Source organism: Pseudomonas donghuensis (assembly GCF_000259195.1).
Lineage (GTDB): Bacteria > Pseudomonadota > Gammaproteobacteria > Pseudomonadales > Pseudomonadaceae > Aquipseudomonas > Aquipseudomonas donghuensis.
On record NZ_JH650762.1, the window covers coordinates 191,141 to 242,048 of the forward strand.

General features: G+C 62.3%; 48 protein-coding genes and 1 pseudogene. 16 read left to right on the top strand and 33 right to left on the bottom strand.

Annotation, left to right across the window (positions count from 1 at the left end; all coding sequences use genetic code 11):
- Positions 1-3: 3 nt before the first annotated feature.
- On the bottom strand, positions 4-621 hold the full coding sequence (gene thrH / locus UW3_RS0111175; protein WP_010222532.1) for a bifunctional phosphoserine phosphatase/homoserine phosphotransferase ThrH: 618 nt from the start codon (positions 619-621) through the stop codon (positions 4-6).
- Positions 622-750: 129 nt separating this feature from the next.
- Here thrH and UW3_RS0111180 point away from each other — a divergent pair, with 129 nt between their 5' ends.
- The gene (locus UW3_RS0111180; protein ID WP_010222533.1) at positions 751-1,485 is read left to right on the top strand and encodes a phosphoadenylyl-sulfate reductase; all 735 of its coding nucleotides are present in this window, start codon (positions 751-753) and stop codon (positions 1,483-1,485) included.
- Here the strand turns inward: UW3_RS0111180 and UW3_RS26865 are convergent.
- The 10 genes from UW3_RS26865 to UW3_RS0111230 form a co-directional block, all read right to left on the bottom strand.
- Positions 1,472-3,358, bottom strand: coding sequence for an ATP-binding protein (locus UW3_RS26865; protein ID WP_158467529.1), 1,887 nt, complete (start codon positions 3,356-3,358; stop codon positions 1,472-1,474). The two genes, UW3_RS0111180 and UW3_RS26865, sit on opposite strands and share 14 nt — an antisense overlap.
- Positions 3,359-3,371: 13 nt before the next feature.
- Positions 3,372-3,998, bottom strand: a complete 627-nt coding sequence (locus UW3_RS0111190; RefSeq protein ID WP_010222535.1) for a response regulator transcription factor — start codon at positions 3,996-3,998, stop codon at positions 3,372-3,374.
- 36 nt (positions 3,999-4,034) lie between these two features.
- On the bottom strand, positions 4,035-4,769 hold the full coding sequence (locus UW3_RS0111195; protein WP_026001283.1) for a fimbrial biogenesis chaperone: 735 nt from the start codon (positions 4,767-4,769) through the stop codon (positions 4,035-4,037).
- A gap of 147 nt (positions 4,770-4,916) precedes the next feature.
- On the bottom strand, positions 4,917-6,134 hold the full coding sequence (locus tag UW3_RS28695) for a hypothetical protein (protein ID WP_010222537.1): 1,218 nt from the start codon (positions 6,132-6,134) through the stop codon (positions 4,917-4,919).
- Positions 6,134-8,599 carry a CS1-pili formation C-terminal domain-containing protein gene (locus tag UW3_RS0111205; RefSeq protein WP_010222538.1) on the bottom strand — a complete coding sequence of 822 codons (2,466 nt, stop codon included), beginning with the start codon at positions 8,597-8,599 and terminating at the stop codon, positions 6,134-6,136. The genes UW3_RS28695 and UW3_RS0111205 overlap by 1 nt, the downstream gene beginning before the upstream one ends.
- Before the next feature lie 162 nt (positions 8,600-8,761).
- A complete protein-coding gene (locus tag UW3_RS0111210) occupies positions 8,762-9,241 on the bottom strand; it encodes a CS1 type fimbrial major subunit (RefSeq protein WP_010222539.1) in 480 nt (159 codons plus the stop codon).
- A gap of 239 nt (positions 9,242-9,480) precedes the next feature.
- Entirely contained in the window at positions 9,481-10,455 is a 975-nt protein-coding gene (gene cysB / locus UW3_RS0111215) for an HTH-type transcriptional regulator CysB (protein WP_010222540.1), read from the bottom strand.
- Between the two features lie 124 nt (positions 10,456-10,579).
- Complete coding sequence (locus UW3_RS0111220) at positions 10,580-11,077, bottom strand: universal stress protein (protein ID WP_010222541.1); 498 nt, start codon at positions 11,075-11,077, stop codon at positions 10,580-10,582.
- A 92-nt stretch (positions 11,078-11,169) separates the two neighbouring features.
- The gene (locus UW3_RS0111225) at positions 11,170-12,078 is read right to left on the bottom strand and encodes a 5'-nucleotidase (RefSeq protein ID WP_010222542.1); all 909 of its coding nucleotides are present in this window, start codon (positions 12,076-12,078) and stop codon (positions 11,170-11,172) included.
- 72 nt (positions 12,079-12,150) lie between these two features.
- Positions 12,151-13,104: a putative 2-dehydropantoate 2-reductase gene (locus UW3_RS0111230; protein WP_010222543.1), complete on the bottom strand. Its 954-nt coding sequence runs from the start codon at positions 13,102-13,104 to the stop codon at positions 12,151-12,153.
- A 116-nt stretch (positions 13,105-13,220) separates the two neighbouring features.
- Between UW3_RS0111230 and UW3_RS0111235 the strand changes: the two genes are divergently transcribed.
- Together UW3_RS0111235 and UW3_RS0111240 are read left to right on the top strand one after the other, a co-directional pair.
- Positions 13,221-13,673 carry a PilZ domain-containing protein gene (locus UW3_RS0111235; protein WP_010222544.1) on the top strand — a complete coding sequence of 151 codons (453 nt, stop codon included), beginning with the start codon at positions 13,221-13,223 and terminating at the stop codon, positions 13,671-13,673.
- Between the two features lie 164 nt (positions 13,674-13,837).
- Positions 13,838-14,914, top strand: a complete 1,077-nt coding sequence (locus UW3_RS0111240) for a 3-deoxy-7-phosphoheptulonate synthase (RefSeq protein ID WP_010222545.1) — start codon at positions 13,838-13,840, stop codon at positions 14,912-14,914.
- An 86-nt stretch (positions 14,915-15,000) separates the two neighbouring features.
- On the opposite strand, the gene UW3_RS0111245 is transcribed toward UW3_RS0111240, so the two are convergent.
- Complete coding sequence (locus tag UW3_RS0111245) at positions 15,001-15,285, bottom strand: GNAT family N-acetyltransferase (protein WP_010222546.1); 285 nt, start codon at positions 15,283-15,285, stop codon at positions 15,001-15,003.
- Between the two features lie 508 nt (positions 15,286-15,793).
- Between UW3_RS0111245 and oprI the strand changes: the two genes are divergently transcribed.
- A complete protein-coding gene (oprI, locus tag UW3_RS0111250) occupies positions 15,794-16,045 on the top strand; it encodes an outer membrane lipoprotei OprI (RefSeq protein ID WP_003259780.1) in 252 nt (83 codons plus the stop codon).
- 129 nt (positions 16,046-16,174) lie between these two features.
- Here the strand turns inward: oprI and UW3_RS0111255 are convergent, their stop codons facing one another.
- The 3 genes from UW3_RS0111255 to UW3_RS0111265 all read right to left on the bottom strand — a co-directional run bounded on the left by UW3_RS0111255 (position 16,175) and on the right by UW3_RS0111265 (position 18,217).
- Positions 16,175-17,152 (bottom strand): L,D-transpeptidase family protein, encoded by a 978-nt coding sequence (locus UW3_RS0111255; RefSeq protein WP_010222547.1) that lies wholly within the window; start codon positions 17,150-17,152, stop codon positions 16,175-16,177.
- Positions 17,153-17,273: 121 nt separating this feature from the next.
- The gene (locus UW3_RS0111260) at positions 17,274-17,555 is read right to left on the bottom strand and encodes a hypothetical protein (RefSeq protein ID WP_010222548.1); all 282 of its coding nucleotides are present in this window, start codon (positions 17,553-17,555) and stop codon (positions 17,274-17,276) included.
- A 56-nt stretch (positions 17,556-17,611) separates the two neighbouring features.
- Positions 17,612-18,217 carry an arylesterase gene (locus tag UW3_RS0111265; protein WP_010222549.1) on the bottom strand — a complete coding sequence of 202 codons (606 nt, stop codon included), beginning with the start codon at positions 18,215-18,217 and terminating at the stop codon, positions 17,612-17,614.
- 10 nt (positions 18,218-18,227) lie between these two features.
- Between UW3_RS0111265 and UW3_RS0111270 the strand changes: the two genes are divergently transcribed.
- Complete coding sequence (locus tag UW3_RS0111270; RefSeq protein WP_010222550.1) at positions 18,228-18,911, top strand: ABC transporter ATP-binding protein; 684 nt, start codon at positions 18,228-18,230, stop codon at positions 18,909-18,911.
- The gene (locus UW3_RS0111275) at positions 18,911-21,409 is read left to right on the top strand and encodes an ABC transporter permease (protein ID WP_010222551.1); all 2,499 of its coding nucleotides are present in this window, start codon (positions 18,911-18,913) and stop codon (positions 21,407-21,409) included. The genes UW3_RS0111270 and UW3_RS0111275 overlap by 1 nt, the downstream gene beginning before the upstream one ends.
- Here the strand turns inward: UW3_RS0111275 and greB are convergent, their stop codons facing one another.
- Positions 21,410-21,886 carry a transcription elongation factor GreB gene (greB, locus tag UW3_RS0111280; RefSeq protein WP_010222552.1) on the bottom strand — a complete coding sequence of 159 codons (477 nt, stop codon included), beginning with the start codon at positions 21,884-21,886 and terminating at the stop codon, positions 21,410-21,412.
- 151 nt (positions 21,887-22,037) lie between these two features.
- On the opposite strand from greB, the gene UW3_RS0111285 reads away from it, so the two are divergent.
- A complete protein-coding gene (locus UW3_RS0111285; protein ID WP_010222553.1) occupies positions 22,038-23,255 on the top strand; it encodes a DUF3422 domain-containing protein in 1,218 nt (405 codons plus the stop codon).
- 19 nt (positions 23,256-23,274) lie between these two features.
- On the opposite strand, the gene UW3_RS0111290 is transcribed toward UW3_RS0111285, so the two are convergent.
- The 3 genes from UW3_RS0111290 to UW3_RS0111300 form a co-directional block, all read right to left on the bottom strand.
- Positions 23,275-23,583 (bottom strand): hypothetical protein, encoded by a 309-nt coding sequence (locus UW3_RS0111290; RefSeq protein ID WP_010222554.1) that lies wholly within the window; start codon positions 23,581-23,583, stop codon positions 23,275-23,277.
- Between the two features lie 305 nt (positions 23,584-23,888).
- Positions 23,889-24,326, bottom strand: a complete 438-nt coding sequence (locus UW3_RS0111295; RefSeq protein ID WP_010222555.1) for a DoxX family protein — start codon at positions 24,324-24,326, stop codon at positions 23,889-23,891.
- Positions 24,327-24,430: 104 nt separating this feature from the next.
- Positions 24,431-25,855: an MltF family protein gene (locus UW3_RS0111300; RefSeq protein WP_010222556.1), complete on the bottom strand. Its 1,425-nt coding sequence runs from the start codon at positions 25,853-25,855 to the stop codon at positions 24,431-24,433.
- Between the two features lie 158 nt (positions 25,856-26,013).
- On the opposite strand from UW3_RS0111300, the gene UW3_RS0111305 reads away from it, so the two are divergent.
- The 3 genes from UW3_RS0111305 to UW3_RS0111315 all read left to right on the top strand — a co-directional run bounded on the left by UW3_RS0111305 (position 26,014) and on the right by UW3_RS0111315 (position 28,824).
- Positions 26,014-26,820, top strand: coding sequence for a TatD family hydrolase (locus UW3_RS0111305; RefSeq protein WP_010222557.1), 807 nt, complete (start codon positions 26,014-26,016; stop codon positions 26,818-26,820).
- Between the two features lie 86 nt (positions 26,821-26,906).
- The gene (locus UW3_RS0111310) at positions 26,907-28,385 is read left to right on the top strand and encodes a methyl-accepting chemotaxis protein (protein WP_010222558.1); all 1,479 of its coding nucleotides are present in this window, start codon (positions 26,907-26,909) and stop codon (positions 28,383-28,385) included.
- Between the two features lie 76 nt (positions 28,386-28,461).
- Positions 28,462-28,824, top strand: coding sequence for an Mpo1-like protein (locus tag UW3_RS0111315; RefSeq protein WP_010222559.1), 363 nt, complete (start codon positions 28,462-28,464; stop codon positions 28,822-28,824).
- Here UW3_RS0111315 and UW3_RS0111320 read toward each other — a convergent pair.
- From UW3_RS0111320 to UW3_RS0111330, 3 genes are all read right to left on the bottom strand, one after another.
- Complete coding sequence (locus UW3_RS0111320) at positions 28,821-29,621, bottom strand: acyl-CoA thioesterase (RefSeq protein WP_010222560.1); 801 nt, start codon at positions 29,619-29,621, stop codon at positions 28,821-28,823. The two genes, UW3_RS0111315 and UW3_RS0111320, sit on opposite strands and share 4 nt — an antisense overlap.
- A gap of 82 nt (positions 29,622-29,703) precedes the next feature.
- The gene (locus UW3_RS0111325) at positions 29,704-30,474 is read right to left on the bottom strand and encodes a CHAD domain-containing protein (RefSeq protein ID WP_010222561.1); all 771 of its coding nucleotides are present in this window, start codon (positions 30,472-30,474) and stop codon (positions 29,704-29,706) included.
- Between the two features lie 14 nt (positions 30,475-30,488).
- The gene (locus tag UW3_RS0111330) at positions 30,489-30,767 is read right to left on the bottom strand and encodes a hypothetical protein (protein ID WP_010222562.1); all 279 of its coding nucleotides are present in this window, start codon (positions 30,765-30,767) and stop codon (positions 30,489-30,491) included.
- A 158-nt stretch (positions 30,768-30,925) separates the two neighbouring features.
- On the opposite strand from UW3_RS0111330, the gene UW3_RS0111335 reads away from it, so the two are divergent.
- Positions 30,926-31,966, top strand: a complete 1,041-nt coding sequence (locus UW3_RS0111335; protein WP_010222563.1) for a patatin-like phospholipase family protein — start codon at positions 30,926-30,928, stop codon at positions 31,964-31,966.
- A gap of 73 nt (positions 31,967-32,039) precedes the next feature.
- Here UW3_RS0111335 and UW3_RS0111340 read toward each other — a convergent pair whose 3' ends face one another.
- The 9 genes and pseudogenes from UW3_RS0111340 to UW3_RS30220 all read right to left on the bottom strand — a co-directional run.
- Positions 32,040-32,738, bottom strand: coding sequence for a response regulator (locus UW3_RS0111340; protein WP_010222564.1), 699 nt, complete (start codon positions 32,736-32,738; stop codon positions 32,040-32,042).
- A complete protein-coding gene (locus UW3_RS0111345; RefSeq protein WP_010222565.1) occupies positions 32,735-35,389 on the bottom strand; it encodes a sensor histidine kinase in 2,655 nt (884 codons plus the stop codon). Before UW3_RS0111345 ends, UW3_RS0111340 begins: the two co-directional genes overlap by 4 nt.
- Before the next feature lie 15 nt (positions 35,390-35,404).
- Complete coding sequence (gene kdpC, locus UW3_RS0111350; protein WP_010222566.1) at positions 35,405-35,965, bottom strand: potassium-transporting ATPase subunit KdpC; 561 nt, start codon at positions 35,963-35,965, stop codon at positions 35,405-35,407.
- A 15-nt stretch (positions 35,966-35,980) separates the two neighbouring features.
- Positions 35,981-38,035 (bottom strand): potassium-transporting ATPase subunit KdpB, encoded by a 2,055-nt coding sequence (kdpB, locus tag UW3_RS0111355; protein ID WP_010222567.1) that lies wholly within the window; start codon positions 38,033-38,035, stop codon positions 35,981-35,983.
- 10 nt (positions 38,036-38,045) lie between these two features.
- Positions 38,046-39,740, bottom strand: a complete 1,695-nt coding sequence (kdpA, locus tag UW3_RS0111360) for a potassium-transporting ATPase subunit KdpA (protein WP_010222568.1) — start codon at positions 39,738-39,740, stop codon at positions 38,046-38,048.
- An 8-nt stretch (positions 39,741-39,748) separates the two neighbouring features.
- A complete protein-coding gene (kdpF, locus tag UW3_RS26870) occupies positions 39,749-39,838 on the bottom strand; it encodes a K(+)-transporting ATPase subunit F (RefSeq protein WP_036995531.1) in 90 nt (29 codons plus the stop codon).
- Between the two features lie 240 nt (positions 39,839-40,078).
- Positions 40,079-41,767, bottom strand: a complete 1,689-nt coding sequence (locus UW3_RS0111370; protein WP_010222569.1) for a putative bifunctional diguanylate cyclase/phosphodiesterase — start codon at positions 41,765-41,767, stop codon at positions 40,079-40,081.
- A gap of 22 nt (positions 41,768-41,789) precedes the next feature.
- Positions 41,790-42,899 carry a methyl-accepting chemotaxis protein gene (locus UW3_RS0111375; RefSeq protein WP_414867358.1) on the bottom strand — a complete coding sequence of 370 codons (1,110 nt, stop codon included), beginning with the start codon at positions 42,897-42,899 and terminating at the stop codon, positions 41,790-41,792.
- 177 nt (positions 42,900-43,076) lie between these two features.
- Positions 43,077-43,343, bottom strand: a pseudogene (locus UW3_RS30220) (PAS domain-containing protein); the annotation flags it as partial.
- Positions 43,344-43,621: 278 nt separating this feature from the next.
- Here UW3_RS30220 and UW3_RS0111380 point away from each other — a divergent pair.
- The 5 genes from UW3_RS0111380 to UW3_RS30080 all read left to right on the top strand — a co-directional run bounded on the left by UW3_RS0111380 (position 43,622) and on the right by UW3_RS30080 (position 47,180).
- A complete protein-coding gene (locus UW3_RS0111380; RefSeq protein WP_010222571.1) occupies positions 43,622-43,936 on the top strand; it encodes a helix-turn-helix domain-containing protein in 315 nt (104 codons plus the stop codon).
- A gap of 1,353 nt (positions 43,937-45,289) precedes the next feature.
- Positions 45,290-45,484, top strand: a complete 195-nt coding sequence (locus UW3_RS0111390) for a hypothetical protein (protein ID WP_036995533.1) — start codon at positions 45,290-45,292, stop codon at positions 45,482-45,484.
- Positions 45,485-45,529: 45 nt separating this feature from the next.
- Complete coding sequence (locus UW3_RS0111395) at positions 45,530-45,916, top strand: type II toxin-antitoxin system YafO family toxin (protein WP_010222573.1); 387 nt, start codon at positions 45,530-45,532, stop codon at positions 45,914-45,916.
- Between the two features lie 70 nt (positions 45,917-45,986).
- Positions 45,987-46,439, top strand: a complete 453-nt coding sequence (locus UW3_RS0111400; RefSeq protein ID WP_148276792.1) for a hypothetical protein — start codon at positions 45,987-45,989, stop codon at positions 46,437-46,439.
- Between the two features lie 618 nt (positions 46,440-47,057).
- Positions 47,058-47,180 (top strand): hypothetical protein, encoded by a 123-nt coding sequence (locus tag UW3_RS30080; RefSeq protein WP_272942702.1) that lies wholly within the window; start codon positions 47,058-47,060, stop codon positions 47,178-47,180.
- Positions 47,181-47,235: 55 nt separating this feature from the next.
- Here the strand turns inward: UW3_RS30080 and UW3_RS0111415 are convergent, their stop codons facing one another.
- Both UW3_RS0111415 and UW3_RS0111420 read right to left on the bottom strand, forming a co-directional pair.
- A complete protein-coding gene (locus UW3_RS0111415) occupies positions 47,236-47,802 on the bottom strand; it encodes a hypothetical protein (RefSeq protein ID WP_010222575.1) in 567 nt (188 codons plus the stop codon).
- 80 nt (positions 47,803-47,882) lie between these two features.
- Positions 47,883-50,696 (bottom strand): TrlF family AAA-like ATPase, encoded by a 2,814-nt coding sequence (locus tag UW3_RS0111420; protein ID WP_010222576.1) that lies wholly within the window; start codon positions 50,694-50,696, stop codon positions 47,883-47,885.
- Positions 50,697-50,908: the final 212 nt, after the last annotated feature.

Sequence of the window (50,908 nt, forward strand, 5' to 3'; positions counted from 1 at the left end):
CCCCTACAGGCTCAACGACCGGTTCGAAGCCTTGATGAACGCCTGCTTCAACGCCGTAAAATCATGCACCGCCGGGAACTGCGGAAACTCCCGAATGACGTTCTCCGGCGCATGGAACAGAATCCCCGCATCCGCTTCGCCAAGCATGCTGGTGTCGTTGTACGAATCGCCCGCGGCAATCACCCGGTAGTACAGGCTCTTGAAGGCCAGCACCGACTGGCGCTTGGGATCTTTCTGGCGCAACTGGTAACCGGTAACCCGATCGGTTTCGTCTGTGATCAAGCGATGGCAAAGCAGCGTCGGGAAGCCCAGCTGGCGCATCAGCGGCTGGGAGAATTCGTAGAAGGTGTCGGAAAGGATCACCACCTGGAAACGCTCACGCAGCCAGTCGACGAACTCGATGGCGCCGTCCAGCGGCTTGAGCGTGGCGATCACCGCCTGGATATCGGCAAGCTTCAGGCCATGCTCATCGAGAATGCGCAGGCGCTGTTTCATCAGCACGTCGTAATCGGGAACATCGCGGGTGGTGGCTCGCAGCGATTCGATTCCGGTTTTTTCCGCGAAGGCGATCCAGATTTCCGGGACCAGCACACCTTCCAGGTCGAGACAGGCAATTTCCACAGCACACTCCTCGAACAACGCCAAAAATGGGAAGCCGCACTCTACATGCGCGGCGTCGACCCCGGCAATTTTTGTTAAGATCAGGGTATTACGAGCGCCAAGCGCCACTCAACGACCGGAAGCCGCCTGATGAGCCAACCCTTCGACGTCGCCGCCCTGGCCGCGACCTACGCCAACAAGTCGCCGCAAGACATCCTCAAGCTGGCCTTCGAGCACTTCGGCGATGACCTGTGGATTTCCTTCAGCGGTGCCGAAGACGTGGTGCTGGTGGACATGGCCTGGAAGCTCAACAAGAACGTCAAGGTGTTCAGCCTCGACACCGGCCGCCTGCACCCGGAAACCTACCGGTTCATCGAGCAGGTGCGCGAACAGTACAAGCTGCCGATCGAGGTCCTCTCCCCCGACCCCAGCAAGCTTGAGCCCCTGGTCAAAGAAAAAGGCCTGTTCAGCTTCTACAAGGACGGCCATGGCGAGTGCTGCGGCATCCGCAAGATCGAACCGCTGCGGCGCAAGCTGAGCACCGTCAGCGCCTGGGCCACCGGCCAGCGCCGTGACCAGAGCCCGGGCACCCGCAGCCAGGTGGCAGTGCTGGAAATCGACAGTGCGTTCTCCACCCCCGAGCACACCCTGTACAAGTTCAACCCGCTGGCGCAGATGAGCAGCGAGGAAGTCTGGGGCTACATCCGCATGCTTGAGCTGCCGTACAACAGCCTGCACGAGCGCGGCTTCATCAGCATCGGCTGCGAACCCTGCACCCGCCCGGTGCTGCCGAACCAGCACGAGCGCGAAGGCCGCTGGTGGTGGGAAGAGTCAACCCAGAAGGAATGCGGGCTGCACGCCGGCAACCTGATCACCAAGGGCTGACCTCCTCGGGCTGGCAATAGCGCTCAAGGTGCCGCTCAAGCTCCACGATCGCCTGGCGCAGCAGTTCCACCAGTTGGCTGATGCGGTGGGCCGGGGCATGCGCGGCGCAGGCCTTCTCCAGTTGGGCGCAGATGTCCAGCAGATCGTGGGCGCGGATCATCCGCGCCCCGCCCTTGAGGCGGTGCACCAGGTCGGCAAGCGCCGCCAGGTCCTTACCGTCGTGCAGCCGGTCCAGCCGCCGCAGATCCTGGCGGTTACTGCTGAGCAAATCGCCGAGCAGGGCTTTGACCTTGCCCTGGTCGCCCACGGCCAACACCAGCAGGCTGGAGATGTCCACGCCTGGCAGCACAGCTAGCGGCGGGGCCTCGACCGGCGCTGGCGCAGAACACGCCACCCCGCCCAACGCCTGCGCCAAATCATCGATACTCAAGGGCTTGAACAGGCACGCATTCATTCCCGCCGCCCGGCAGCGGGCGCGTTCGGACACCTGAGCGTTGGCGGTCACCGCCAGCACCCGGCAGGCGCGCCTGCCGGCCCGCCGCTCATGCTCGCGGATCGCCCGGGCCAGCCGGTAACCATCGAAGATCGGCATATTGCAGTCGGCAATGACCACATCGAACGGTTCTCGCAGCCAACAGCGCAACCCCTCACCGCCGTGTTCGCACACCCGCACGCGATGGCCCAGGTAGCCGAGCTGGTGCATGAGCAGAATGCGATTGGCCGGATAATCATCCACCACCAGCACCTTTAGCGGTTTTGCCCCGCCAGCGCCCTCCCGGCACCTGCCTGGCGCAGTGCTGGAAGCCGAGGGCGGCAGGCAGGTCAGGCTCAACTGCAACTCGACGCGCGTGCCCACGCCAATACTGCTATCGAGCTGCAGGCGCCCACCCATCAGTTCGCACAACATCCGGCAAATGCTCAGCCCCAGGCCCGCACCGTTGCGCCCCGTTTGCCGGTTGTTGCTGGCCTGACAATAGGGCGTCCCCAGGCGTGACAGGTCGGCCATGGGAATGCCGACGCCGGTATCTTCCACCACCAGGGTGACGGCTACCCGGTGGCGCTGGCGTTGCGTTTCAAGGCGCACACGCACTGAGCCTTCACGGGTGAACTTGATCGCATTGCTGACCAGGTTGGAGAGAATCTGCTTGAAGCGCAGGGCATCGAGCAGCACGTCGCTATCCAGCGCGCCAGCGACCTCCAGATACAAGCGCAGGCCCTTGCTCTGGGCCTGCTGTTCAAACATGCGCACCACGCCTTCGACCTGCTGGCGCAACGGAGTACGCCGTGGTTCGAGCAGCAGTTGGCCGGATTCGATGCGGGTGACATCCAGCACATCGCCGAGTAACTCCAGCAGGCCACGCGCCGAGCTTGAGGCCACCTCGATGGCCAGCCGATCGAGCACACCCTGTTCGGCCTTTTCCTGGGCCAGCTCGAGCATGCCCAACAGGGCATTCATAGGCGTGCGGATCTCATGGCTCATGGTCGCCAGAAATGTCGTCTTGGCCTGGTTGGCCGCCTCTGCCTGCTCTTTGGCGGCTTGCAACTCAGCGTACAGCTCGCTCAAGGCGCGTTCGGCCCGTTCACACTTGCGGATCGACTGGCGCAGGTAGTGAATCCATACCAGCGCCAGTGCCAGCAAGCTGCCGACCAAGGCACACGCCTGGGCGATCAGGCGCCCATTGTCGTGCCAGAAACTGTCGACTATCGCCAGCGTGGGGTTTTGCACCACCACCGCATGCGCATGAGCCTCAAAGGCGCGCAAGCCGCGGATCGCATCCGGCCAGATACCTGGCGTTACGTCATCGGCGCCAGCCACTTCGGTCAGGCATAACAGGGCCAGCAACCCCAGCGCTTGCAGCAATCGAGCCTGCACACAATTGCGCAACCTAGACGAGCAGATTGCGCTTGGCGACATCCGCCAGGTCCACCAATGATTTGACCCTCAGTTTTTCGATCAGGCGGGTTTTATAGGTGCTGATGGTCTTGTTGCTCAACAGCATCGCATCGCCAATGGCCTTGTTGCTCAAGCCCCGGGCCAACTGTTGCAGCACCAGCAGCTCACGGTTGGTCAGGCTGGCGATGCATTCGGCCTCCGTGGCCCGCACATCGACCCTGCTCACGGAGCTCAGGGCAACCTCGGGAAAGTAGGTGTAGCCGGACATGACCGCATGCACCGCCTTGCTCAGTTCGCACAGGTCATCGGTTTTCGACACGTAGCCGACCGCCCCCGCCTTCATGCAGCGCAAGGAAAAGTATTCAGCCTGTTGCGAAGTCAGGATCAGAATCTTCAGCGCAAGCTTCATCGCCTTGACCCGGGCGATGACTTCCAGGCCGTCGAGCCCCGGGATGCTGATATCGAGAATCATCAGGTCCGGGCTCAACTCTCGTGCCAGCCGAACGGCATCGATGCCGTTATCGGTCTGGCCAACCACATCGAAGCGTTCGCTGACGAGCAGCAAGTTGACGCTGGAACGAATAAACGGGTGGTCATCGACGATCAAGACACTACTCATGCTTTCCCTCATACCACGACGGTGACTGGGCTCGGTTCACCCCTGGAAGGCAATCTCTCGGCGCTGTTCGCCCTCAATCAGCTCAAAGCGATAATGACGCCCGGGCTTTTTCTCGAACACGCGGACATTGCCCGGCAACACATGGTGCTTGGTCGCCGGCACACAGTCCTGGTTACCGGCGGCGCAGTCATTGAAATGATCGAGCACGATAGTGGTATTGCCCTTGTTGGGAATCAGGAAGCGCCCAGCCTGATGTTCAACCTCGGTCTGGTAGCGGCTTGCCTGGGGCCGTACGAACAGGATCGAACCATAACCGGCGAGGATATTGACCCCGACCTTGAGGGCGTCTTCATAGCGTTCGGCTTCGTCTTCGGTAATGGCAAAACCGTCGTCGACCTCCGGCAGCACCGGAATGAAACGCAAGCGGAAATAGCGCTCCTGATCGCGCTCGCCGCGGTAAAGCAGACGCACCGCCTGCATGCCATTGGCGGGGATGATCAGCCGCGCCGGGCTCACCACCAGGCCGCGCTGCAACGCCTCGCGCCCGTCCATCTCGACCTCGCGGGCCTGGCCCTGGTTGTCGTAGACCAACTCGACAACGCTGACCTTGACGAACGCCGTGGCGTCTCCCGCATTGCGAACCCGCTTGAGCAGCGTGCTTTTGTCGCCATCGAGATAGTCATAAAACGTGCCGATATTGAGCTCAGGGCCCGCGAATGCGGACCCACAAAGCAGCATCAACAGCACTGGCATTGCCAGAATTCCCTTCATGCGTACGCCTCCCTTAGGCAAATGGCCAATTAATATCATTCTCATCGAGCGGGATTAGCCGGGCAACCTGCACGACCTATAGGAAACTTCCCAAAATCAAGGAGAAACGTCTTACATCCTTTTCGGGCTTCGTGAGCCACTGGCTGTCTACAGCGCAGCATCCACTACCAGCGTGACATCGCCCTGATAGGTTTCCCCCGGATGTAAAAGCATTTGTGCGACATCAGCCTGGGACACTTCAAACAGCAGGCGCCCCTGGCGGTCGCGCGTTTCCTCGATAGTGTCGATGGTAAGTGCTGCGCCGCCGCCTACCGGCAACGGCAAGTCCTCAACCAGCGCACCGGCATGGCGCATGCTCGGCGGCAGGGTCAGGGCGAAGGTCAACGGCACCTGATGATCGCGACGATTGCGGATCCCGCACCGCCCGCCCATGGTGTATTCGCAGCGGGCATGGACACTGATGGCACTGGTGGTCCAGATGCGAAACGGAAGATGGCGGTACAGGCGCTGCGGCGCGGCCCCTCGGTTGCTCCAGCTGGCCCAGCCACCCGCGGGTTCAAGTACCGCCCGCTCGGAGCCGGCCGGAAACTCGATCTTCAAGGGGTGTCTGACGGTTACTTCAAAATCCAGGGTCCAACGGCTTATCGGGTGGGAACTGTTACCGGTGTCAAACTCCCCCCCTCCCGGAAAAGCAACCCTCCATGGCAACTGAGCCCTATAGACACCGTTTTTCAGTGATGTGGCAGACGGCAACTGCAGGTCGAAGGATATTCCCATTACGTTGGTCGAGTGCTCGTTTCTGGCTCCTGGACTCTGATCTCGCTCAGCTATCCAGCAACCAAGACTCGGGTCGATGATCGCCCCGACGTATTCAGCGATGTTATTTGTGACGTAACGCGACGCCACGCCCCAACACCCTCCGTTATTTGGGTAACCCACTCCCAGACTCCCGCTAGAAGATCTGACTCTCAGGCCGACATGGGTCGGCTTGAACTGAGCACGGAACGAATCCCCGTGCTCATTGACCAGATGCAAGGTGGTTACGTCCGGCAGTTTGAAGAAGTACCTGTTTCGTAAATCTGGGTCTAGTTGGAAGGTGGTCTTGCTGTAACTGGCCGGGAAATTGAACGTGTACTTGTGTTCGTTGTACCGAGTACAGTGAACCAGCCCCGAACAGAACTCCGCCGGCGGCGTGGTATTGACGAACTCGTCCGGCCTATAGCCTGGCCGAGGGCCGGTGTATTCAAAGGTAATGTTCGCCACATTGGCCTCGGCCTTAGCGCTGAGCAGCCCTGGCAAACCGCCCCCTGATACCCCCATGAACACGGCAAACGCCGCGCCCAGGGATTTTCGCAGTCGCCGCATCACGCTTCCTCCTTCATCTGTTTCAACTCGGCCCGGGCCACATTGGCACCAGCGCAAGTCAAATCACCGACCAGCAGTACATCGTTCTCCCGCGCAAACCTGCCTTGGTCAAAACTGAGCAGGCACAAGGCATCCCCGGCTCGGCGAATCTCCAGGGTCGGCGTCGATTCGCTCATCTCGATAGCAAAGAACCCATCTGCCTCACTGACACTGCGGCTGGCGTGGTTGATCACCAATGCGCCCCTGAGCGGCTGGCCTTTGGCGTCGACCAGTCGACCGATCACTGTGAGGGTCTGCATCACGCGAATCCGGTGGTACTCCACGCCTCCGCGGTTGAGGTGATACTCAAGGCTTGATGGCTGAATCACGGCGGCATGTGCATCATGTCCATCAAAATCGAAGTGCACCTGGCCAGCCTTGTAGGCCGCCACCGGGATGACATTGCGCCCGGGGCGCAGTACCGCACCATAGCCCTGATGGTCATCGGCACGCATACGCACACCCTGCAGGTCGGACTCCACATCGACGATCAACCCCGCCTCATGGGGCAGGTGCTGCCCGGACATCGCCACTTTGCCGGCGCCAACCGCCACCACGCTGTCCAGGTTCAGGCCAGCGGTCAGCTCACCGTTGTAGGAAGAGCTTTGGGCATAGGCATCACCGTGCACCAGCGGGCTTTCGAACAGGGCATTGCCGCCAAAACCGGTCCCATAGCTATCCAGCGAGACAGTGCCAGCCAGGCTGCGCAAGGCGCCGTAGTCAACATCCTGCTGATAGGTCAACGAGGCATTCTGGTCGCGCTCGCCGTCACGTGACGTCCTGCTACCCAGGGTTGCCGAGATTCGCTGCCCAGGCCCCCCCAGGCTCATGCTCATGCTCAAGCTGACGCCGCGGTTACGCGCATTGCCGGAACTGCTGGTGCCGGGCCGGTCGAACAGCGACAGGCGCCAGCTGGTATCGGAGTTCAGCAGCTTACCGAAGTAGCCCCAACCCAGATCCACGCCGGTGCCATCTGCGCCGGTACCGCTGCTATGGGACAGGCGCAGGGTGGCAGTACTTTGCCGATCGACCCTGTGGCTCAGCGATAGCGCACTCTGGCGGACCTCCTGGACACGCGTACCGGCATAGACCGTATCCATAACCTCGTCGACCCGGCGACTATCGAGCCAGGACCGGCTGTGGCTGAACACCAGCGAGCCCAACGCGTAGTTGTAGATACCCTGCAAGTCATAGCCGTTGCCGTTGTCTTCGGTATGAAACACGCTGGCATACAGCTTCAGCGGATCGAGCACATCCCAGTCCAGCGAGCCACCGTATTGCATCAGCTCGTCGATACGCTGGGTAGAGAGCCCGAGCACCACCCTGGGATGGGCCAGATAGTTAGTGAATGCACCGGCGGTGAAGCTGTCGTCGTAGGTCTGGTCCCAGTTGCTCCACAGGCTGCTCTGCTGCCCAAGGTAGATGTTGTAGCGCCAGGGAGACTCGGCGTTGCTCCAGTTACTGGGTTTATAGATAAACGCTTCGGTGCGCGAGGTTTCCTGATTGTCTTCGATCAGGCGTACCTCCACTTCATAGATGCCGCCCGGCAACACCCGGGTATCCAGGGCCTGCAAACCAGCCTGCACGGCCTGACTGTTGATCAGTACACCGTTGCGGTAGATTTCCGCGATACCGGAGCGGTTGGGGGTGACGTAGATGGGCGTTGTACTGGCCTGGCCATTGTTGAGCGCCAGGCTGTCGCTGCTACCGAGCATAAACCCGCGTGTGGTATCGGGATGATTACCCAACAGGCGCGGTTGGCGGGTGAGCCCCTGGGCGCCTGGCGTGAAATACCCCAGGCGAAAAAAATGATTGTCGTGCAGACGTTCGCCATAGAGCTGGTCGACCCGGTGCCGGGTTTGCTCGAGGTTGTCGCTGTTGCGGTCGAACTGGGCCTCGCCCAGGGCCGTCCAGTTGCCGAAGCTGCTTTGCCCCTGGACGGCATAACGTCCGGTGGTGTCGTTATCTGCATCGACCAGGTTCAACTGATTGCGCAGCAGCAAGCCATGGCTGCCACGCTCGGGCAATTGATGATAAAGCCTCGGCTGATCACTGCGCTCGGCCGCTGCGGTAAGAATCGACAACTGCGAATTCACCAGGCTGTAGTGCAAGGCCACCAACACCTGCGGACAACTGGACAGGCAGTTGCCCAGCGACCTTGGCTCGCTGAGCTGTTCGCGCCAGCGGGAGCGCTCGGTGTCGGCGGCCTGGCTCTCGAAGGTGTCGGTGAAGTTGAGCAACTGCACCTGCTCATCACGCGACAGCACGACCAGGGCATCCCCCAGGTAGCGACCATCAAGGTCGACCCTGACCGCCAATGGCACATCGAAGAAATGCTCAGTGAACTCTTGCGGCAGGCCCTGGGCCTGGGTCAGTACACCAAGGTGAGTGGACGGCCCCTGCGCATCGGCCCAGGCTGACGCCATACCCGAAAAGGCCAGACACCCCAGTGTCATTCGGATTACAGCAACTAATGGCACGTAATTGACCATGTCCATGTTTTCACAGGCAATATTCACCCCACCCCAGGCAAGTGCATGAGGAGCGGGGCGAACAGAAGGGGAAGGGAAAAACGCCAGGCTGGCGACTTACGGCGTGACGGTCTCGAACATCATGTTGATGATGCCCTGGTAGTTGCCGGGCACGTAGCCGCTTGGGCCTGCGGACTGCGCGGCGACGTCAAAACCGACGCGGGCACCCGCTGCGGCATCGGCTGCCGGGACCACCGGAGCGGAAGTGGTGGTCAAACCGGTGCCATTGACCGCTACGTCCAGGCCGATGCTGTTGGCACCACTGCTGATCACGGCCGGGCTGAGCAGGCGCGCGGAAATGGCTCCAGTGGTGCTCTTGACCTGCAGCTGTTTACGAATCGGCTCAAGCGACTCGCGCAGCGGGTTCCAGGCCATGCTCTGGGGTTCGTTCATCCAGTTGCCGCCCACCGGCTCGACGTAGAAGTTCTCGGTAGGAATAGTCGCTATAACGGTGACCTGTTTCTCCAACGGCTCCACCGCAAAAACGTTAGCTGCGGCCAGCATGGCCAATGGCAGGGCCAGAAAAGTGCGTTTCATGAAGTGCTCCTCGAATTGACCTGTGAAACCGTCACAGGTGACGTGCCAACGGCGAAGTGCCCGCCGGCTGATGCCGCACCGCACAGTGCGGTTGGCGAGGAGGATTATTCGGCAGTTTTCTGACGCAAAAAGTCGGACCACTCCCAGGGGCATTGGGAAATTTCCCAAGCAATACAAACGTTAAAACGTACGCAAAAAAAACGCCCCTCGCGGGGCGCTTTGCAGCGATCAAACCGGCATCAATGCACCGGCAACTCGACACCTTCGAACAGCTCTTCAAGCTCCTGCTTGTTGTGGCAGGCGATAGCCTTGGCCATCACTTCGCGGGTCAGGTGCGGGGCGAACTTCTCGATGAAGTCGCACATGAAGCCGCGCAGGAAGGTGCCACGGCGGAAACCGATCTTGGTCACGCTGGACTCAAACAGCTCGCTGGCATCGAGCACCACCAGGTCATTATCGAGCTTGGTGTCGACGGCCATCTTGGCCACGATACCGACGCCCAGGCCCAGGCGCACGTAGGTTTTGATCACGTCGGCGTCGGCGGCGGTGAACACCACTTTCGGGGTCAGGCCGCGATGACTGAAGGCTTCGTCGAGCTTGGAGCGGCCGGTAAAACCGAACACGTAGGTGACGATCGGGTATTCGGCCAGGGCTTCGAGGGTAAGCTTGGGCAGCTTGGTCAGCGGGTGGCCTTGCGGTACCACCACGCAACGGTTCCAGCGGTAGCACGGCATCATCACCAGGTCGCCGAACAGCTCCAGGGCTTCGGTGGCAATGGCGAAATCGACGGTGCCGTCAGCAGCCATTTCGGCGATCTGCATGGGCGAGCCCTGATGCATGTGCAGGGCCACTTCCGGATATTGCTTGATGAAGCTGCTGATCACCGGCGGCAAGGCATAACGCGCCTGGGTATGGGTGGTGGCGATCGACAGGGTGCCCTTCTTCTCGTTGGAGAATTCCTGGGCGATCTGCTTGATGCTTTCAACCTTGCGCAGGATCTCGCCGGCAGTGGTAATGATGCGCTCACCGGCCGGGGTCACGCGGGTCAGGTGCTTGCCGCTGCGGGCGAACACTTCGACGCCCAGTTCGTCTTCAAGCAGGCGGATCTGCTTACTGATGCCCGGCTGGGACGTATACAGGCTCTGCGCTGTCGCGGAGACGTTGAGGTCGTGGTGCGCCACTTCCCAGATGTAGCGCAATTGTTGAAGCTTCATAGGTATCCCTCAAATCAGCTGGGCGTCACCGGCAGCAGCGACGATTTATAACTATATTAGTGGTTTGAAGAATAAATCTAGAACTATTTTAGCAGTCTTCCAGGAACCTACCTGCGCCACGCAGTTACGACTTCCTACGCCCAAGGTGTTGCGCGAGCGGCACCATATACACCGGCACTGGCGACAGCTGCAGCAAGCGCACGGCGGTGCGTCCGATCGGGATATCAACGCCAGCGCCCTGGCTATGGCTACCGAAGATCAGCAAGTCGACACTCAGGCGCTGGGCCTGCTCGAGAATCACCTGCGCCGGATCGCCCTGGCGCACGCGCACAGCCTTGATCAGGGCCAAGTCGGCCTCCTCGCCCAATTCGTCACGAAAGTTTTCCAGAACCCGCTGCTCGATATTGGCCATCACCGTGGTGACACCTTCGCTGTGCAGTTCATCGAGGGTCTGCTCGTCCAGGTAGCTTTGCAGCAGCGATTCGGCGAACTGGCCCATGGGCTCGACCGCATGAATGACGTAGAGCTCTGCGTTGAAGGTCCGCGCCAGCGCCAGCGCGTGTTGCATGACAAAAGGCGCGTACACACCGAGGTCAGTGGCATACAGCATGGAATGGATCATTCGACCTCCTCGACTGCCATGACGGCAGAGCAAGCTTCAGCTTAGCAGCGCCAAGAACCGTCGCAGGGCCGTCCGGCGCCGAGGTTTGTCCACTAGCCCAGGATGGGTTCGTTGCTGATCCCATGAGGCACATGGCCAGTGGCGACGACACTGCGCGCACGCTCGCAATGGCCTGCCTGGTCGTCGAAAAACACATCGGCGGCAAAGGCTTCGAGGAACGCCGATTTGTCCAGGCCACCGAGGAACAACGACTCGTCCAGACGAATATCCCACTCGCGCAGCGTACGGATCACGCGCTCATGGGCCGGTGCCGAACGGGCCGTGACCAGCGCCGTGCGAATCGGGCAGGCGCCTTCGGGGAACTCCTTCTGCAGCACGTTGAGTGCCGCCAAAAATGGCTTGAACGGCCCACCGCGCAACGGCTCGCGGGCCGACTGGCGCTCGCTGGCCTGAAAGGCTTCAAGGCCACCCAGCTGATAGACACGCTCGGACTCATCGGAAAACAGCACCGCGTCGCCGTCAAAAGCGATGCGCAGTTCGTCACTGGCGGCGCGGCGGGCACCACCGGAGAGAATGGTGGCAGCGGCGAAGCCGGCCTCCAGGGCGCTGCGTACATCATCGGCATCGGTGGACAGGAACAGATGGCAGCCAAACGCCGCCAGATAAGGATAAGGACTACGGCCGCCAACAAAGGCAGCACGGTAAATGCCCAGGCCATGGTGCTCAATCGAATTGAAGACCCGCAAGCCTGTGTCGGCGCTGTTGCGCGACACCAGCACCACCTCGACCCGGGGCTGGCCGAGGCTGGCATTCAGGCCCAGGAGTTTTTCCACCAGCGGGAAGGCGTCGCCGGGTTCGAGCACCTGGTCTTCGTGTTCGATCTGGTACTGGCGGTAGGCTTCAACGCCCTGGGCCAGGTACAGGCGGTGGCTCTCGCTGAGGTCGAACAGCGCTCGGGAGGAGATGGCGACGACCAGTTTGTCGCCGAGATTCTTGCTCATGTGCTGTATCTCCTACATACCCTGTGGGAGCTGGCTTGCCAGCGATTGGCTGCGCAGCAGCCCCGACGCTCATCAATCCTGCAAGTTATGCCGATCAATAAAGGCCAGGGCCTGATACAGCACCTGCATCTTCGGCAATTCACACCCCGCCGCCCTGGCCTGGGCCAACGGCTCGGCATAAATGGCCGCCAGTTCCAACGGCCGCTGCTGGGTAAAGTCGTGGTACATGCTCGGCCAGTAATCAGGCATCTTCTCGGTTACCGCGAACAGGTGCTCGGCATAGCCTTGCGGCAGCTCATGGCCACACGCACGCGCGCCCTGCACCACTTCGGCCATCAACGCCTGGATCAAGGCGCGGCTGTCGGCGTCGGCCATCAGCGGCGTGGTGCTGGCCTTGAGCAGCACTGACAAACCATTGTAGGGCACATTCCACACCAGCTTCTGCCAGCGGGCCTGGGCCAGGTTGGTCATCGCCTGGGAGTCGATGCCGGCTGCATGGAACAACGTCGCCCCGGCCTCGACAATGGACTGCCGGCTGTCTTCATCCGCCGCCGGACCACTGTGATAGCCAAGGTTCACCGCACCCAACGACTGGTGCCGGATCACCCCCGGGGCTTCGCGGTTGACGCAGATAAAGCACAAGCCACCGAGCAGGTGCAGGTCGGCGGGCAGCAACGGGCGCAACTGCTCTTCGACACCCAGGCCGTTTTGCAGCAGCACCACCTTGGCATCAGGCGCCGCGACCTGAGCGATCAATGGCGCAAGCTCGGCGTTGCTGGTGGTCTTGGCGCCCACCAGCAACCAGTCGCAGGGCGGCATGTCAGCGGCTTCGGCATAGGCCAAGACCGGCATCTTTATAACGCCGTGAACCGCGCTGTCGAGCTGCAACCCGTGCTGCTGAACGGCTTCGAACTCGCTACGCAGGAGAAAATGCACCTCGAACCCGGCACGCGCCAGCATCAGGCCATAGAAGCCGCCAATGGCGCCGGTTCCGATCACGCCGATACGCGGGTTGCTCGTGCTCATCCTGCTCTCCTCAACCGTTCATTTTCTGTTCACATTTTTTACACGCAAATCATACGTCTTGCGAACCTTCACTATACTCAAGCGAACAAGGTCAAAAAATCGACACGGAGTCGAGCATGCGTGGGTTTCTGCTGCACCCGGACGACGTTCCGGTCGTACTGACCCTGCGTCAGTCGCCCAAACTGTTTCGCCAACGTCTGCACACTATCAGCCTGGGCGGAATCGCCTGCAACCATCCACGGGCCTATCGACGCGGCATGGCGGTGGAAATGCTGATCCCCTCGCTCGGCGCCGAGGCACGCTATCCCGGTTATGTGGCCTGGTGCCAGAAGCAACAGGACGGCTATCGGGTGGGCATTGCCTTCGTCGATGAACAAGCATTGTTTGGCGCGCGCATGGGCGAACAGGTGTGCCAGATCCAGCACTTCTGCCAGGCACAAACCCAAGCCGAAAGCCCGGACGCGGACCTTGAAACCCTCGCCCAGCAATGGGTCAGCCTGCACGCCGGCGAGTTCTCCGAAGCCAGCCTTGAGGCAAGCCATACCCGGGAAATCCTCCTTCCGGGCTAAAAACCCCGTGTCTGTGGGCTTTTCCTTGCAGGAAAGCCGCCCTTGCCCATTGTCGAGCCACGGTGTAACGCGCTAAGGTTCGGCTCCCCGCTGCGTACAATTTTCGCTGCTCCGCCGCACGGGGATCGCTGGCGGCCGGCACCCGTGACCTGACGAGTAACACGATGGCTGATTTACCGATCGATGACCTTAACGTTGCCTCCAACGAGACCTTGATCACCCCCGATCAGCTCAAGAAGGAAATCCCCCTCAGCGCTACCGCCCTGCAGACCGTGACTGCCGGTCGCGAAGTGGTACGCAATATCCTCGACGGCAAGGACCACCGCCTGTTCGTGGTGATCGGCCCCTGCTCGATCCACGACATCAAGGCTGCCCACGAATACGCCGAGCGCCTCAAGGTGCTGGCGGCAGAGGTGTCCGACACCCTGTACCTGGTCATGCGCGTGTATTTCGAAAAGCCGCGGACCACGGTCGGCTGGAAAGGCCTGATCAACGACCCGTACCTGGACGACTCGTTCAAGATCCAGGATGGCCTGCACATCGGTCGCCAACTGCTGCTGGACCTGGCGGAAATGGGCCTGCCGACCGCCACCGAAGCCCTTGACCCGATCTCCCCGCAGTACCTGCAGGACCTGATCAGCTGGTCGGCCATCGGCGCGCGCACCACCGAATCCCAGACCCACCGCGAAATGGCCTCGGGCCTGTCCTCGGCGGTCGGTTTCAAAAACGGTACCGACGGCGGCCTGACCGTTGCCATCAATGCCCTGCAGTCGGTTTCCAGCCCGCATCGCTTCCTCGGCATCAACCAGGAAGGCGGCGTGTCCATCGTCACCACCAAGGGCAACGCCTACGGTCACGTGGTACTGCGTGGTGGCAACGGCAAGCCCAACTATGACTCGGTCAGCGTCGCCCTGTGCGAACAGGCCCTGGCCAAGGCCAAGATCAAGCCGAACATCATGGTCGACTGCAGCCACGCCAACTCCAACAAGGACCCGGCCCTGCAGCCGCTGGTGATGGAGAACGTCGCCAACCAGATCCTCGAAGGCAACCAGTCGATCATCGGCCTGATGGTCGAGAGCCACCTGAACTGGGGCTGCCAGGCGATCCCGAAAGACCTCAACGACCTGCAGTACGGTGTATCCATCACCGACGCCTGCATCGACTGGGAGTCGACCGAGAAGACCTTGCGCAGCATGCACGCCAAGCTCAAGGACGTGCTGCCCAAACGCCAGCGCGGCTGACAGGCAGATACAAAAACGCCGGGCAATTGCCCGGCGTTTTTATTGGTGCGTTGAACAGCAGCGCTGATGGCTGCCCTTCGCGATCCTCAGGCCTTGTTGGTGGCGTGTTTTTGCTGACGCTCCATGTAACGCTCGACATAGGAGCACGACGGGATCACGGTATAACCCATGTCTTCGGCGTACTTGAGCGCCTGTTCGGTGAGTGCCGCAGCGATACCCCGGCCACGCAACGCGTTCGGTACGAACGTGCGATAGATATCCAGGGTTTGCTTACCCAGGTCCATGTAGGTCAGGTAAGCACGATGACCGTCCACATTGGTCTCGAATTGATGACCAGCCTGGTCATGGTGGATGGACAACGCCTCGCTCATCACTACTCCTCGCGGGTCTTGTGCTCTGACCCCTACCTTACCGATGTTTTTCCGGCGAAGGAACCTCTACGCCACCCCGTGCCCCATTGGACAGCGAGAAGAGCATGGCTGTTCTCTGGCAAATGAGCACGTACAAATAGTAGGCGCCCCACGCCCAGATGCTCAAGGTGGCTGGTCGCAAATTTCACCCACTTGTGGCAAGCGGACACGGCGGCGAGCATCGGCCTGAACAGTTGCCGGATGTTGTAGTGCTATGACGAAGGATGACACTTTAAGTCACTTTTAGTTCAACAAAATACGCACTTGCTACACTTGCAAGCACCCGCGCGGGCGGCGCCTTCACAGTTTTTCTACATTAGGCTGTGGCGGACCCGGGACAGGCGCATTTTTTTGCAGTTCTTGCGCTCTGTCAGTTTACTTACTACAAGTAATGGGTACTATGTACGCCGGCCAGTTTCTCTTTCTTGAGAGATGGCTATTTAATAGAAAGTCCTTGAAGGGGAACACGATGAACAACGTTCTGAAATTTTCTGCTCTGGCTCTGGCCGCAGTTCTGGCTACCGGTTGCAGCAGCGTATCCAAAGAAACCGAAGCTCGTCTGACCGCTACCGAAGACGCAGCTGCTCGTGCACAAGCTCGTGCCGATGAAGCCTATCGCAAAGCTGACGACGCTCTGGCTGCTGCTCAAAAAGCACAACAGACCGCTGACGAAGCTAACGAGCGCGCTCTGCGTATGCTGGACAAAGCCAGCCGCAAGTAATAGTCCTTCGGGATTGTTATTGGAAGCCGACCCACTTGTGGGTCGGCTTTTTTATTGCTGCCAGAAAAGTGCAACGCCAGAAACGACGAGGCCTGCACGATGGCAGGCCTCGGATAAAGCAGGCAGGGCTTACTGCATGTCGTAAGGCACGCTGGAAACCATCGGCGCCTGGCCGCCGGCACCATTGGGTACGGCAATTTCCACCGGCATGCCGTCTTCGGCTGCGATCACATCACGCACCATATCCCAGTTCATGCGCAGGTTGTTGGCCAGGTCTTCACGCTTGAGCAGGGCATTGATGACTGACGTGTGCTTGTCGACCACCGACGGGTCGCCCTTGTCGTCCAGCGGCGTGTGCGCCTCGAGGTAGACCTTGCCGGCACTGAGGCCGAACTTGTAGGGCTCGTTGATGATGCGTACCGGCACACCGACCGGGGCCATCTTGGCCAGCTCAAGCACGTTGTTGTTGAACATGCGGAAGCAACCGTGGCTGGTGCGCATGCCGATGCCGAACTTCTTGTTCGAACCGTGGATCAGGTAGCCCGGCACGCCAAGGGTGAACTTGAACGGCCCCAGCGGGTTGTCCGGGCCTGCCGGCACCACGGCCGGGAGGATGTCACCGTCTTCGGCGTGTTCCTTGCGGATCGAGGCCGGTGGCGTCCAGGTCGGGTTCGGGGTCTTGGCCGTGACCCTGGTGTTGGCGATCGGCGAGCCCCAGCCTTCACGACCGATACCCAGCGGGTAGGTGTGCACCACGTTCTGCCCTTTCGGGTAGTAGTACATGCGGTACTCGGCCAGGTTGATGACGATGCCTTCACGCGGGCCCGGCGGCAGGATGAAGCGGGTCGGCAGGATGATCTCGGTGCCGGCGCCCGGCAGCCATGGGTCGACGCCGGGGTTGGCGGCGATCATTTCCAGATAGCCAAGGTCGTTGGCCGTACCGATGTCGGCAAAGGTGTCTTCGTACTTGGCCTTGATCACCTGGACCTGGCCGATGACGTCTTCACCGGGAGGCGGCAGGGGGAACTCCAGCGCAGCAGCGGGACCTGCCGCCAGCAGGGCGGCCAGGGACAGGCAACGGGTGACGGCGGGAAAGCGCGGCAACATCCGGGAAATCCTTCGCTAATTCAATTGAGTCAAGCAATCGATTGTACACCGCCCCCTGCATAATCGGGAGATGTCCCGGCAGCGGTTGGCCGTACAGGGGATGAAAGGTTATATCAGCAGGTTACAGCTCGGGCCATACCGGCCGTGTGCCACGGCGCTGGGCATCGAGAATCGCCCGGCACAGCGAGCACAGGCGGCGGTCACGGTAAATGCTGCGCTCGGCCTGCGACCAGCGCGGTTGCGCCGGCAACAGGGTGCCGCACAGGGTACGGTCGGCCGAGCCACCGAGCTCAAGCTGGCGGGCTACCAGGTGGACGCGGATCTCCTGGCAGGCGAACAGGTCAAGCTGTTCGTCAGGCTCGATCAATTGATAGGCATACAGGGACCAGGCGGGACGCGGCATCGGGGGCTCCAAATCGGGGGCGCAACATTAGCCGAAAGCCGGTCACTATAAAAGCGTCAAAGCAGCGGTTTTAGTTGCGGCCAGGCATTTTCCAGCAACCTGGCCTGGGCGCCCTGCCCCGGATGAATGCCATCGGCCTGCATCAGCTCGGGCACACCGCCCACCCCTTCGAGAAAAAACGGCACCAGCGGCACCTGTTTTTCCGTCGCCAGGTTTTCATACACCTTGGCGAAGGCCTCGTTGTAACGCTTGCCATAGTTGGGCGGCAGGCGCATGCCCAGCAACAGCACCTTGGCGCCGGCAGCCCGCGATTTGTCGATCATCGAGGCAAGATTTTGTTGCAATTGCGTTGGCAGCTGCCCGCGCAGGCCATCGTTGCCGCCCAATTCAAGCACCACCAGCTCCGGCTTGTGCTCTGCAAGCAGCGCCGGCAGCCGCGCCTGGCCTCCGGCACTGGTGTCGCCGCTGATCGAGGCATTGACCACCTTGGCGTCGAAACCCTCGCGCTTAAGGCGTTGCTCCAGCAAGGCAACCCAGCCCTCGCGGGTATCCAGGCCGAAAGCGGCACTGATACTATCGCCGACAATCAGCACGGTCCCCGCTGCTGCGCCCTGGGCCATGCACATCAAGGCCAGGCCAGCACTCAATAACCATACTCGCATCGGATTCTCCATGGGCCCCAGCATTCTCAGTGCGCGCAACCTTAGCAAAGTGGTCCCCAGCGCGGAAGGCGACCTGACCATCCTGCACGAACTCTCGCTGGAATTGAAACAGGGCGACAGCCTGGCGATCGTCGGCGCCTCGGGCTCGGGCAAATCGACCCTGCTCGGCCTGCTCGCCGGCCTCGACCTGCCCAGTGCCGGCTCCGTGACGCTAGCGGGCCATGACCTCGGCCCGCTGGATGAAGACCAGCGCGCGCGGGTGCGGGCCGAGCACGTCGGCTTTGTGTTCCAGTCGTTCCAATTGCTCGACAGCCTCAACGCGCTGGAAAACGTCATGCTGCCACTGGAGCTGGACGGTCGCCGCGATGCCCGCGAGCACGCCCGCAGCCTGCTTGAGCGGGTCGGCCTGGGCCAGCGCCTGAGCCACTCGCCACGCCAGCTTTCCGGTGGCGAACAGCAACGGGTGGCCATCGCCCGCGCCTTTGCCGCCGAGCCCGCGGTGCTGTTTGCCGACGAGCCCACCGGCAACCTCGACAGCCATACCGGCGAGCGTATCAGCGACCTGCTGTTCGACCTGAACAAGGAACGCGGCACCACCCTGGTGCTGGTCACCCATGACGAACGCCTGGCCCAGCGCTGCCGTCGTCTGATCCGCCTGGACGCCGGCCACCTGGTCGCGCCGCTGGAGCCTTGATGAAGCGCTTGCCGTTGTTCCCCCTGGCCCTGCGCCAGTTGCTGCGCGACGCCCGCGCCGGTGAGTTGCGCGTGCTGTTCTTCGCCCTGTTGGTGGCGGTGGCGGCCAGTACCGCCATCGGTTATTTCGGCGCCCGCCTCAACGGCGCCATGTTGCTGCGCGCCACCGAATTCCTCGGCGCCGACCTGGTGCTGCAAGGCAGCTCGCCAGCCGCGCCCGAGCAGGTCAACCGCGGCACCGCGCTGGGCTTGCAACACGCCCGGGTGGTCGAGTTTTCCAGCGTGATCGCCACCGACAACGGTATTCAGTTGTCGAGCATCAAGGCGGCCAACGCTACCTACCCGCTGCGCGGTGCGCTGCGCAGCGCCGCCGAGCCCTATGGCGCCGAAACCGCTGGCGGCGGCCCGGCGCCAGGCGAGGCCTGGGTCGAACCGCGACTGCTGGCAGCGCTGGACCTGAAGATCGGCGACAGTATCGATGTGGGCATGAAAACCCTGCGCATGAGCCGGGTGCTGACCTACGAGCCCGACCGCGCCGGCAACTTCTACAGCCTGACCCCGCGAGTGCTGATCAACCTCGCCGACCTTGAGGCCACCGGGGTGGTGCAACCGGGTAGCCGGGTCAGTTATCGCGAACTCTGGCGTGGCGAGCCCGACGCGCTGGCCAGTTATCGTGACGCGGTGAGCAAAAGCCTCGCCGCCAACCAACGCCTGCAGGACTCGCGCGACGGCAACCAGCAGATCGGCGGCGCCCTGGGCAAGGCCGAGCGCTACCTGAACATGGCCAGCCTGGTGGCGGTGCTGCTCGCCGGTGTTGCCGTGGCGCTGTCGGCCAGCCGCTTCGCTACCCGTCGGTTCGATGCCAGCGCCCTGCTGCGTTGCCTGGGCCTGTCGCGTCGCCAGGCGTTGAGCCTGTTCTGCCTGCAACTGGCGATTCTGGGCAGCATCGCCGCACTGTGTGGCGCAGCGCTCGGCTGGCTGGCCCAGTTGGGCTTGTTCGAGTTGCTGCAAGGGTTGATGCCGGCACAGGTTCCGCCCGGTGGCATTGCCCCGGCCCTGGCCGGGATTGCCACTGGCCTGGTGGCCCTGGCCGGTTTCGCCCTGCCGCCGCTGGCGGCCCTTGGCCGGGTGCCGCCGTTGCGGGTCCTGCGCCGCGACCTGTTGCCGGTGCCGGCCAGTAGCTGGCTGGTGTATGGCGCCGCGCTGTTTGCCCTGGGGCTGATCATGTGGCGGCTGAGCCTCGACCTGCTGCTGACCTTCGCCCTGCTCGGCGGCGGCCTGGTCGCCGCCTTGCTGCTCGGCGGGCTGCTGTTGCTCGGCCTGCGCAGCCTGCGGCGCCTGCTCGCCGATAGCCCGCTGGCCTGGCGCCTGGGCCTTGGCCAGTTGCTGCGCCACCCGCTGGCGGCTGCCGGGCAATCCCTGGCCTTCGGCCTGATCCTGCTGGCCATGGCCCTGATTGCCCTGTTGCGCGCCGAGCTGCTCGACACCTGGCAGAACCAGTTGCCCAAGGACGCGCCGAACTATTTCGCCCTGAACATCCTGCCCGACGACAAGAACAGCTTTGCCCAGCGCCTGACCGAGTTCTCTGCCCAAGCCGCACCGTTGTACCCGGTGATTCCCGGACGCCTGACGGCAATCAACGGCGAGCCGGTGCAACAGATCGTCAGCAAGGAAACCACCGGCGACCGCGCCGTGCAGCGCGACCTGAGCCTGACCTGGGCCGCCGACCTGCCCCAGGGCAACAGCCTGATCGCCGGCCAGTGGTGGCAAGCCAAACCTGCCGCCGAGGCCTTGCCCGGTGTTTCGGTGGAAGCCGAACTGGCCCTGAGCCTCAAGCTCAAGCTGGGCGACCAACTGACCTTCACCATTGGCGGCCTGCAACGCCAGGTACAGGTCAGCAGCCTGCGCACAGTCAACTGGGACAGCTTCCAGCCCAACTTCTACATGATCTTCCAGCCTGAAACCCTGCAGGACCTGCCGACCACCTACCTGACCAGCTTCTACCTGGCACCCGGCCATGACCCGCAGGTGGTGGCGCTGTCGCGGGCGTTTCCGGCGGTGACCATCCTCCAGGTCGACGCCCTGCTCGAACAGCTGCGCAGCATCCTCGCCCAGGTCACCCTGGCAGTGGAGTACGTGCTGTTGTTCGTCCTGGCGGCGGGCCTGGCAGTGCTGTTCGCCGGCTTGCAGGCGACCCTTGATGAACGCATCCGCCAGGGCGCCCTGCTGCGTGCCCTGGGCGCCGGGCGCGGCTTGCTGGTCAAGGCCCGGCGCATCGAGTTCGGCTTGCTCGGGGCGGCCAGCGGCCTGCTGGCGGCAATCGGCTGCGAGCTGATCACCCTGGTGCTGTACCGCTATGCCTTCGACCTGCACTGGAGCCCGCACCCGTGGCTGCTGTTGCTGCCGGTCATCGGCGCCCTGCTGGTCGGCGGCGCCGGGGTCTACGGTACGCGCCGGGCGCTCAATGCCAGCCCGCTGGCGGTGCTGCGCGAGGGCTGATCAGGGTTTGACGTAGTCGATGGCGTTGACCCACCAGCACATCTCGCCGGAAGGGGTCTGGACGATGACTTCATCGCCGACCTCTTTTTTCAGCAAGGCGCGGGCCATGGGCGAGTCGATCGAGATGTAGTCCATGCGCCCGTAGATCTCGTCGTAACCGACGATGCGAAAACGCTTGGTCTCGCCCTCCTCGTTCTCGATCTCGACCCAGGCGCCGAAGAACACCCGGCCTTCCTGCTCCGGCGAATACTCGACCACGCGCATGTCTTCCAGACGCTTGCGCAGGTAGCGCACGCGGCGGTCGATCTCACGCAGCAGTTTCTTGTTGTACTGGTAATCGGCGTTTTCGCTACGATCGCCCAAAGACGCCGCCCAGGTGACTTTCTGGGTGATATCGGGACGCTTTACCCGCCACAGATGGTCCAGCTCTTGCTTGAGCGCTTCGTGACCTTCCTTCGTGATGATTTGCGTACTCAACAAAAATTCTCGCTTACAGGCTGACTGAGTGGCTTGCAGGGCCTGATCATCAACCCTGCCGACGCGCGGCGCAACTGCACGTGACTTGTGCCTGGCGGCTCCAGTCCCAAAGGGAATCCGCAGACAACCACAACAATACGGTCTGACCCGCATGCACGCCCAACGCACCGCCTTGCACAACGAGTTGCACGCCCGCCCGTCGCTGTACTTCGATGAGCCGGCGCATGTTTTCCACCTGGCGTTTCTCGGCACCGATGCCGATTGCAACGCTCTGCTGCAGCGCTGCTGCGCGAATGCGTTCGAGCCGGACGCCGCGCAGGGCATCACCCAGCTGGACGGCCATCCGTTCAAATGGGAACGCCATGCCGAGTTCTTCACCCTGACGATGGTGGTACCCGCCAGCAGCCGCGAGCTGAACTGGACCACCCTGCCGCCGGCCCTGGCCGCAGGCGTCGAGCCTTACCGCGAGCAGATGATCAACGCGGTGCAGGTACTGGTGCGCGACGAACAGGATCTGGACCTGAGCCGCTACGCGTTCAAGGACCCTTGCGGCTCCTGCGTGGGCGGCGGCGATGCCGTGGTGTGGAGCGATTTTCGCCTGACTGCAGATGGCACCAACCGCTTCCTGTTCATCAACCGCCGGCTCAATGCCTACCGCCAGGGGCGAATGATCCGTCGCCTGCTGGAGATCGAGACCTACCGGATGATGGCCTCATTGTCGTTGACCGTTGCCAAGGCCCTGAGCCCGCAACTTGACGCCTATGACCGCAAGCTGGTCAGCCTGTCGGAACGCAACGTCAGCAGTGACGGCGGCAATGCCAAGGCGCTGCTGGCCGATATCGCCCAACTGTCGCGCCAGGTGGTCGGCAGCACGGTCAAGCACCGCCATCGCTTCAGCGCCACCCAGGCCTATGCGCAACTGGTATTCGAGCGCCTGGGCGAACTGCGTGAAAGCCATGTCGGTGATTGCCAGCGCCTGGGGGTGTTCATCGAGCGGCGGTTCAAGCCCACCGTGCGTTACTGCGCGGTCACCGAACAACGCCTTGAGCACCTGGCCGAGAGCGTGGCCAACCTTGGCGACCTGCTGCAGGCACGGGTGCAGGTCGAGATGGAGGAACAGAACGCCGAGATCTTGCGCAGCCTCAACGCCCGCGCCGACACTCAGATCAAGATCCAGCGGGCGGTCGAAGGGCTTTCGATCATCGCCATCAGCTACTACCTGCTGAGCCTGTTCAAGCTCTTCTATGCCGGCCTGCATACCCTGGGCGCGCAGATCAGCGCACGCGAGGCGTTGTTGGGCATGGCGCCGGTGGTGATGCTGATCATGCTGGTGATCCTGCTACGGATCAGGAAAGCCAAGGCGCATTGACGTTACCGGCCCGGGCGCTTCAAGCCCGGGTGATCAACCCCTGGCGGGCGACGCGGGTCAGGTGGCCGATGACTTCGGCAGCGTCGTCGGCGCTGGGCGACTGGATCACGGCGAGGTCGAAACGGTCGTTGGCGAACTGGCCAAGGGAGTCGCGGCTATCGGCGAACTGGATCAGGAAGGCGGAGTTGCGGCTGTTGCGACGCGGCCAGCCGTCGAGGTAACGCAGAAGGGTTGGCTGATGGCTGCCGCCCAGAAGAATACGCGGCGTGCGCGTGCCCTGGCTGGCGGGCAACGGGGTCAGGCAAACGCTGGAACGTGGACAACTCATGGGGTTAGATCTCCGCCTCGCAAAACCCGCTGGGCTGCGGTGGGAGGCGTCACCGAACCAGCGTTTTAGCGGTATTTGGTGAAACCTCCGAAGAGGTAACCCTGCGCCCCGCAAGTAGCTGTTTAAATCGGCGCAAGTCAGCATCCTAGAGAAGCCGCGGGTGGAATGTCAACGGCCTGGCGACTAAAAAGCCCCGGAAATCCGACATCAAACGGTAGGAGCGGGGTTGCCCCGCGATAGCGTTCTGTCTGCCAGATCGCATCGCGGGGCAAGTCGAGTCAGGCGGCATCACCGCCCCATCCGGATCAGCGCACAATCAATCGATCCAACGACAGTTTCCCCGCCCCCTCAACCAGCACCGCCAGCGTCCCCGCCATCAACGCCAGGGCAAACTCATAGCCATTGTTGGCCATGAACAACCCATTGCCGATATGCACCGAGAAGATCGCCACGATCAGCGTCACGGTCAGCGCCAGTGCCGCTGGCCGTACCAGCAAGCCGATCACCAGGGCCAGGCCGCCGAAGAACTCGGCACCGCCGGACAGCAGCGCCATCAGCAGGCCAGGCGCCAGGCCGAGGCTTTCCATGAACTGCGCGGTCCCCGCCAGGCCGCCGCCGCCAAACAGGCCGAAGAGCTTCTGCGCGCCATGGGCCATGAAGATGATACCGACCAGAATACGGATGATGCTCAGGCCCCAGCTGGCACGGCTGGCAACTACGGCGTTGAGGATGTTGTTGTTCATGAGTGTTCCTTAAGGGGTGTGATGTGTGGTGTTGGGCGCCATATTAATCGAATCAACCAATAGTAAAATCGCAAAATTTACGACATTAAAATCGAATTATTCGATTATTTTTGCCCCACACCTTTACCCCCTTTCGGCTCCAGGGATGCGCGCTCACGGTCGAAGGCCAGGAAGTACTTGTTGACGCTGTTCACATAGCTCACCGGCCCCATGCCCACCTGTTCCATGGCGATGCGCTCGGTCTGGAAGAACCACTGGTTGCCATTGAGCCCACGCCGCCGCGCTTCGGCACGCATCGCCTGAACCCGCTCCGGGCCCAGGTTATAGGCCGCCAGGGTGAACGCCATGCGTTCACGCTCGTTAAGCTGGTTGCTGGAAAAGAACTTGCGCCGGATCAGCGCCATGTAGCGGGCGCTGGCCTGAACATTGCCATCGACATTGGCAATATTGCTCACCCCCACCCGCTGAGCGGCGCTGGGAGTGATCTGCATCAGCCCGTGGGCGCCCCCTGCCCCGCGGGCAGTCGGGTCAAGGGAGGACTCCTTGAAGGCCACCGCAGCCAGGTTCAACCAGTCGATCTTCTGTTCGCGGGCGTGGCGCTGCAGCACCGGACGCAATGCCTCCAGGCGCTTGCGATCAGTGCGTGCCAGGGGATTGTGGACCCGGTACAGACGCCGGTAGATCCGCTCAAACGCTGCATCCTGATTGGCCGGCGCCTTGTAGCCCTGAAGAAAGCGATCGACGCTGGCGTGCAGCATTACCGCGTCACGGCGCACGTACCAGCGCATGGCCTCGGGGCTGGCCACATGCAGTTTGCGCTCGACCCGCAGCTTGGGCATGACCTTGGCCCAGCGTTCGGCAATCGGCTGCTCGACCACGGTCAGGTGAAAAATCCCGGCCTGGACCATCTCCAGCACATCTTCGACCGCCAGCGTCGGGTCGACCCACTCGACCTTGATCGGCGCCAGCTTACGCAGGGCCAGCTTCTGGTTGATCTCATGCAGGGTGTCGCCGGCGGCACTTGAGCTGGTCAGTGCCAAGGTGCGCCCGGACAGTTGCTCGACGCGCTGGAAACTGCGCTCGCCCTTGCGCCCGACCAGCACCAGGGGCACCTTGTCGACCACCGGATCACTGGCACTGAGGCCGCGGGTGGAGGTTGGATCGACCAGTTCGCCCGGTGCCACCAGGTCGGCTTCGCCGCGCTGCAAGGCGGCCAGCAGCTGTTCCTTGGCGCGGGGGATGATCTTCAGGCGGATTTCCTCGCCATCGCGGGCGCGGGCGTTGAGGTAGTGCTCAAAAGCACGCAGGCGGTGGTGCTCGACGCCCACCGGTTCGCCCTTGACTTCGCCGGAGCTGTTGCGGCTCTGGTTGACCAGCACTTTCAGCACCCGGCTGCTGCGAATCTGCGCCAGGTCGCGCACCGGGGTCTTGGGCACCGCCTGTTGCGGGCCGGTCAGACGCGCGCTGGCCGGCCCTGCCGTCAGCAGCGAGAAGCTCAGCACGATCAACAAAAACAGCGCTCGGGTCATCCGTTGCGAGGTCCGCGCGTGTGGGGTTGGCGCCATAGTTTGCAGTCGTTCCATGACAGTTGACCGCAAAAGACCACGACAACTCGTTGAAGTTCTTGGCTTTATCGATTTTCGTCGAGCTTTGTTATGCTGGCCGGCCCCCGGCCTGAGGTAGCACCATGCAACTCATCGACATCGGCGTCAATCTGACCAACCCAAGTTTTGCCGACAAACACCCGGCAATTCTCGAACGCGCCGAGGCCGCCGGGGTGGTGCAGATGATGGTCACCGGCACCAGCCTTGCGGGCAGCGAACAGGCCCTTGAGCTGTGCCAGCAGTTGGATGAAGGCGCCCAGCGCCTGTTCAGCACCGCCGGGGTTCACCCCCATGACGCCAGCAGTTGGAGCACCGACAGCAACCGCCAGCTGCGCGCCTTGCTTGAGCAGCCGCGGGTGCAGGCCGTGGGTGAATGCGGGCTGGATTTCAACCGCGATTTCTCGCCGCGCCCGCAACAGGAAAAAGCCCTGGAAGAACAGCTGGCCCTGGCGGTGGAACTGCAGATGCCGGTGTTTCTTCACGAACGTGACGCCAGCGAACGCCTGCTGGCGATCCTCAAGGATTTTCGTGACCGCCTGCCAGCGGCGGTGGTGCACTGCTTTACCGGCGAGCGTGCGGCGCTGTTCGGCTACCTCGACCTGGACCTGCACATCGGCATCACCGGCTGGATCTGCGACGAGCGGCGCGGCACCCACCTGCACCCGCTGGTCAGCAGCATCCCCCAGGGCCGGCTGATGCTCGAAAGCGACGCGCCCTACCTGCTGCCACGCAGCCTGCGGCCCAAGCCGAAAAGCGGGCGCAACGAACCGGCGTTCCTGACCGAAGTGCTGCGGGAAGTGGCCCTGCACCGTGGCGAAAGCGCCGAGCAGCTGGCAGCCCACAGCACCGCCACTGCCCGCGCCTTCTTTAACCTGCCCGCGATTATTTGACGCATATCAAAACGTCTTGATGATCGACTGGGCACAATGATGGCACCTTGCCAACAATGTTTCCGCTCAATCAGAGAAGACCTACCATGGGTGCCTGGCTTAGCAATATCTCCCTGAAGTACAAGTTCTGGGCCGTGAATGCGGTTGCCTTTGTCACCACGCTGTTTCTGGTGCTGTATGCCGTGCACCTTGAACAGCAGGCCCGGGCCCAGAGTGCACAAAGCAAAGCCCAGGCCCAGGCGCAGCTACTGGCGGCCTGGCCAGCCGGGCAACCCCTGCCGAGCAACGCGCTGTGGCTGACGTACACCCCCGGCCAGGCGCCGCAGTTCGAAGGGCACAGCCTCGATGCGCTGGCCTCGGCCCAAGGCTGGGTCGAGCTCGAAGGCATGCCGTTGCTGGGTGACAATCCGCTGGCCGGCGCCCAGGTCATCAGCCACGGCGATCAGCAGATCGCCGTGCTCGCGCCCTCCCCCAGCCTGATCCAGGTATTCACCGACCGCTTCACCAATTACGCCGTGTGCGTACTGATCCTGATGTTGGCGATGCTCTGCGCCTCGCAACTGCTGATCCGCTTCCTGCTCAGCCAGCTCAACACCCTCAAGGACGTGATGCTGCACGTGGAAAAAACCGGCGACCTGTCAGCCCGCGTGCCCCTGGCCTGTGGTGATGAAGTCGGACAGATGGCCAGCGCCTTCAATGCCATGCAGACCACCTACCACCGGGTGGTCAACACCGTGGCGCGCACCGCCGCGCAACTGGATTCCGGCGCCGCGCGCCTGGCCGCGAGCATGAACGACGTGCGTCACGGCATGCTCGGCCAGCAGAGCGAAACCGACCAGGCCGCCACCGCCATCAACGAAATGACCGCCACGGTCTATCACATCGCCCAGCACGCCGGCGCCACCCGCGACCTGTCGCAGAGCGCCGACACCCTGGCCGGCAGCGGCCAGGAAGTGGTCAGCCGGGTACAGACCTCGATTGCCGGGCTGTCCAGCGGCGTACAACAGACCGCCGAAATGATCCGCCAGCTGGCCGACGACAGCCAGAAGATCAACGGCGTGGTCGGGGTGATTCACAGCATCGCCGAGCAGACCAACCTGCTGGCACTCAACGCCGCCATCGAGGCGGCCCGGGCCGGCGATCTGGGCCGTGGCTTTGCGGTGGTCGCCGACGAGGTACGCAACCTGGCCAAACGGGTACAGGCCTCTACCGACGAAATCACCACCATGGTCTCGGCCCTGCAGGCCGGTACCCGCGACGCCGTGGACTTCATGCAGGAAAGCTCGTTCAAGGCCGACGACTGTGTGCAACAGGCCCAGGAAGCCGGCGCCGCCCTGGCGGAGATCACCAGCGCGGTGGCGCAGATGCGTGAGAGCAATACACAGATTGCCGTGGCCGCCGAGCAGCAGAGCCAGGTGGCCGAGGAAATGAACCGGGCGGTGGTGAGCATCCGCGACGTCACCGAAGAGACCGTGCAGCAGACCGTTGACTCGGCCACCACCAGCAGCGAACTGGCGACCCTGGCCGGCGAGTTGAACAAGGCCATCGGCCAGCTCAAGCTATAGGCGTCATAGCAGCCATCGATTGGCCCCTTTGCCGGGGCCGCACTATTCTTCAGGCAAGCCCCTGAGGAACATTTCCATGAGTAAACGCCTGCCCAACCTGCCCGCCTGGCAATGGCGTGGCTACCACCACAACCACCGCAACCCGACCAACCTGGTGCTGCACCTGATTGCCGTGCCGCTGTTCATCCTCGGCGTGTTGCTGGTGCTCTCGGGGCTGTTCTCGCTGGACCTTGGGCAACTGGCCGTGGGCATCATCGCCCTGATCGCCGGGCTCGGTCTACAGCGCCAGGGGCACCGCCTGGAAGCCGAACAACCCGAGCCGTTCGCCGACCGCAAGGATGCCATTGGCCGCCTGCTGGTCGAGCAGTTCATCACCTTTCCGCGCTTCGTGCTCAGCGGTGCCTGGTGGCGTGCCTGGCGCCAGCGTCATCGCCGTTAAGCGAACACCGACACCGTCTGGCGACTGATTGCCAGCAACTCGCCAGAAGCGCTCCATAGCGCGGCCGAGGCATGCCCGTAACCATCGCGGGCGTGGTCGATCTGCGCACAGTACCGGCACCAGTCCAGGGTGCTCAGGCTCGGCACCGGCTGCACGAACTCGATGGTCCAGGTCAGGGTGCTGCCCGCCGCCGGTTTGCTCAGGTAAGGCAACAAGGTCGGCGGCCAGGCATCGACCAGCGCCAGCAGGTGCGCCTCACTGACCGGCTCATCCTTGACGTCACCGCGCAGGCGTACCCAACCGCCCATACTGCGCGATGGCGTGTTGCTGAACGGCAAGCCGCCCACCGCCCAGCGCAGGGCCAGGTGGCGCATGAACTCCGGCGTGATCCCCTTGATGTAAGGCAGCTCGGGCGCGGCCTCCTGCAGGCTTTTCATTTCGACCGCCGGCAAGGCCGGAACATCGACGACCGAGTCACGCCCGGCACCAAAGCTGCCCTGGATCAGCGTCACCACTTGACCGTTCTGAGTGGCCCGGCCTAACAGCGAACTGACGGCCTTGCCCTCGCGCAGCAGCTCGACGTCGAAGCTGATCGGCACTTCGGGCTCGGCCGGGCCGACAAAGGTAATGGCCAGGGAACGCACTGGACGCCCCGGCGAAGTCTTGGCCAGCATGGCCTCGTACACCAGGGCAGCCATCAGCCCGCCAAAACAGGCACGGCCCTGGGCCCAGCTTGAATCAATGGTCACCGCCTGGGGATGCTGGCGGACCGCCGTGAGCAATTGCGAAAAGTTCATGACGACCTCAGCGATCAGAAAAAAATTGATCTTAACCAGACAGCAGCCGGTCTACAGCACGCATTTCGGCCATTTCAGCGGGCTATCGCTGCGCAAGCCGCACCTGCAGGCGTTCCAGGGTGGCATCGGCGCGTTGCTCGGCCATGGTCTGCTGCGTTTGCCAGTGGCTGACACACGGGGCCAGGTCGGGTTGCTGCTCGGCTTGCAGCAGCCACTGCAGCAGGTCGTGCCAGGTGCCCAGGTCACCCTGGGCACGCTTGAGGGCCTTTTGCAGGCGGGGGTTGGAGTGCTGCAACTGCGGATAGGCTTCAGCCGCGTAGCGCACCCGCTTGATCAGCAGGCGCAGGCGATGGCGGTCGTGGGCGGGATCGTCAAGGGCCTCACGCAGTTGCTTCCACTGTTTTCCCAGGCGTCTGTCGATGCGCTGTTGCAGGCGCCGGATCAGGCCCTGGCGCTGCGCTGCGCGCAAGAACACCGGGAAAGCGTCGACGATTGCCAGCAGGCGCGCCAGCTCGGGGCTGGCGGCGACATTGGCGAAGGTTTGCCTGCGGTGCGCCAGGCGCGATTGCGCAGCGGCCGTCTGCTGTCGCTCGAACAACTGCGCGGCCAGCACCTCACGGTCACGCAGTGGTGTGGTCAGGGTACCCAGCGCCTGGGCAGCCGCTTCCAGCTGGTCGACGCCAGGCAATTCGCGCAGCGGCCGCAGCAGGCTGCGCAAGCGCCGCACGCCGATGCGCAGGTCGTGCAGCGCCTCGCTGTCGGTATCGGCAGCCAGACGTGCCTGGCACGCCAGCAGACGCACCTGCAGGCTCAGTACCTGGGCAATGACATGGTCAAGCATGGCCGACGACATGGTCTACTCCTGTATCAGCGCCCGGCGCGGGATTCGCGAATGTAGAAGCGGGCTTTCTGAGCCTTCCTGCTGCAGCCTTCGAACGCTTCGAACTGCTGCTGGGTCTTGGCCCCGGTCAACAGCGACAACGCCTTGGAGTAGCTGACGGTACCGGCGAAGCCTTCGGCCTTGGCCAGGTCGAGTTCCTTCCAGGCCGCGTCCAGCTGATTGGCGCAGCTGTCGCGGTAGGCCGTCTTGCCAGCGCAACCGGTCAGGACCAGGGCAATCAAGGGCAGGCAAATCCAGGCTTTCATCGGCAATTCCTCAAAAGAAAAAGTTCAGGGTGGCGACTTCGACGGCAAACAGTGAGAAAAGTGCCCTATTCAGCGTAGCGCAGCGCCGCTGACGATTGAAGCACAGACACAATTGGGCGCATTGTTAGACCATGGAAGCAGAACACCGGGGAAGCATCATGAAAAAGCGCGTCGCACTGGTTCTGGGCTCAGGCGGGGCTCGGGGCTATGCACACATCGGCGTGATCGAGGAAATCGAGCGCCGCGGCTACGACATCGCCTGCATCGCCGGGTGCTCCATGGGTGCGGTAATCGGCGGTATTTACGCCGCCGGCAAACTCGATCAATACCGCAACTGGATCGAGAGCCTGGACTACCTGGACGTGCTGCGCCTGGTGGACGTGAGCTTTCGCCTGGGGGCGATACGCGGTGAGAAAGTCTTCGGACAGATTCGCAAGATCGTCGGCGAGGTCAATATCGAAGACCTGCGCATCCCCTACACGGCAGTCGCCACCGACCTGACCAACCAGCAGGAAATCTGGTTCCAGGAGGGCTGCCTGCACCAGGCCATGCGTGCCTCGGCGGCGATTCCCAGCCTGTTCACGCCGGTGGTGCAAGGCAACCGCATGCTGGTCGATGGCGGCATCCTCAACCCTTTGCCGATCATCCCGGTGGTCTCCAGCCACTGCGACCTGATCATCGCCGTGAACCTCAACTCGACCAACCAGAGGCAATACCAGTTACCGGTGATCGAACGCCCGGCAGCGTTCAAGTTGCGCTTTGACAGCCTGATCAACTCGCTGGGCTCGCACCTGCCGTTCCGGCGCAAACCGGCCGAGCAATTGATGCGCATCGAGCAGGAGCTGCAACCTGAGGCGGCGCAGATTCCCAACCCCTGGCTCAGCGACGCGGCCGCCCCCGAAGCCCAGCAACCGGCTGCGGCGCCGGAGGCTGACGGCGCGCCGAAATCGGCGACCGGCTCGTTCATCATCGACAACGTCGGGCCAGCCTCCCTGCTGGACTTGATCAACCAGAGCTTCGAGGTGATGCAGACGTCACTTGCCCAGTACAAGATTGCCGGGTATCCGCCGGACGTGCTGATCAACGTGCCCAAGCGAGTGTGCCGGTTCTTCGAGTTCTACAAGGCGCCGGAGCTGATTGCCCTGGGCCGGGAAATTGCGCGCGATACGCTGGATAACTATGAGGCGGAGCGGCGTTGACGGCTAACAGCATCGCGGGGCAAGCCCGCTCCTACATTTGCTGTGGGAGCGGGCTTGCCCCGCGATAGGGCCCTTAATTCTGCTCCGGACCGATCAGCCTGTACCCCACCCCAGGCTCAGTCACGATAAACCGCGGCGCCGTCGGGTCATCGCCGAGCTTCTGGCGCACATGGGCGACGACGATGCGCAGGTAGTGGCTGTCATCGACGTGGGTCGGCCCCCAGATATCCTTGAGCAGTTGCTGCTGGGTGATCACCCGCCCCGGATGGCTGGCCAGCTGCGCCAATAGCGCATATTCCTTGCGGGTCAGCGCCACCTCGATACCGTCCAGGGTCACCCGGCGAAACGCCAGGTCGACGGTCAAGGGCCCGAAGCTCAGCGCCGATGCGGTGGCTGTCGCCTGCGGCGCCTGGCGCAGCAAGGCCCGCACCCGGGCAAGAAACTCCTGGATGCCGAAGGGCTTGGTCACGTAGTCGTTGGCACCGCTGTCCAGCGCCTCGACCTTCTGGATTTCACTGGCCCGCACCGACAGCACCAGTACCGGCACCGCACTCCACTCGCGCAGTTCACGCAGCACCTGCTGGCCGTCCATGTCCGGCAGGCCAAGATCGAGCACCACCAGGTCGGGGCGCGCCAATGCCGCCTGGGTCAAACCTTCGGCACCGGTAGCGGCCTCCACCACCTTGTAGCCCTGGGAACTCAGGCTGATACGCAGGAACTTGCGGATTTGCGGCTCGTCATCGATGACCAGCAGGGTCGCGCTTTGGCTCATGGGGCTTCGCTTTCAGGCTCGGGTTGGGTCGGCAGCGGCAAGCATAGAGTGATGCAGGTGCCCTTGCCATCGATACCATCGCCCACGCGGATATGCCCGCCATGGGCGCCGATCATGCCCTGGCAGATCGCCAGGCCCAGCCCCGTGCCCTGCCCGCCCCGGTCACCGCGGGCAGCGGTGTAGAACATGTCGAAAATCCGCTCGCGATCGGCCTCGGGAATACCCGGCCCTTCATCGCTGACGGCAAAGCACAACAACTCGCCCTCAGTGCTGACCTGAAGCGCCAGCCGCCCAGCCGCCGGAGAAAAACGTGCAGCGTTCTCCAGCACATTGATCAGCGCCTGCTCGATCAACGCGGCGTGAACGAACAACAACGGCAAGTCGGCCGGCACCTCGGTGCGCAGTTGCAACGGCGCCAGCACCACCCGCAGGCGGTTCAGGGCACTGCCGACAATGTCGGTGGGCGCCACCCAGTCGCGCGCCAGCTTCAAGCCGCCATGGCCCAGGCGGGTCATGTCGAGCAGGTTCTGGATGTAGCGATCCAGGCGTTCGGCTTCGTTGCGGGTGCCTTCGAGCAACTCCTGGCGATCGGCCTTGGGGATCGCCTCACCGAGGGCCAGCAGGCTGTCGATGCTGCCGCGCATGGCGGTCAGCGGCGTGCGCAGGTCGTGGGACACCGAGGCCAGCAAGGCGCTGCGCAGCTGTTCGGTTTCGCCATGCAAACGGGCCGACTCAAGCTGCTCGGCCAATCGCGCCCGGGCCAGGGCCTGGGCCAGCGGCTGGCTCAGGGCCTTGAGCAGGCGGCAATGCTGGGCCGTCAGTTGCTGGCCCTTGCGCGGTCGCACGCCGAGCAGCGCCAGGCGTGCCTCGTCCACCGACAGCGGCCACCACCACCAGCGGCCATTGGGCAAGGTATCGCTGCCCTGGCCCGCCGCCTGGTCGTGCTGCCAGGCCCAGTCGGCGGCGGCACGCTCATTGTCGCTGAACTGCAGGTCGCCGCCACTGGCCACCTGCAGTCGACCCTCGGCATCGCGTTCGAGCAGGCACACCTGCAGGTCCTGCCAGCCATCCAGGTGTTGGCCGGCGGCGGTGAACACCGCCTGGCGGTCGGTGGCGGCGGTGAGCTTGCGCGACAGCTCAAGCAACTGGCTGGTCTGCTCCTGGGTTTCGCGCAGGGCCTGCAACTGCCGGCGCTGGCGTGCGGCGAGGTTACCGGTGAGCGCTGCCATCAACAGGAAGAACAGCGAGGTCAGTACGTCTTCTTCACGTTGGATGCTGAAAGAGAACGTCGGCGGAATGAACAAAAAGTCGTAGGCCAGGAACGACATCACCGCACAGGCCAGCGCCGGGCCCAGGCTACTGCGTACCGCCACCAGCAACACCGCGGCGAGAAACACCAGAGAGATGTTCGGCAAGGCCAGCACGCTGGCCACCGCCCAGGCCAGGCCGGACGCCAACAGGGTGGCGGCCAGGGCCAACAGGTAATGGCGCCAGACCCAGACCTTTTTCACCGCTGCACTGGGCGGTTCGGGCTGGGTGTCGCGGTCGAGCACGTTGATTTCCAGGCCATGGGCATCACGCAGCAAGCGCGTCGCCACCCCGGCGCCGAACAGCCGCCGGCGCAGGCGATCGCGTGACTGGCCGACCAGCACCAGGCTCGCGCGCCGTTCCAGGGCATGCTGGATCAGGGTCCTGGCCACCTCGCCGGCGCGCAACAGCACCACTTCGCCACCCAGGCGTTCGGCCAGTTGCTGGGCCGCCTGCAAGCGCTGACGTGCGGTTTCGTCGCGCAGCCGGCCGTTGTCGACGTGCACCAGGGTCCAGGGCAGATGGCGGCGCTGGGCGACACGGCTGGCATGCCGCACCAGGCGCTCGGCCTGGGCATCGCCATCGACGCCGACCAGCAAGCGACCGCGCAAGGCCGGGGCGTCCTGGCCAAGCTGGCGGTAACCGTGGGCCAGGTCCGCATCGACCTGGGCCGCCGCTGTCTGCATGGCCAACTCGCGCAAGGCGGTCAGGTTGGTTTGGGAAAAAAACGCATCGATCGCCGCCCGCGCCTGCTCCGGCACATACACCTTGCCTTCGCGCAGGCGCTCAAGCAGCTCGCGCGGCGGCAGGTCGATCAGCACCAGTTCGAAGGCTTCCTGCAGCACCCAGTCCGGCAGGGTTTCACGCACCTGCACGCCCGTGATGCCGCGCACCTGGTCGTTGAGGCTTTCCAGGTGCTGGACGTTGACCGTGGTGTAGACGTCGATGCCGGCGGCGAGCAACTCCTGGACATCCTGCCAGCGCTTGGCGTGGCGGCTGCCAGGAGCGTTACTGTGGGCCAGCTCGTCGACCAGCACCAGTTGCGGGCGGGCCTTGAGCAGGCTGTCGAGGTCCATTTCTTCCAGCAGCATGCCGCGGTATTCGCTGCGCAGCAGTGGCTGCTGGGGCAAGCCGCCGAGCAGCGCTTCGGTCTCGGCGCGGCCATGGGTCTCGACCACTGCGGCCAGCAGCGCCACCCCCTGGCGCAACTGGGCATGGGCGGCCTGGAGCATGGCGTAGGTCTTGCCTACCCCGGGCGCCGCGCCCAGAAACACCTTGAGCCGGCCGCGCCCTTCGCGCGGCAGCCCAGCCAACAACGCATCTGCGCGTTCGGAATTGCTCATGCTCACTGCCTGTCCTTATTTCGACGCCGGTGCCAGCCGCTCAAGGGCGCTGTTCAGGGCCAGCACATTGACCACCGGCGGGCCGATCAAGGGATGCAGGGTGGACTGCTCGACCAGCAGTTGCAAGGCCTCGGGCGCAACCTTGCGCGCCGCCGCCACCCGCGGCAGCTGGTAGGCCACCGCCGCAGGCGACAGGTGCGGGTCCAGGCCGCTGCCGGAGGTGGTCAGCAAGGCCAGCGGCACGGGCCCCTGCGCTTCGATGTACAGCTGCGCGGCGCTGCTCTTGACCCGCTCGGCCAACGCCGGATTGCTCGGTGCCAGGTTGCTGGCGCTACTGGCTACCGTGGCGTAGTCGCCCGCCGAAGGCCGCGACTGGAACCAGGCGTCGCCCTCGAAGCGTTGCGCGATCAACTGCGAGCCGCGCACCTGGCCCTGCCCGTCGCGCAGCAGGCTGCCATTGGCCTGGTCGGGGAAGGCCACTTGGGCGATGCCGGTGACCACCAGCGGGTACACCGCGCCGGTGATCAGGGTCATCAACAGGATCAGGCTCAGGGCCGGACGAATATGGGTAGTCATGGTCATCTCCTTGGTTCAGACCAGCTTCAGGGCGGTGAGCAACAGGTCGATCAGCTTGATCCCGGCGAACGGCACGATCAGCCCGCCCAGGCCATAGATCAGCAGGTTGCGACGCAGCAGGTGGGCGGCGCTGGCGGCCTGCACCCGCACCCCGCGCAGGGCCAGCGGGATCAGCACGACGATGATCAGGGCATTGAAGACGATTGCCGAGAGGATCGCGCTCTGCGGGCTGCTCAGGTGCATCAGGTTGAGCACGCCCAGTTGCGGGTAGATCGCCGCGAACAAGGCCGGGAGGATGGCGAAGTACTTGGCTACGTCGTTGGCAATCGAGAAGGTGGTCAACGCACCACGGGTCACCAGCAACTCCTTGCCGACCTGGACCACATCCAGCAGCTTGGTCGGGTCGCTGTCCAGGTCGACCATGTTGGCTGCCTCGCGGGCTGCCTGGGTGCCGTCGTTCATGGCCATGCCGACATCGGCCTGGGCCAGCGCCGGGGCATCGTTGGCGCCGTCACCGCACATGGCCACCAGACGGCCGTCGTTCTGTTCCTGGCGGATGCGCGCCAGCTTCTTCTCCGGGGTGGCTTCGGCGAGCACGTCATCGACCCCGGCTTCGGCGGCAATCGCCGCAGCGGTCAGCGGGTTGTCGCCGGTGACCATCACCGTGCGGATGCCCAGCTTGCGCAGCTCGGCAAAGCGCTCGCGGATGCCCGGCTTGACCACGTCCTTGAGGTGGATCACGCCGAGCAGGCGCTTGTCGAGGCACACCAGCAGCGGCGTGCCACCGCTCTGGGCAATCTTGTCCACTTCCCGGGCCAATGACGCCGGCATTTCCAGGCGTTGCATGCCGACGAAGGCCAGCACCGAGTCCACCGCGCCCTTGCGATAGCGACGTTGCTGATAGTCGATGCCGGACAGCCGGGTTTCGGCGCTGAAGGCCACGGGCGTGAGCTGATCGGCAGTCGGTTCGGTGAAATCATGCAACTGGCGCAGGTACTCGACAATCGACTTGCCTTCGGCAGTGTCGTCGGCCAGCGACGCCAGCAAGGCGCCCTCGCCCAACTCCCGCGCGGTAACGCCGGGCGCCGCATGCAGGGCGCTGCAGCGGCGGTTGCCGAAGGTGATGGTGCCGGTCTTGTCGAGCATCAGCACATGCACATCACCGGCAGCCTCTACCGCACGACCGGAGCGGGCGATCACATTCAGGCGCACCAGGCGGTCCATGCCCGCGATACCGATGGCCGACAACAGGCCGCCGATGGTGGTCGGGATCAAGGTCACCAGCAGCGCCACCAGGAACACCAGCGGGATGCTGCCACCGGCAAAATGGGCGAACGGCTGCAGGGTCACCACGACCACCAGAAAGATCAGGGTCAGGCCGATCAGCAGGATGTCCAGGGCGATCTCGTTGGGAGTCTTCTGCCGTTTGGCGCCTTCGACCAGGGCGATCATGCGGTCCAGGGTCGACTCGCCGGGGTTGCTGGTGATGCTGATCAGCAACCAGTCGGAGACCAGCCGGGTGTTGCCGGTGACCGCCGAACGATCACCGCCGGACTCGCGGATTACCGGCGCGGATTCACCGGTAATCGCCGCCTCGTTGACCGCGGCGATACCTTCAAGCACCTCGCCGTCGCCAGGGATCATCTCCCCGGCCGAGACCTTGACCACATCGCCCTTGCGCAGGCTGGTGGCCGGGACAATCTCGAAGCTGCCCGAGGCCGTACGGCGACGGGCACTGAGGCCCTGGCTGCCGGCCTTGAGGCTGTCGGCGCGGGCCTTGCCACGGCCCTCGGCGAGGGCTTCGGCGAAGTTGGCAAACAGCACCGTGAACCACAGCCACAGGGCGATCTGCAACGCCACGCCAGTGGGCACGCGGCTGTCAGGCAGCAAACACAGCAAGGTGGTGAAGATCGCGGTCAGTTCCACCACCAGCATCACCGGCGAGCGCTTGAGTTGGCGCGGGTCGAGCTTGACGAAGGCCTGTACCAGCGCCGGGCGCCACAGGGCGGCAACGGTGGTGCGCGCAGCTTCGGCGGCCTGCACCTTTACTTCGGGAATCGGCATATTCATCAGTTGTTCCTCACAAGCCCAGGCTCAGGTATTCGGTCACCGGCCCCAGGGCCAGGGCCGGCAGGAAGGTCAGGCCACCGACCAGCAGGATGGTCACCACCAGCAAGGTGACGAACAGCGGGCCGTGGGTCGGGAAGCTGTTCTGCCCCACCGGTGCGGACTTTTTCAGTGCCAGGCTGCCAGCCAGGGCCAGCACCGGCAGGATGTAGCCGAAGCGGCCGATCAGCATGCCCAGGCCGATCATCACGTTGTGGAAGGTGGTGTTGGCACCCAGGCCGGCGAATGCCGAACCGTTGTTGGCGCTGGCCGAGGTGTAGGCATACAGCAGTTGGCTGAAGCCATGGGCACCGGGGTTGCTGATCGCTGCCGCAGGTCCCGGCAGGCTGGCTGCCAGGGCGCCGAGCACCAGCACGCCGACCGGCATCACCAGCAAGGTCGCCACCAGCAATTGCACTTCCCGCGCCTGCAGTTTCTTGCCCAGGTATTCCGGGGTGCGGCCAATCATCAGGCCGGCGAGGAACACGGCGATCAACACGTTGAGCAGCATGCCGTAGAGCCCGGCACCAACGCCGCCGAAGATCACCTCGCCGACCATCATGTTGACCAGCGCAACCATGCCACTGAGCGGGTTGAGGCTGTCGTGCATGTTGTTCACCGAGCCGTTGGAGGCGGCGGTGGTGGTCACCGTCCAGAGCACGCTGGCAGTGGTGCCGAAACGGCTTTCCTTGCCTTCCAGCGGCGCGCTCTGTTCAACCAGCGGGCTGCTCAGCGCCGGGTTGGCCTGGTGCTCGCTCCACAGCGCGGTGCCGCCACCGATCAAGAACAACGCGAGCATGCCGGCGATGATCGCCCGGCTCTGGCGCATGTCCTTGACGTAATGGCCAAAGGTGAACACCAGGGCCACCGGGATGAGGATGATCGAAGCCACCTCGAACAGGTTGCTCCAGGCCGTCGGGTTCTCGAACGGGTGCGCCGAGTTGACGCCGAAGAAGCCGCCGCCGTTGGTGCCCAGTTGCTTGATCGCGATCTGGCTGGCGGCCGGGCCCAGCGGGATGGTCTGGTCGGCGCCCTGCAAGGTCAGTGCATGCACGTAATCGGCGAAGGTCTGCGGCACGCCCTGCCATACCAGCAGCAAGGCCAGCACCAGGCACAGCGGCAACAGGCCGTAAAGCGTGGCGCGGGTCATGTCGACCCAGAAGTTGCCCAGGGTCTTGGCCGAGCGACGGGCGATGCCGCGGCACAGCGCGACCAGCACCGCCAGGCCGGTGGCGGCGCTGACAAAGTTCTGCACGGTCAGGCCGAGCATCTGGCTCAGGTAACTGACCGAAGCCTCACCGCTGTAGGACTGCCAGTTGGTGTTGGTGACAAAGCTCACCGCGGTGTTGAATGCCAGCGACCACTCCTGCCCCGCCAGGTGCTGCGGGTTGAGCGGCAGGTAGCCTTGCAACTGCAGCACCGTGAACACCAGCACGAAGCCGGCGAGGTTGAAGGCCAGCAGGGCCAGGGTGTATTGCTGCCAGCTCTGCTCCTTGTTCGCGTCGACCCCGGCCAGCCGGTAGCAGCCACGCTCGAGCGGCCCGAGCAGTGTCGACAGCCAGGTACGCTGGCCCTCCATCACCTTGAAATAGAAACGCCCGAGCAAGGGTGCCGGGAGCAGTACCAGCGCAAAGAACGCCAGCAGCAACACGTAATCGTAACTGTGCATGGTCGCTCCTAGCCCCGATCGGCGCGCAGCAGCACGACCAGCAGGTAGATCATCAAGGCCACTGCCAACAGCAGTGACACCCCGTCCAGAATGCTCATGAAAACTCTCCGTCCTTACGGCACGCGCCGCTGACGGTCATTGTCGGCAGAGTGGCTGTAAAGGGACGAGACCAAGAGCCCGGGGCGGGCATAAAGAATGCGTAAATAACGCCGCCCACCTGTAGGAGCGGGCTTGCACCGCGATGAGGCCAGTACTGTCAGTAGATCCGGCGTCGCCTGGGTTGCGACCGCTGCGCGCTCGATCGCGGGGCAAGGCCCGCTCCCACAGAAGGCCCGCGCCTACAGGGGTCTCCACTCAAGAGGCTGCTGGTAATTGGCAACCCAGTCGACCACCTGCTCGGCCGGCATTGGCCGGGCGATGCAGTAGCCCTGGGCGATGTCGCAACCCAGGCCCATCAGCAACTGACCATGCTCGACCGTCTCCAGGCCCTCGGCGATCACCTGGCGGCCAAAAGCCCGGGCCAGACCGATCACGGCGCGGGTCAGGGCCAGGTCGTCCTGGTCGTGGAGGATGTCGCGGACGAACGACTTGTCGATCTTGATGGTGCGCGTCGGCAGGCGCTTGAGGTAACTGAGCGACGAATAGCCGGTGCCAAAATCATCCAGCGAGAATTGCACGCCCAGGCGCTGGCAGGCCTCCAGGCACTGGCTGACGCGCTGGATATTTTCAATCGCCACCGACTCGACGATCTCCAGGTCGAGCATCGCCGGTGCGACGGCCGGATGACGGTTCAGCGACAACTGCAGGCGCTCGACAAAGTCGTCACGCTGCACATGGCGGGCAGCAATATTGACGCTGACCGGCCATTGATACCCCAGCGCTTGCCATCGCTGCATCTGGTTCATGGCCTGGTCGATGACCCATTCGCCGATCTCGACGATCAGGTCGGTCTGTTCGACCTGCGGCAGGAAGTCAGCGGGCATCACCAGCCCCTTGCCCGGGTGCTGCCAACGCAGCAGTGCTTCAAAGCCGATCACCGCGCCGTTGTGCATGTTGACCTTGGGTTGGTAATGCAGGCACAGCTCGCCCATGTACAAGGCCTGGCGCAGGCGCGCCACGGTCTGGTGGGTGGCCTTGACCTCCCGGTCGAGCGACACGTCGAACAGGTGGAAGCGATTGCGCCCACTCTGCTTGGCCACGTACAGGGCCTGGTCGGCGTGGCGCACCAGGGTGTCGGTGTCCTCGTTGTCCTGAGGGAACAAGGTCACGCCGATACTGGCGCTGACGCGGATATCCTGGTCGCGGATCTGGTACGGCGCTGCTATCGCGATCAGCACCCGGTCGAGCGCCGCCTGCAAATGCGCAGGGTTCTGCACATGGCGCAGGATCAGCACGAACTCGTCGCCCGACAACCGCGCCACGGCATCGCCGCCGCGCAAGATGCCCTTCAGGCGCGTGGCCACTTCGACCAGCAGAAGATCGCCGCTGGCATGCCCGTAGCCGTCGTTGACCGCCTTGAAGCCATCCAGATCGAGCATGCACACCGCCAGCGGAATGTCCTCGTTGCGCGAGTACTCCAGGGCCTGGTTGAGCAGGTCGGACAGATAAGCGCGATTGGGCAGGCCGGTGAGTACATCGTGGCCCACGCGCCATTGCAGGGTATGCAACAACTGGCGCTTCTCGGTGACATCGAAGCGGATCGAAACGTACTTGCGCACCTGGCCGCTGCCCGGGTCGATCAGCGGCACCATGGTGCTGTCGACCCAGTACAACGAGCCGTCCTTGGCACGGTTGCAGATCTCGCCCTTCCAGACCCTGCCGGCGACCAGCGCGCGCCACATGTCGACGAAAAATTCCGGCCCGTGCAGGCCGGAGTTGAGGATCCGGTGATTGGCCCCGAGCAGTTCCTCGCGGCTGTAGCCGGAGATGCTGCAGAACTGCTCGTTGACGTAAGTGATCCGGCCACTGAGGTCGGTTTCGGAAAAGATCGCGGCGGCATCGACGGCCGTGCGGTAGTTATCGTCCATGAATTCCTCTGCGCCCTGGTGGCTAGCGGTTGAAGCGCTCGACCAGGGCCCGCAGGCCCGAAGAAATGCTTTGCAGCTCGGCGCCACGGCTGGCCGCGGCATTGGCGTTGCGCGCGGTGGCCTGCACCGTGCTGGCAACGTTGTTGATCTGCTCGCTGACTTCTTCGGCCACCGAGGATTGTTCTTGCGAGGCGGCGGCCATCTGCTGGCTCATGTCGCTGATGCGCTCGACGGCGGCACGAATGCCCTGCAAGGCGCGTTGCGCCTCCAGCACCTGGGCCACGCCCTGCTCGGCCTCGTTGATACCGAGGCTGGCGATACTCACCGCCTCGTCGGCACCGCTGCGCAGGTTCTCGATGATGCCCTGGATCTGCACGGTCGACTGCCGGGTCTTGGCCGCCAGGGCGCGAACCTCGTCGGCGACCACGGCAAAACCACGGCCCTGCTCGCCCGCGCGGGCCGCTTCAATGGCGGCGTTGAGCGCCAGCAGGTTGGTTTGCTCGGCAATCGCGCGGATCACTTCAGCGGCGAGCATGATGTCCTGGGTCTGCCCGGCCAGGTGGGTGACCGCCTGGTTGATCTGGCTGACGGTATTGGCCAGCAACTGGATGGCCTCGCGGCTGGTGCCAGCGACCTGGCTGCCCTGCTCGGCCAGTTGGTTGGCGGTCTGCGCCTGGACTGCGGTTTGCTGCACATGCTCGGCCACCTCGCCGATGGACGCAGCCATTTCGGTCATGGCGGTGGCGGTCATGTCGGTTTCCGCGCGCTGTTCCAGCAACGCGGTTTCGGTGTTCCTGGACAGACGACTGGAGTCGCTGGCGGCTTCGGCCATCTGCGTGGCCAGGTCGCTCAGGCGGGTGAGCGCGGTCTTGAGCCGCGCTTCTTCGCTGATCAGGATCATCTGCAATTGTGCTGCCGAGCCCAGTTGATCGCTGTAGGTCAGGGCGCTGATCGGGTCGGCAAAGGTGTGATTCGAGCACGCCACGATCTGCCCAAGCTGGCGGCCCAAGCGGCTGTGGGCCCAAAGGCCGATCAGCCCGAACAGGCCAAGGGTAATGCCCTGGCCCGGCCAGCCCGGCAGCGCCTGGTTGGCGGCCACCGCCACTGCACCGGCCGCCAATGGCAGGCTCATCACCTGGCTCAGTTGGGCCAGGCGGCGGCCGGCCGACACCGCAGGCTTGCCTTCACGCAACCGCGCATACAGTTCCTCGGCCCGGCGCACCTGCTCGCGGGTCGGCTTGACCCGCACCGATTCGTAGCCGACCAGGTGGCCGTCTTCGAGGATCGGCGTGACATAGGCGCTGACCCAGTAGAAGTTACCGTTCTTGCAGCGGTTCTTGACGATCCCCATCCAGCTCTGGCCAGCCTTGAGGTACTGCCACATCAGCGCGAACACCGCTGGCGGCATGTCCGGGTGGCGGACCAGATTGTGCGGGCTGCCGATCAGCTCGGCCTGGCTGAAACCGCTCATGGCGGCGAATTCGGCGTTGCAGTAGGTGATATTACTGGCGGTGTCGGTAGCGGAAATAAGCCGCTGGTCCTCGCCGAAAGTCTGCTCGACCGAGGTGACCGGCATGTTGAGACGCACGATAAAACTCCATTTGCTGTGGTCTGCCAGGTTGTCCTGTGCAGCGCACGAACCATTCGTCCGACATCGAGATCAGCCTTCTGCCGAGGTGCTTTGCTGAATACTCTCAGCCTGCTGCCCCCGGTTGAAACTCGATGGCTTTTGGCCTGTCCAAACCGGTAATTCTACGAATTACATCACATTATGCAAATAAAGGTGATGAATCGTGGCGTTGCCTAATGCGCATAGATATCGTTAAGTTCTTGATTCTAAATGGGAATTAAGCGATGACAAATTCAAGTTTGGGTTCGGCCATCAGACGTTACCGCAAGGTAGCCGGGCTCACTCAGGCTGAACTTGGCGAGAAAACCGGTTTTGACCCCAAGACCATCAGTCGCTTCGAAACCGGCACCTACACCCCCAGCGTGGAAGCCCTGTCGACCTTCTCCGAGGCGCTGGGGATCAAACTCAAAGCCTTCTTCGCAGACGAGGACGACGAAGATGAGCAACGTGCCTACCTCTTCGGCGTCATCCATAAGGCCCCTTCCCAGGACCTGGGAAAGCTGATCGCGGCGGTAGACCTGGCCTTGTCCAAGCCTTAGTCCCGGCAACACGGAAAAAGCGGCAGGTTGAACCTGCCGCTTTTTTTTGCCCGGGTATTGCACCAACTGGTCAGACCGGTAAAGCCAATTCTCACCCACTCAACCGAAAACCCCTTGAATTTGCATTCGAAACGATTTTATTTGCAGCACTTTTAGATCTCTAGCTATGAGGTAAAGACTGGTATGACCGGACCGAACGAGGAAATTCGGGCTTAACAGCTTTTTGCGTCCCAAGCGATCGACTGAATTTTCAACAAAACCAAGTACGGAGCGATTGGGTTGACACTCGGGTCACACCAAGAGGGCTTCTGACGTGCAACAACCAGTTTTTACTGGTCTGACCGGTACTGTCTCATTAGTCAGGCTGTTCGCTATTTGGAGGAAACGGTAGGCCTGTGCAGCCCTTGGCAGCGATGGCGATGGTGCTCAACACCATCAGAGCTCATCTTGTCGGACATGCTGTACCGACCCTGGTCATTGGAGGGGCGGAAAAGCGGTTGAGTTTTGAAGTTTATGACCCAACTCGGGCGCGCCGAGCAAGGCGTACATGGCATGTGGCGCAGAGGTCGATGGACTCCTCTGTAGACCTTTTCCGTGTAATCGCCCGCCGGCACCTCTAAAAGGGCAATGCCGCCCTATTCGACAAAAGGGGCATCGGCTAACCGGTCAGCCACAAGCCGTCCCTCCAGGAGCGCTTGTCGAGCGATAAGACTGCCGCGAAGCATCAGCAAGACCTGGGCATAAGCATGGAGCAACACCCGACCCTTCGTGGGCGGGGTGAAGCGGCCGGGATCGTAGTTCCCGGGACCAGCCTGTCAAGAGTCGAGCTTTTGGCCCATCACCGTACCGGTAAGGTTGGTTCAGCGCATATATGTGTTAGGCCATCGCTTGCCTCGACAAGAGACTTCTTTCGATACACCTTTTTGTGCCCCTCCCGGACCACCACAATGCGGTCGATCAGCTCTCGATGTCCTTGAGCAGCTCGGCCTCCAGCTCGGCCAGGTCGTCGGCGCCGACCACGGACTTTTGCGTCGCGTGGCGAATGCCGCAGCGCTGCCCGTTCGTCAACGTCCCAGCCGATCAGCCGTTTAAATACGTGCTCGCCACACGCGGCGTGATGTCAACCCCGCATCTGCCGGCGATGGCAAGCGGGCTCCCAATGTCCGTTGCGATGTATTTGAGGAAATTCTTCAGCAGCCGATCGTAGGCTGCGGATGTTCGCCTGCGCATCCACAAGCGACCTCTGCGCGTTCTAGAGGGGTCTGAAGCGAGCCCTGCTATCATTTTGCCGTTGATCAAATTTGAGTAAGGGCTTAGGATCACTATCACGAATCCTTTACGGAGGAATACCACATGCTTATGTACTTGGAACCGGGCAAGCTCACGTTCGGCCAGCTGAGCCACCTGAGTCAGCCGGCCAAACCGAAGCCGCGCGTCAAGAAAGGGACCCCACGCGACATCACTGTCGTCGTCAGGGAAGCCACCCGCATCGGCAATGAAGAGTTCACCCAGTTCGTTGCTACCGGCAAACTCCGGTCGACTAAGTGAGGCTTAGTGGATCGAACACCACGGGTATTCGTAACCCAAGAGTTCATGCGGCTTCCTGACTGGCACGATCTTTACGTCGACTTCTACAACTTCAAAATTTGTGAGCAGCCCTACCCCGTCGTGTGGGGCCGCGACTCCTCCCTCTACCAGCCCCCCCTTTGGCACATTCAGCTGACCGATCTTCAGGCGGCGCTTGATCGCTGGGCTAAGATCGAGGACCCGTTTAAGCGAACGATCAAAGAGTCTGAGGCCGCGCACGATTCGTGGCTGATTTACGCCAAAGATCCTCACGCCCCGCGGTATCTGCTGATGCGCATTTTCGGTCCTAACGCTCATTCTCGGGAAGACCAGAAACGATTCCTGACGGAGCTCAAAGTCGAGGTAGCGGACAAGTGGATCAACGGTGCGGAGTACCACGAGCCGCCCGCGTAACGGGAGTGCTTTGCTCCGGTAACACCCAATTGTCACTGGACCCTCCCCTCCCTACTGCAGGTTTTCTGGCTTGCTTGAACCTCCCCCCGCCGATAGAGTGGCCATTTGCTATTTGCTCATGGTGTCCAATGAAAGGCGTTTTCTCGCAGTCGGTTTGGGTCTGTTTTTAGGCAGTGCAGCCGCGGCGGACAGGCCCTACCACATCAACCTGACTCATATGACCCATGGGAATGGTAATGCAACCTGCCTCCAGGTGCTGACCGCAAACCGAACCGTACAAGATCAGCTTGATAACTGGGCTGACGGTTTCATCACTGGTGTTAATGTGTTCTCGACTGCGACGCCGGCTAACTCCAAAGCGAAGAACGAAATGGGGAGCATCGAGGAGGATTTCCTCATGAACTCTTTGGCAGCTCGGGGCGCATTCATCAGGGACTATTGCTTCAAAAACCAGGACAATAGATATGCGGACGGGGTTGCAGCCTGGGTGGAGCACATCATCACCACGCCCCGCAAAAAGTAACGCCCACTAAGTACCAGCGTGGTGATGACTGAGACGATCTGCCGGAGTTTGTCGAACCGCACATCGTTGAGAGCCCTAGCATGTCGCAACATCGGCGCTGGCTTGCTCAGCGCCTGAAGGGGTGGTCGCAAGTGCGCCACTATAACGACGAAGGCGAGTAGCTCACTCCGTTTTTGTACCAGGCCACGCTTTTCTGGTGCTTGGTATGCCCTGCTCAGAACCGGTTACCTCTTCCCCCTTGCGCCGCCAGTATGTCCAGTTTTCGGATGACGACAGCAATTGCTATCAGGTGGACCTGTTCGATGACCAACTGATGCAGGTCGAAAAGCTGCCCCCCCTCCCCCAAATCCTTTGACCGGCACGAGTGGGAATACGCCGACTATCACCAAGCGCTGTGTGCGGACTGCCGGGGACGCAGCCGCTGCTGGCTGGATCAACGCTCCCGCCAGCCACTTCACCCTGGAGTGCGAGTTGCGGATGGAGATCACGCCCGAGCCGGACGAGACCCTCTGCACCTTGCATACCGACAACCCTGGCCTCGCCATGGAAGTGCTAGAACGCGCGCACAAAGGACAGTTCATGCATTACGAGCGCGCTGAATTCGGCACGAGGTAAGCCATGCGCATCGACCTGCCAACGCAGCACACACGCGCAGACTTCAGCCGGACACTGAGTTTTATCGACGCGACGGTTTTCCAAAATACGCGTTTGATCGGCCGTCGTGCGACGCTCACCGATTAGTGCAGCGCCCCACTCCTTGGCGCGAGCGCCTTTGGCGGCAGTACGCTGCCAAGCGTCACAGCAGAAGACCTAGAAAATAGAGTGCCGTCAGGCACAGCGCGGCACCATGCTTCAGCCAAAAACCTTCAACAAAACCGCGGTCACTGTTCAGTAAAATCAGCGCAGAGAGCAAAGTAGACGCCAGAACTAAATATTTTCCGCCTAAGTATAAGAACATTTCGCCTGCGCCAGGCACGCCGGTCGGAGTGACGAGGATAACGCTAAAGGTCACAGCGCCCTCGACAAACACCAAGCTAATCAAAAAATTAGCCGGCACAATTACTATATAACGATTAAAAAAAGAATGGACCGCCGACCGCGCCTGCCAGACACTCTTGATGAATGACACCAGCAACGTATAGACCGACAGCACAAACATGCTTTTTCCCGCTTCATGCTCAGTCATAATATCTGACACATGCTTTATTAACTCAACTCCGAAAAGCTCAGTCTTAAACGGGAGCTGTATCACTATCCACCCCACGACGGAAAAAATCACAGCAAAAGTACAAAACAACGTGAGCGGCGCTTCAAAATCAAGCTCAACTCGACCAACAAACTTGCGCCAATACGATACAACCATGCCTATCACTTCCTTATCTACCACCAAAAATCAGTTTCAAACTAAACAGGGCGCGCCTCAGCGCACCCTATCGCTTCAATTTAAAAATGGTACTTTTCGAATCGCCGCTTGAAAGCCTCTGCTGAGCCTTCCATAATGTTTAATACTGCATTGGCGGTATCCGACTGATCGAGCCCGCCTACGGCTAACCGCTCTCCACGACCGTTTTTAACATCCAGTGCAAAGACCAAATCAGTGTCAGCATTGACGGGTAGATTGGCATTATGGGTAGCCAAAATTAGTTGCCGACGATTCTTGACCTTGCGCAGCAAGGGCACTAGCTCATGGTAGATAAAGTTCGAATCAAGCTCGTCTTCTGGCTGGTCGATGACGATAGGGCCATCACCCTGCGCCAGTAACAGCTTCAGCACGGCTGTGTTCCGCTGTCCCTCTGAAAGTGCCCGACTTTGAATGCTTCCGACCAGGGTGCCATCGGCGCGGTACAGTTCAAGGTCAACCTGATCCTCAATGCGAGTCAACCGTGCAGCACGCCATTTATCCTTCTGTTCAACGAGATGCTTACGAATATCGCCGGTGAGCCCCTCCAGCTGTTGAGGCACAAGGATTTGTTCCATCAAGACGGTTCTGATGTGCAGCCAAGGCGAGTAAGTCGCTGGTTGATTGGCGGCCACATAGCTCTGAAAGTCTGCAAACAGTACTTCGCCAATCTGTGTCCACGCCCTGCCGATGCGGGCGCGCCCGTCCGGAGCCAGCCCCTCCCAGAGCTGTTGAAAGTGGGCTTCATCACCCATAGGCTGCACGAGGATGTTGATCGAACGATTGGCTTTCTCGGAAATTTCCACGGCGGTTCGACTACGAACAGACAATTGTTCTGCCCATAATGCGTGCAGCTCTTCTACTAGGGCGGAGAGCTTTTCCACCGCAGGCTCTAGGCCCTCGATCTGTTTGCGCAGCTGTTCCAGGTTTCCCTGTTTGATTTGCCGCGTCTTGTCGATTTCCTGGAGCCGCGCGACATCCTGAGGCAGCAGTCCCCTGTCCTGGCAAGCCTGCATAAATCCATCTTTAATGGTCGTCAGCTCAGCCGACACCGCCTCCCAACCCTGCATACGCTGCTCTAATTCAGCCGCTTCCCGTTGCATGGACGTCGCCAGCACGACCAGTTGTTCTGAGTATTTCAGACGCAGCGCCGACGCACCCTCGGTGTAGGCATTAAACCAGCCCGCCATGGGCCAGGTTTCGATCTTGCCATCGTTCAGCCCCCCCGGCTGGGCAAGCGTTTCGGCGAGGGCAGTAATTGCCTGAGCGTCGCTGACTGACTGAGCCTTGGCTTTTTCGAAGTACTGACGACTGGCCTCGGCTCGCTGGAACTGCAGCGCTTCTGCCTGAATTTCTTTACGGGCTTGCCACTGACGATTGAGCTCAGTCAGTTGTTGCGCCACGTCCTTCTCCGCATTGCGCAATTCGGCCAATTGATCGGAAGCGGCAAAGACCTGCATGATTTCGGCGCGCAGAGTATTTTCACGGGCTTTGAGTGCCTGCAGCTCTGCACTGCAGGCCTCATCTAGCATGCTCAGCAAGCTGCTCTCGCCGCCGACATTGGTGAGATCGCTGAGTTGTTGTTGGCTGTAGAACTGGATGGGGATCTGCTTGAGGTAAGCAGCAGTATCCAAGACTTCACCCTGCACAATTTGGTGAGGGCCCTCCGGCCGCAGCGAAATAACATCCACTTGACCGGGCACCGCCTCCCAACCGATCTGGATCTCGGCGTCACCGGTAAAGGTTTGACGCAGGCGGTCGAACTTCGCCTGAATGAAAGCAGAGAACTGGCCACCCGCATCCCTGGCGAACGCGAAACGCAGCAACTCCATCAGGGTCGATTTACCCGTTCCCCGGCCGCCAATGATCGTGTTCAGATTGGGTGAGAAATACAGCTCCTGGTCGGCGAGGAACGTCAACCCGCGGCACTTCAGAAAAACGATACGGGGATGCGTCTGCTCATCCGAGGGGCGAGCATCTTGAATTCTGAGCCGAGACGCACCGTCCAGGAAGGCCTGACGCAGCGCCGCAATAGAAGGCTTCGAGGCTTTTACCCAGGTTGACCGATAACCCAATGAGTTGGCCAGTGGCTGTCCGTCTTCGCCCACTTTCAACGATTTGGCATCAGAGGATTGGACGTATGCGGGCTGACGCCCGCGCCTGGACCAATTCCGATCACGTCCCTGCAAAATTGACCGAATGTTTGCCGGCATCGGGTAAGTGGCGACCTCCACCGCAAGCAGCTGGGGAATTTGGTAGTCCGCAATGTTGTTGGGCGAGGTCAACATGCCATCGGCCTGATCGGCATGGGCCGCGATGACAAGTCCATCATGCTGCTCGACCACTTCGATCAGCTCTTTCAGGCTCAGGGTACGCCCGTCACGACGCAGTTGCAGGGGCACCCCAGCCCGAAAGCGCTCATGCTCGGCCAACCCCAGTTTGCTGAGGATCATGTTGAGACGTTGAATGTCCCGCTGTCTCTTGGCCGGTTGGAACAAGCAGAGCACGTGGTAGCCGATGTCCACTTCGAAACCTGGAAAAAGAGCCAGCGGTTCACGCTCCAGGTCCTTGGCCACCGATCTGTTTTGTTCGACTAGATGGGTGAGGAACCAGTCCCGCGGTTCGGATTTTTCCGAGAAGTTGTGATCGGTGATGCCGACCATCTGGAGCTCAAGCTCGTGACAGCGTCGCAGAAAGCGCCGGGCTTTCTCCTGAATGCCCAGCTCACAAGCCGTCCCTTCTACCAGTGGCCGCCGCTCATGCAAACGCAGATCATCGTCAGCCCAATGGCGATTATCCTCCGGCGTCTGAACCTGAAAGTCCGTTTTGAACCAACGCATGCCCTGATAATCGCTCATCGCCCCCCCCAAGTCCTTTTCGCGGTCAGCTGGACTGCCCAGCATGCCGTCATAGTGACAGCATACAATTTCTACGGGGGTTGGCTGAAAAGATAGGGGAAACTGGAGCTGACAGGTCACTCACGCGACACCCAACGATGCACAATACTCTGCTACAAGCCGTCACAAATGCCTGCAGCAGGAGGGTCAGGCCATCCGGAAACACTGGCAAT

Excerpts from the sequence above, each read along its gene's own strand:
- UW3_RS0111330 (WP_010222562.1), bottom strand. The coding sequence starts at position 30,767 with ATGAAAGCCTGGATTTGCCTGCCCTTGATTGCCCTGGTCCTGACCGGT.
- oprI (WP_003259780.1), top strand. The coding sequence starts at position 15,794 with ATGAACAACGTTCTGAAATTTTCTGCTCTGGCTCTGGCCGCAGTTCTG.
- kdpB (WP_010222567.1), bottom strand. The coding sequence starts at position 38,035 with ATGAATATGCCGATTCCCGAAGTAAAGGTGCAGGCCGCCGAAGCTGCG.
- UW3_RS0111230 (WP_010222543.1), bottom strand. The coding sequence starts at position 13,104 with ATGAGCACGAGCAACCCGCGTATCGGCGTGATCGGAACCGGCGCCATT.
- UW3_RS0111370 (WP_010222569.1), bottom strand. The coding sequence starts at position 41,767 with ATGGACGATAACTACCGCACGGCCGTCGATGCCGCCGCGATCTTTTCC.
- UW3_RS0111210 (WP_010222539.1), bottom strand. The coding sequence starts at position 9,241 with ATGAAACGCACTTTTCTGGCCCTGCCATTGGCCATGCTGGCCGCAGCT.
- UW3_RS0111380 (WP_010222571.1), top strand. The coding sequence starts at position 43,622 with ATGACAAATTCAAGTTTGGGTTCGGCCATCAGACGTTACCGCAAGGTA.
- UW3_RS0111220 (WP_010222541.1), bottom strand. The coding sequence starts at position 11,077 with ATGATCCATTCCATGCTGTATGCCACTGACCTCGGTGTGTACGCGCCT.
- UW3_RS0111345 (WP_010222565.1), bottom strand. The coding sequence starts at position 35,389 with ATGAGCAATTCCGAACGCGCAGATGCGTTGTTGGCTGGGCTGCCGCGC.
- UW3_RS0111300 (WP_010222556.1), bottom strand. The coding sequence starts at position 25,855 with ATGACCCGAGCGCTGTTTTTGTTGATCGTGCTGAGCTTCTCGCTGCTG.
- UW3_RS0111420 (WP_010222576.1), bottom strand. The coding sequence starts at position 50,696 with ATGAGCGATTATCAGGGCATGCGTTGGTTCAAAACGGACTTTCAGGTT.
- UW3_RS0111245 (WP_010222546.1), bottom strand. The coding sequence starts at position 15,285 with ATGAGCGAGGCGTTGTCCATCCACCATGACCAGGCTGGTCATCAATTC.
- UW3_RS0111415 (WP_010222575.1), bottom strand. The coding sequence starts at position 47,802 with ATGGTTGTATCGTATTGGCGCAAGTTTGTTGGTCGAGTTGAGCTTGAT.
- UW3_RS0111335 (WP_010222563.1), top strand. The coding sequence starts at position 30,926 with ATGAAAAAGCGCGTCGCACTGGTTCTGGGCTCAGGCGGGGCTCGGGGC.
- kdpC (WP_010222566.1), bottom strand. The coding sequence starts at position 35,965 with ATGACTACCCATATTCGTCCGGCCCTGAGCCTGATCCTGTTGATGACC.
- UW3_RS0111315 (WP_010222559.1), top strand. The coding sequence starts at position 28,462 with ATGAGTAAACGCCTGCCCAACCTGCCCGCCTGGCAATGGCGTGGCTAC.
- UW3_RS0111255 (WP_010222547.1), bottom strand. The coding sequence starts at position 17,152 with ATGTTGCCGCGCTTTCCCGCCGTCACCCGTTGCCTGTCCCTGGCCGCC.
- UW3_RS28695 (WP_010222537.1), bottom strand. The coding sequence starts at position 6,134 with ATGCGGCGACTGCGAAAATCCCTGGGCGCGGCGTTTGCCGTGTTCATG.
- UW3_RS0111285 (WP_010222553.1), top strand. The coding sequence starts at position 22,038 with ATGCACGCCCAACGCACCGCCTTGCACAACGAGTTGCACGCCCGCCCG.
- UW3_RS0111295 (WP_010222555.1), bottom strand. The coding sequence starts at position 24,326 with ATGAACAACAACATCCTCAACGCCGTAGTTGCCAGCCGTGCCAGCTGG.
- UW3_RS0111390 (WP_036995533.1), top strand. The coding sequence starts at position 45,290 with ATGCTTATGTACTTGGAACCGGGCAAGCTCACGTTCGGCCAGCTGAGC.
- UW3_RS0111310 (WP_010222558.1), top strand. The coding sequence starts at position 26,907 with ATGGGTGCCTGGCTTAGCAATATCTCCCTGAAGTACAAGTTCTGGGCC.
- UW3_RS0111275 (WP_010222551.1), top strand. The coding sequence starts at position 18,911 with ATGAAGCGCTTGCCGTTGTTCCCCCTGGCCCTGCGCCAGTTGCTGCGC.
- cysB (WP_010222540.1), bottom strand. The coding sequence starts at position 10,455 with ATGAAGCTTCAACAATTGCGCTACATCTGGGAAGTGGCGCACCACGAC.
- UW3_RS0111190 (WP_010222535.1), bottom strand. The coding sequence starts at position 3,998 with ATGAGTAGTGTCTTGATCGTCGATGACCACCCGTTTATTCGTTCCAGC.
- UW3_RS0111265 (WP_010222549.1), bottom strand. The coding sequence starts at position 18,217 with ATGCGAGTATGGTTATTGAGTGCTGGCCTGGCCTTGATGTGCATGGCC.
- kdpF (WP_036995531.1), bottom strand. The coding sequence starts at position 39,838 with ATGAGCATTCTGGACGGGGTGTCACTGCTGTTGGCAGTGGCCTTGATG.
- UW3_RS0111270 (WP_010222550.1), top strand. The coding sequence starts at position 18,228 with ATGGGCCCCAGCATTCTCAGTGCGCGCAACCTTAGCAAAGTGGTCCCC.
- UW3_RS0111340 (WP_010222564.1), bottom strand. The coding sequence starts at position 32,738 with ATGAGCCAAAGCGCGACCCTGCTGGTCATCGATGACGAGCCGCAAATC.
- UW3_RS0111180 (WP_010222533.1), top strand. The coding sequence starts at position 751 with ATGAGCCAACCCTTCGACGTCGCCGCCCTGGCCGCGACCTACGCCAAC.
- UW3_RS0111290 (WP_010222554.1), bottom strand. The coding sequence starts at position 23,583 with ATGAGTTGTCCACGTTCCAGCGTTTGCCTGACCCCGTTGCCCGCCAGC.
- UW3_RS0111320 (WP_010222560.1), bottom strand. The coding sequence starts at position 29,621 with ATGAACTTTTCGCAATTGCTCACGGCGGTCCGCCAGCATCCCCAGGCG.
- UW3_RS0111240 (WP_010222545.1), top strand. The coding sequence starts at position 13,838 with ATGGCTGATTTACCGATCGATGACCTTAACGTTGCCTCCAACGAGACC.
- UW3_RS0111395 (WP_010222573.1), top strand. The coding sequence starts at position 45,530 with ATGCGGCTTCCTGACTGGCACGATCTTTACGTCGACTTCTACAACTTC.
- UW3_RS0111260 (WP_010222548.1), bottom strand. The coding sequence starts at position 17,555 with ATGCCGCGTCCCGCCTGGTCCCTGTATGCCTATCAATTGATCGAGCCT.
- UW3_RS0111325 (WP_010222561.1), bottom strand. The coding sequence starts at position 30,474 with ATGTCGTCGGCCATGCTTGACCATGTCATTGCCCAGGTACTGAGCCTG.
- UW3_RS0111195 (WP_026001283.1), bottom strand. The coding sequence starts at position 4,769 with ATGAAGGGAATTCTGGCAATGCCAGTGCTGTTGATGCTGCTTTGTGGG.
- kdpA (WP_010222568.1), bottom strand. The coding sequence starts at position 39,740 with ATGCACAGTTACGATTACGTGTTGCTGCTGGCGTTCTTTGCGCTGGTA.
- UW3_RS30080 (WP_272942702.1), top strand. The coding sequence starts at position 47,058 with ATGCGCATCGACCTGCCAACGCAGCACACACGCGCAGACTTCAGCCGG.
- UW3_RS0111205 (WP_010222538.1), bottom strand. The coding sequence starts at position 8,599 with ATGGCGTCAGCCTGGGCCGATGCGCAGGGGCCGTCCACTCACCTTGGT.
- UW3_RS0111225 (WP_010222542.1), bottom strand. The coding sequence starts at position 12,078 with ATGAGCAAGAATCTCGGCGACAAACTGGTCGTCGCCATCTCCTCCCGA.
- UW3_RS0111375 (WP_414867358.1), bottom strand. The coding sequence starts at position 42,899 with ATGAGCCTGCCATTGGCGGCCGGTGCAGTGGCGGTGGCCGCCAACCAG.
- UW3_RS0111305 (WP_010222557.1), top strand. The coding sequence starts at position 26,014 with ATGCAACTCATCGACATCGGCGTCAATCTGACCAACCCAAGTTTTGCC.
- UW3_RS0111235 (WP_010222544.1), top strand. The coding sequence starts at position 13,221 with ATGCGTGGGTTTCTGCTGCACCCGGACGACGTTCCGGTCGTACTGACC.